The organism is Enterococcus sp. GPZ-007, assembly GCF_059374735.1.
Map to the genome: position 1 here is coordinate 1 of NZ_JCAFYN010000007.1, position 57,671 is coordinate 57,671.

The 57,671-nt window shown below is 40.1% G+C and carries 60 protein-coding genes and 1 riboswitch (1 of these 61 running past the window's edge); of the genes, 17 read left to right on the forward strand and 43 right to left on the reverse strand.

The features are described from left to right. Nucleotides 1-249 precede the first annotated feature (249 nt). The 4 genes from AC4J95_RS05585 to AC4J95_RS05600 are packed head-to-tail and all read left to right on the forward strand — an operon-like array spanning nt 250 to nt 4,250. Nucleotides 250-1,218 (forward strand): ABC transporter substrate-binding protein, encoded by a 969-nt coding sequence (locus tag AC4J95_RS05585; protein WP_494548976.1) that lies wholly within the window; start codon nt 250-252, stop codon nt 1,216-1,218. Between the two features lies 1 nt (nt 1,219). Continuing rightward, nucleotides 1,220-2,680: a sensor histidine kinase gene (locus AC4J95_RS05590; RefSeq protein WP_494548977.1), complete on the forward strand. Its 1,461-nt coding sequence runs from the start codon at nt 1,220-1,222 to the stop codon at nt 2,678-2,680. Beyond that, entirely contained in the window at nt 2,670-3,038 is a 369-nt protein-coding gene (locus AC4J95_RS05595) for a response regulator (RefSeq protein ID WP_494548978.1), read from the forward strand. Before AC4J95_RS05590 ends, AC4J95_RS05595 begins: the two co-directional genes overlap by 11 nt. 60 nt (nt 3,039-3,098) lie before the next feature. Continuing rightward, nucleotides 3,099-4,250: a helix-turn-helix domain-containing protein gene (locus AC4J95_RS05600; RefSeq protein ID WP_494548979.1), complete on the forward strand. Its 1,152-nt coding sequence runs from the start codon at nt 3,099-3,101 to the stop codon at nt 4,248-4,250. A gap of 61 nt (nt 4,251-4,311) precedes the next feature. Here the strand turns inward: AC4J95_RS05600 and AC4J95_RS05605 are convergent, their stop codons facing one another. The 9 genes from AC4J95_RS05605 to AC4J95_RS05645 all read right to left on the reverse strand — a co-directional run bounded on the left by AC4J95_RS05605 (nt 4,312) and on the right by AC4J95_RS05645 (nt 18,043). Continuing rightward, complete coding sequence (locus AC4J95_RS05605; protein WP_494548980.1) at nt 4,312-6,696, reverse strand: phosphoketolase family protein; 2,385 nt, start codon at nt 6,694-6,696, stop codon at nt 4,312-4,314. Between the two features lie 162 nt (nt 6,697-6,858). Further along, a complete protein-coding gene (gene araA, locus AC4J95_RS05610; protein ID WP_494548981.1) occupies nt 6,859-8,283 on the reverse strand; it encodes an L-arabinose isomerase in 1,425 nt (474 codons plus the stop codon). Between the two features lie 18 nt (nt 8,284-8,301). Continuing rightward, nucleotides 8,302-9,000, reverse strand: coding sequence for an L-ribulose-5-phosphate 4-epimerase (locus tag AC4J95_RS05615; RefSeq protein WP_494548982.1), 699 nt, complete (start codon nt 8,998-9,000; stop codon nt 8,302-8,304). 277 nt (nt 9,001-9,277) lie between these two features. After that, nucleotides 9,278-10,870: a xylulokinase gene (locus tag AC4J95_RS05620; RefSeq protein WP_494549087.1), complete on the reverse strand. Its 1,593-nt coding sequence runs from the start codon at nt 10,868-10,870 to the stop codon at nt 9,278-9,280. A gap of 191 nt (nt 10,871-11,061) precedes the next feature. Beyond that, entirely contained in the window at nt 11,062-12,144 is a 1,083-nt protein-coding gene (locus AC4J95_RS05625) for a GntR family transcriptional regulator (protein WP_494548983.1), read from the reverse strand. A 192-nt stretch (nt 12,145-12,336) separates the two neighbouring features. Further along, entirely contained in the window at nt 12,337-13,719 is a 1,383-nt protein-coding gene (locus AC4J95_RS05630; RefSeq protein ID WP_494548984.1) for a glycoside-pentoside-hexuronide (GPH):cation symporter, read from the reverse strand. Between the two features lie 29 nt (nt 13,720-13,748). Beyond that, a complete protein-coding gene (locus AC4J95_RS05635) occupies nt 13,749-14,615 on the reverse strand; it encodes a helix-turn-helix transcriptional regulator (RefSeq protein WP_494548985.1) in 867 nt (288 codons plus the stop codon). Between the two features lie 50 nt (nt 14,616-14,665). Beyond that, nucleotides 14,666-17,029, reverse strand: a complete 2,364-nt coding sequence (locus AC4J95_RS05640) for a hypothetical protein (RefSeq protein WP_494548986.1) — start codon at nt 17,027-17,029, stop codon at nt 14,666-14,668. 588 nt (nt 17,030-17,617) lie between these two features. Then, nucleotides 17,618-18,043, reverse strand: coding sequence for a hypothetical protein (locus AC4J95_RS05645; RefSeq protein WP_494548987.1), 426 nt, complete (start codon nt 18,041-18,043; stop codon nt 17,618-17,620). 237 nt (nt 18,044-18,280) lie between these two features. On the opposite strand from AC4J95_RS05645, the gene AC4J95_RS05650 reads away from it, so the two are divergent. Genes AC4J95_RS05650 through AC4J95_RS05660 form a run of 3 tightly spaced genes read left to right on the forward strand, consistent with a single transcriptional unit; the run spans nt 18,281 to nt 19,906 of the window. After that, nucleotides 18,281-18,613, forward strand: a complete 333-nt coding sequence (locus AC4J95_RS05650; protein ID WP_494548988.1) for a PadR family transcriptional regulator — start codon at nt 18,281-18,283, stop codon at nt 18,611-18,613. A 3-nt stretch (nt 18,614-18,616) separates the two neighbouring features. After that, the gene (locus tag AC4J95_RS05655; RefSeq protein ID WP_494548989.1) at nt 18,617-19,435 is read left to right on the forward strand and encodes a DUF1129 domain-containing protein; all 819 of its coding nucleotides are present in this window, start codon (nt 18,617-18,619) and stop codon (nt 19,433-19,435) included. Between the two features lie 51 nt (nt 19,436-19,486). Continuing rightward, complete coding sequence (locus AC4J95_RS05660; protein ID WP_494548990.1) at nt 19,487-19,906, forward strand: hypothetical protein; 420 nt, start codon at nt 19,487-19,489, stop codon at nt 19,904-19,906. 416 nt (nt 19,907-20,322) lie between these two features. Here the strand turns inward: AC4J95_RS05660 and AC4J95_RS05665 are convergent, their stop codons facing one another. From AC4J95_RS05665 to AC4J95_RS05685, 5 genes are all read right to left on the reverse strand, one after another. After that, nucleotides 20,323-20,754, reverse strand: a complete 432-nt coding sequence (locus AC4J95_RS05665; RefSeq protein WP_494548991.1) for an Hsp20/alpha crystallin family protein — start codon at nt 20,752-20,754, stop codon at nt 20,323-20,325. A 203-nt stretch (nt 20,755-20,957) separates the two neighbouring features. Next, nucleotides 20,958-22,517 (reverse strand): AcpB/EbpR/MafR family transcriptional regulator, encoded by a 1,560-nt coding sequence (locus AC4J95_RS05670; protein ID WP_494548992.1) that lies wholly within the window; start codon nt 22,515-22,517, stop codon nt 20,958-20,960. A gap of 461 nt (nt 22,518-22,978) precedes the next feature. Then, complete coding sequence (locus AC4J95_RS05675) at nt 22,979-23,272, reverse strand: PspC domain-containing protein (RefSeq protein ID WP_494548993.1); 294 nt, start codon at nt 23,270-23,272, stop codon at nt 22,979-22,981. 15 nt (nt 23,273-23,287) lie between these two features. After that, nucleotides 23,288-25,105, reverse strand: coding sequence for a daptomycin-sensing surface protein LiaX (gene liaX, locus AC4J95_RS05680; protein WP_494548994.1), 1,818 nt, complete (start codon nt 25,103-25,105; stop codon nt 23,288-23,290). 543 nt (nt 25,106-25,648) lie between these two features. Further along, entirely contained in the window at nt 25,649-25,930 is a 282-nt protein-coding gene (locus tag AC4J95_RS05685) for a PspC domain-containing protein (protein ID WP_494548995.1), read from the reverse strand. 227 nt (nt 25,931-26,157) lie between these two features. Between AC4J95_RS05685 and AC4J95_RS05690 the strand changes: the two genes are divergently transcribed. Both AC4J95_RS05690 and AC4J95_RS05695 read left to right on the forward strand, forming a co-directional pair. Next, nucleotides 26,158-26,748 carry a GDSL-type esterase/lipase family protein gene (locus AC4J95_RS05690; protein WP_494548996.1) on the forward strand — a complete coding sequence of 197 codons (591 nt, stop codon included), beginning with the start codon at nt 26,158-26,160 and terminating at the stop codon, nt 26,746-26,748. A 95-nt stretch (nt 26,749-26,843) separates the two neighbouring features. Next, complete coding sequence (locus AC4J95_RS05695) at nt 26,844-27,263, forward strand: GNAT family N-acetyltransferase (RefSeq protein ID WP_494548997.1); 420 nt, start codon at nt 26,844-26,846, stop codon at nt 27,261-27,263. 1 nt (nt 27,264) lies between these two features. On the opposite strand, the gene AC4J95_RS05700 is transcribed toward AC4J95_RS05695, so the two are convergent. Then, nucleotides 27,265-27,972 carry a DUF4304 domain-containing protein gene (locus AC4J95_RS05700; protein ID WP_494548998.1) on the reverse strand — a complete coding sequence of 236 codons (708 nt, stop codon included), beginning with the start codon at nt 27,970-27,972 and terminating at the stop codon, nt 27,265-27,267. 111 nt (nt 27,973-28,083) lie between these two features. Beyond that, nucleotides 28,084-28,198: riboswitch (FMN riboswitch) on the forward strand. Between the two features lie 129 nt (nt 28,199-28,327). Here AC4J95_RS05700 and AC4J95_RS05705 point away from each other — a divergent pair. Both AC4J95_RS05705 and AC4J95_RS05710 read left to right on the forward strand, forming a co-directional pair. Further along, nucleotides 28,328-28,927: an ECF transporter S component gene (locus tag AC4J95_RS05705; RefSeq protein ID WP_494548999.1), complete on the forward strand. Its 600-nt coding sequence runs from the start codon at nt 28,328-28,330 to the stop codon at nt 28,925-28,927. Continuing rightward, entirely contained in the window at nt 28,927-29,382 is a 456-nt protein-coding gene (locus AC4J95_RS05710; protein WP_494549000.1) for a pyridoxamine 5'-phosphate oxidase family protein, read from the forward strand. Before AC4J95_RS05705 ends, AC4J95_RS05710 begins: the two co-directional genes overlap by 1 nt. A 136-nt stretch (nt 29,383-29,518) precedes the next feature. Here AC4J95_RS05710 and AC4J95_RS05715 read toward each other — a convergent pair whose 3' ends face one another. The 22 genes from AC4J95_RS05715 to rpiB all read right to left on the reverse strand — a co-directional run bounded on the left by AC4J95_RS05715 (nt 29,519) and on the right by rpiB (nt 47,962). Beyond that, complete coding sequence (locus AC4J95_RS05715; protein ID WP_494549001.1) at nt 29,519-29,707, reverse strand: DUF2798 domain-containing protein; 189 nt, start codon at nt 29,705-29,707, stop codon at nt 29,519-29,521. Between the two features lie 8 nt (nt 29,708-29,715). Further along, the gene (locus tag AC4J95_RS05720; protein ID WP_494549002.1) at nt 29,716-30,021 is read right to left on the reverse strand and encodes a DUF2798 domain-containing protein; all 306 of its coding nucleotides are present in this window, start codon (nt 30,019-30,021) and stop codon (nt 29,716-29,718) included. Nucleotides 30,022-30,088: 67 nt separating this feature from the next. Further along, a complete protein-coding gene (locus AC4J95_RS05725; RefSeq protein ID WP_494549003.1) occupies nt 30,089-30,478 on the reverse strand; it encodes a C-glycoside deglycosidase beta subunit domain-containing protein in 390 nt (129 codons plus the stop codon). A 15-nt stretch (nt 30,479-30,493) separates the two neighbouring features. Next, the gene (locus AC4J95_RS05730) at nt 30,494-31,501 is read right to left on the reverse strand and encodes a sugar phosphate isomerase/epimerase family protein (protein ID WP_494549004.1); all 1,008 of its coding nucleotides are present in this window, start codon (nt 31,499-31,501) and stop codon (nt 30,494-30,496) included. A 197-nt stretch (nt 31,502-31,698) separates the two neighbouring features. Further along, nucleotides 31,699-33,066 (reverse strand): MFS transporter, encoded by a 1,368-nt coding sequence (locus tag AC4J95_RS05735; RefSeq protein WP_494549005.1) that lies wholly within the window; start codon nt 33,064-33,066, stop codon nt 31,699-31,701. Between the two features lie 61 nt (nt 33,067-33,127). Beyond that, entirely contained in the window at nt 33,128-34,222 is a 1,095-nt protein-coding gene (locus tag AC4J95_RS05740; protein ID WP_494549006.1) for a Gfo/Idh/MocA family protein, read from the reverse strand. 401 nt (nt 34,223-34,623) lie between these two features. Beyond that, a complete protein-coding gene (locus AC4J95_RS05745; protein ID WP_494549007.1) occupies nt 34,624-36,945 on the reverse strand; it encodes a GH39 family glycosyl hydrolase in 2,322 nt (773 codons plus the stop codon). Continuing rightward, nucleotides 36,938-37,822, reverse strand: a complete 885-nt coding sequence (locus tag AC4J95_RS05750) for a sugar phosphate isomerase/epimerase family protein (RefSeq protein WP_494549008.1) — start codon at nt 37,820-37,822, stop codon at nt 36,938-36,940. Before AC4J95_RS05750 ends, AC4J95_RS05745 begins: the two co-directional genes overlap by 8 nt. Before the next feature lie 15 nt (nt 37,823-37,837). Continuing rightward, nucleotides 37,838-38,893 (reverse strand): Gfo/Idh/MocA family protein, encoded by a 1,056-nt coding sequence (locus AC4J95_RS05755; RefSeq protein ID WP_494549009.1) that lies wholly within the window; start codon nt 38,891-38,893, stop codon nt 37,838-37,840. 15 nt (nt 38,894-38,908) lie between these two features. Next, nucleotides 38,909-40,180 carry a hexokinase family protein gene (locus tag AC4J95_RS05760; RefSeq protein ID WP_494549010.1) on the reverse strand — a complete coding sequence of 424 codons (1,272 nt, stop codon included), beginning with the start codon at nt 40,178-40,180 and terminating at the stop codon, nt 38,909-38,911. Nucleotides 40,181-40,431: 251 nt separating this feature from the next. Then, nucleotides 40,432-40,638, reverse strand: a complete 207-nt coding sequence (locus AC4J95_RS05765; protein WP_494549011.1) for a hypothetical protein — start codon at nt 40,636-40,638, stop codon at nt 40,432-40,434. After that, the gene (locus AC4J95_RS05770; protein ID WP_316402104.1) at nt 40,625-40,900 is read right to left on the reverse strand and encodes a DUF2187 domain-containing protein; all 276 of its coding nucleotides are present in this window, start codon (nt 40,898-40,900) and stop codon (nt 40,625-40,627) included. The genes AC4J95_RS05765 and AC4J95_RS05770 overlap by 14 nt, the downstream gene beginning before the upstream one ends. 278 nt (nt 40,901-41,178) lie before the next feature. Further along, on the reverse strand, nt 41,179-42,102 hold the full coding sequence (locus tag AC4J95_RS05775; RefSeq protein WP_494549012.1) for a transketolase family protein: 924 nt from the start codon (nt 42,100-42,102) through the stop codon (nt 41,179-41,181). Nucleotide 42,103: 1 nt separating this feature from the next. Then, on the reverse strand, nt 42,104-42,916 hold the full coding sequence (locus AC4J95_RS05780; RefSeq protein WP_494549013.1) for a transketolase: 813 nt from the start codon (nt 42,914-42,916) through the stop codon (nt 42,104-42,106). Between the two features lie 18 nt (nt 42,917-42,934). Beyond that, complete coding sequence (gene dhaL, locus AC4J95_RS05785) at nt 42,935-43,579, reverse strand: dihydroxyacetone kinase subunit DhaL (RefSeq protein ID WP_494549014.1); 645 nt, start codon at nt 43,577-43,579, stop codon at nt 42,935-42,937. 103 nt (nt 43,580-43,682) lie between these two features. Continuing rightward, nucleotides 43,683-44,675 (reverse strand): dihydroxyacetone kinase subunit DhaK, encoded by a 993-nt coding sequence (locus AC4J95_RS05790; RefSeq protein ID WP_442354316.1) that lies wholly within the window; start codon nt 44,673-44,675, stop codon nt 43,683-43,685. 41 nt (nt 44,676-44,716) lie between these two features. Continuing rightward, nucleotides 44,717-45,055: a Lin0368 family putative glycerol transporter subunit gene (locus tag AC4J95_RS05795; RefSeq protein WP_494549015.1), complete on the reverse strand. Its 339-nt coding sequence runs from the start codon at nt 45,053-45,055 to the stop codon at nt 44,717-44,719. 28 nt (nt 45,056-45,083) lie between these two features. Next, nucleotides 45,084-45,506: a Lin0368 family putative glycerol transporter subunit gene (locus AC4J95_RS05800; protein WP_494549016.1), complete on the reverse strand. Its 423-nt coding sequence runs from the start codon at nt 45,504-45,506 to the stop codon at nt 45,084-45,086. A 36-nt stretch (nt 45,507-45,542) separates the two neighbouring features. Further along, nucleotides 45,543-45,926 carry a dihydroxyacetone kinase phosphoryl donor subunit DhaM gene (dhaM, locus tag AC4J95_RS05805; protein ID WP_494549017.1) on the reverse strand — a complete coding sequence of 128 codons (384 nt, stop codon included), beginning with the start codon at nt 45,924-45,926 and terminating at the stop codon, nt 45,543-45,545. Nucleotides 45,927-45,928: 2 nt separating this feature from the next. Then, nucleotides 45,929-46,702, reverse strand: a complete 774-nt coding sequence (locus tag AC4J95_RS05810; RefSeq protein WP_494549018.1) for a triose-phosphate isomerase family protein — start codon at nt 46,700-46,702, stop codon at nt 45,929-45,931. 154 nt (nt 46,703-46,856) lie between these two features. Beyond that, nucleotides 46,857-47,501: a fructose-6-phosphate aldolase gene (gene fsa / locus AC4J95_RS05815; RefSeq protein ID WP_494549019.1), complete on the reverse strand. Its 645-nt coding sequence runs from the start codon at nt 47,499-47,501 to the stop codon at nt 46,857-46,859. Between the two features lie 11 nt (nt 47,502-47,512). Then, complete coding sequence (gene rpiB / locus AC4J95_RS05820; RefSeq protein ID WP_316402079.1) at nt 47,513-47,962, reverse strand: ribose 5-phosphate isomerase B; 450 nt, start codon at nt 47,960-47,962, stop codon at nt 47,513-47,515. A 213-nt stretch (nt 47,963-48,175) separates the two neighbouring features. On the opposite strand from rpiB, the gene AC4J95_RS05825 reads away from it, so the two are divergent. Then, nucleotides 48,176-48,943 carry a DeoR/GlpR family DNA-binding transcription regulator gene (locus tag AC4J95_RS05825; RefSeq protein ID WP_494549020.1) on the forward strand — a complete coding sequence of 256 codons (768 nt, stop codon included), beginning with the start codon at nt 48,176-48,178 and terminating at the stop codon, nt 48,941-48,943. 555 nt (nt 48,944-49,498) lie between these two features. Here AC4J95_RS05825 and AC4J95_RS05830 read toward each other — a convergent pair. The 5 genes from AC4J95_RS05830 to AC4J95_RS05850 form a co-directional block, all read right to left on the reverse strand. Beyond that, nucleotides 49,499-49,735 carry a hypothetical protein gene (locus AC4J95_RS05830; protein WP_494549021.1) on the reverse strand — a complete coding sequence of 79 codons (237 nt, stop codon included), beginning with the start codon at nt 49,733-49,735 and terminating at the stop codon, nt 49,499-49,501. 295 nt (nt 49,736-50,030) lie between these two features. Next, nucleotides 50,031-50,345 (reverse strand): hypothetical protein, encoded by a 315-nt coding sequence (locus AC4J95_RS05835; RefSeq protein ID WP_494549022.1) that lies wholly within the window; start codon nt 50,343-50,345, stop codon nt 50,031-50,033. A 129-nt stretch (nt 50,346-50,474) separates the two neighbouring features. After that, nucleotides 50,475-50,759, reverse strand: a complete 285-nt coding sequence (locus AC4J95_RS05840; protein ID WP_494549023.1) for a MerR family transcriptional regulator — start codon at nt 50,757-50,759, stop codon at nt 50,475-50,477. 2 nt (nt 50,760-50,761) lie between these two features. Then, nucleotides 50,762-51,442, reverse strand: coding sequence for a Rha family transcriptional regulator (locus AC4J95_RS05845; protein WP_494549024.1), 681 nt, complete (start codon nt 51,440-51,442; stop codon nt 50,762-50,764). Between the two features lie 72 nt (nt 51,443-51,514). After that, nucleotides 51,515-51,676, reverse strand: coding sequence for a helix-turn-helix domain-containing protein (locus AC4J95_RS05850; protein WP_494549025.1), 162 nt, complete (start codon nt 51,674-51,676; stop codon nt 51,515-51,517). A 162-nt stretch (nt 51,677-51,838) separates the two neighbouring features. On the opposite strand from AC4J95_RS05850, the gene AC4J95_RS05855 reads away from it, so the two are divergent. From AC4J95_RS05855 to AC4J95_RS05875, 5 genes are all read left to right on the forward strand, one after another. Then, nucleotides 51,839-52,405 (forward strand): helix-turn-helix domain-containing protein, encoded by a 567-nt coding sequence (locus AC4J95_RS05855; protein WP_494549026.1) that lies wholly within the window; start codon nt 51,839-51,841, stop codon nt 52,403-52,405. Nucleotides 52,406-52,475: 70 nt separating this feature from the next. Beyond that, nucleotides 52,476-53,372: an Abi family protein gene (locus tag AC4J95_RS05860; protein WP_494549027.1), complete on the forward strand. Its 897-nt coding sequence runs from the start codon at nt 52,476-52,478 to the stop codon at nt 53,370-53,372. Nucleotides 53,373-53,482: 110 nt separating this feature from the next. After that, nucleotides 53,483-54,388, forward strand: coding sequence for a tyrosine-type recombinase/integrase (locus AC4J95_RS05865; RefSeq protein ID WP_494549028.1), 906 nt, complete (start codon nt 53,483-53,485; stop codon nt 54,386-54,388). A gap of 737 nt (nt 54,389-55,125) precedes the next feature. Beyond that, nucleotides 55,126-55,548 carry a hypothetical protein gene (locus AC4J95_RS05870; RefSeq protein WP_494549029.1) on the forward strand — a complete coding sequence of 141 codons (423 nt, stop codon included), beginning with the start codon at nt 55,126-55,128 and terminating at the stop codon, nt 55,546-55,548. A 303-nt stretch (nt 55,549-55,851) separates the two neighbouring features. After that, nucleotides 55,852-56,703, forward strand: a complete 852-nt coding sequence (locus tag AC4J95_RS05875; RefSeq protein WP_494549030.1) for a Cof-type HAD-IIB family hydrolase — start codon at nt 55,852-55,854, stop codon at nt 56,701-56,703. Nucleotides 56,704-56,747: 44 nt separating this feature from the next. On the opposite strand, the gene AC4J95_RS05880 is transcribed toward AC4J95_RS05875, so the two are convergent. After that, nucleotides 56,748-57,671 carry the 3' portion of a S66 family peptidase gene (locus AC4J95_RS05880; RefSeq protein WP_494549031.1) on the reverse strand. Its footprint extends 111 nt past the window's final position, so only the last 924 of its 1,035 coding nucleotides appear in the window; its start codon lies beyond the right edge, outside the window — the gene reads right to left on this strand; the stop codon is at nt 56,748-56,750.

Genomic DNA, 57,671 nt, shown 5'->3' on the forward strand with positions numbered 1-57,671 from the left:
AAGCCTCCTTCTTTTGATAAGTTAAGGATAGCGTTTTCTTGTGATCGTTTTCATTTTTATTTTTCGAAAAATCCTTCGAAATATTTAGACTGATTTTTTACTTGAACGAAAACCCTTAAAATTTTTTTCTTTTTCCTTGATTATTTTTTGATCCTCCCAATTTTCTTTTTTTTACTTAAAAATTCGATTTCACTCATGCCGGTTATCCTTTATAGTTAAATTAGCAAAGGATTTGAGGAGGTCAAAAAAATGAAGAAGAAGCTATTTATTTTTACTTCGTTCTTCTTGCTGCTTTTTCTCTCTGGTTGTGCTCTGGAAAAGCAAGCGAAGAAAGATGAAATTGTCATTGGGTTTTCTCAATTAGGAAATGAAAGCGCTTGGCGAGAAAGAAATACACAATCGATTACAGATGCTGTGGCTTCAGAAAACTATAAACTTCTTTTTGCGAATGGCCAGCAAAAGCAAAGCAAACAAATTAAGGACCTCCGCTCTTTTATCGCTTCCCGTGTGGATATCATTGTGTTATCTCCTATAGTAGAAACAGGCTGGGAGAATGTCCTCTCTGAAGCGAAAGAGGCGGGAATCCCCGTCTTATTAAATGATCGAGAAATTCACACCGATGACTCCTCTTTGTACCAAGCACTGATCGGTACCGACGCCATCGAACAAGGAAAAAAAGCGGCAGAGTTTTTAAAGAAAAAGTTTCAAGGGAAAAATGAGCCGATCAACATTGTCGAAGTCAAGGGAACGAAGGGGGCTTCTTCTGCTGAAAATCGAAGCATCGGATTCCGACAGGCACTGGAGGGCGATGAACGGTTCCAGATCGTTCATTCGGAAAACGCTGATTACATGCTGTCAAAGGGCAAACAAGTGATCGAAAAAATGTATCGGGAAAAGCAATTAGACAATGTCGATGTCCTATTCAGTCATAATGATGACATGACGATCGGGATCGTAGAATTCTTGAGAACTACTCCAATACGCCCCGGAAAAGATCTCGTCGTCGTCTCTGTCGATGCGCAACAAGAAGCCATCGATTTACTGAAGGCCGGCGAAATCAACTGTACGGTTGAATGCAACCCTGATTCGGGTCCGAAACTAGTGAAAGTGATTGATCGCTTGTTGAATAACGGACCGCTAGAAAAAGAATACTATCTCGACGAAAAGGTTTTTTCTGAGTTCACTGATCTATCAGCCATCAAGGATCGGGGGTATTAATATGTTTCTAAAAAAAATAGCTCCTTCGAGTATCAAAGAAGCCCTTTCTTTCTGTAATCGAACGATGATTCTTTTAACGATCCTGCCTGTATTGCTGATTTCTTGCTTCTATCTGGTCAATATGTACCGCTATCAAAACATTATCAGTAATGTAAACTTCGCCAATAAAATTCGTTCCTCCGCGACTTCAGAAATAAGTACTGCTTTATGGTACCAAGTAGCTGGTAAGAATGAGGATAAAGAAAAGCCGATCGATATCATCGCCCGCTATGAATCGCAACTTGAGGAGCTAAAAGACCAGGCCTCCTCAAATGAGCATAGGCAAACGGCGGTGGTGGCCTCTCGCATTTTGCAAACGATCGAACGTTACGCTTGGGAGATCGATTCGAATATCAACAACAACGAACCCGTTGAAAAAAATGAAGAAATCATCGAGGAAATCTATGAAGTAAATGAGCTTTTGGATGATACCTTAGGCGAATACGTCACCAGTGAGATCAATCTAGCCGCGCAAAAAAACAGTCAAATCAGCCAGATCATTATTGCCTTGGTTTTTTTAGAGCTCGTGATCATTATCGGCTTGCTGATATTCGTAAGATATTTCCAAAGATATTTAGACCGGTCTATTCAAGTCCCTATTCACCGCTTTTCCAACATGGTATCCGAAATTTCGCAGGGAAACTGGCAGGTCCGGGTGCAGGATGTCGATGTCAAAGAATTAGACTCCTTGGGAAATGATCTGAACAAGATGGCGAACCAAGTCGAGATCCTGTTTGAAGAAAACACTCAAAAACAAAAAAGCTTGGCGGTTTCGGAAATGAAGGTCCTCCAGGCACAAATCACGCCGCACTTTATCTACAATACGCTAGATGCCATATTGACCTTGTCCCAACAAAATGACGGGGAAAAAGTTCAAGAGATCACCTATGCCCTATCGAACTATTTCAAGATCACGCTGAATAAGGGCAATGAGTGGATCACAGTCAATCGTGAACTGCAGCATATTGAAAGTTACCTAGCGATTCTAAAAATTCGTTACGGCCCGATTCTCTCCTACTCGATCACTGTTGATCCTGATATTCGCCAAACCGTCATCCTAAAAATGATTCTGCAGCCCTTGGTTGAAAATGCCATGTATCATGGCATTAAAAAAAGCCGCGGTCGGGGAAAAATAGCTATTTCCGGGGAACGCAAAGGCAAACAACTCTGTTTTACCATCACGGATAATGGGATAGGCATGCGCGTGGAAAAATTGAACGAGGTGAAGGCGAATCTGATCGATTCAGTGAGTGAAAAAGTCGATTCCTCTGATTTAGGAGGATACGGACTATACGATGTTTATCGGCGCTTAAAACTTTATTTTTCGGACCAAGCGGATCTATCGATCGAAAGTACGTATAAAACTGGTACGAGGATCACCATCCTTTTACCTGCAAAAGAAGGTCATGAACATGGAGAATAAACTAAAGGTTTTTATTGTTGAAGATGAGTTGCTGATCAGAGATACCTTGCGCAATTTATTAGTAAAATTTGAAGAGGAGTATCAGGTCATTTACGCTGGCGAGGCCAGTGATGGGGAAATTGCGCTATCGATGATCCAAGAGATCAAACCCGATATCCTGCTGACAGATATCAAGATGCCTTTCATGGATGGCCTAACGTTGGCGAAATATGCCAAAGAGCTTTTCCCCTGGATTCATATCGTCATCATCAGCGGTTTTCAAGATTTTAGCTACTTACAGGAATCCATTTCAATCGGCGTTGAAGGCTATTTAACAAAACCGATTCACCCGGAAGACCTCGGTGAAGTAATCGATTGAATCAAAAAAAATCGCGCAAAAAAATTATTGGAGCAAAGCGCCCCCAAGCAACAAGAAAAAATGATTAGCTTCGAATACTACAAAGAGCATTTTATCAACAAATTACTTCAGGGAAAATATTCTGCTGATGCGCTTTTCGAACGGGAAAAAGACTTGAACTTCATTTTTATGGGGAAATCCTTTACCGTGCTTTCAGTAAAATTAACGCCTGTTTCTCAGCAGAAATCCTTCTATCACCAGCTCATCACACTCTTTTCGGACTTGTTTCAGGAGGATAAGCAAGTCTTTCTAACCATCCTTGATGACTTTACCATGACGGGAATCATCAGTGGAAACTCAGTCAAAGATTCGGTCAATAAAGCCTATTACGTTGCAGACATCATCCAATATGAATTGCAAAAAAATGCGATCCAAGATTTTTTGATCGGGATCGGCAGCAGTACGAATCGTTTATCCGAACTGGTATCCATTTTGCAGGCGACCATCAGCAAAGTGATGCTGCAGCCTTATTCGGATCACCATATCGTTGAGATCACGATGAATTCAAAGCCGATCAAAAACACGCAAAAAAAGCTGAAAAAAATGCTGGAGAAGGATACCTTAGATTTACAAGAGATTCTTGATCAAATCGAAAAAGAGCTCTCCTTTGAAAAAAATGAAAATCCTGCAATCTATAAATCAATTCTAGATACTTTGCTGTCATACATTAAACAATTAGATGAAGAAGCCTATTTTACCGTTTCACAAGAATATACCGCCAATCAATTAGAAATGATCAGTCAGACAGCTCCCCTCTTCAAGCTGACTGCCAGACTATTGCTAGAAGAAATAAACAAGATCAAAGTCAATCGGAAAAAAAAGACCAATTGGACAAGAGCGGATGGGATTATCGAACAATGTATCGCTTACTTGGAAAAAAACTTCGATGATCCCAATATCTCTCTGCAATCGATGGCTGAACGATTGAAAATCAGCCCCGCCTATTTAAGTACGATTTTCTCCCAAAATAAAAATATCACCTTTATCGAATGCTTGACCGCTATCCGAATGGATCACGCCGCTATTTTATTGGAAACCACTAGTAAGAAGATCATCGACATCACCTTTGAAGTCGGCTATAACGATCCAAACTATTTTAGCTTCACCTTCAAAAAAAGAACCGGACTGACACCTAAAGAATTTCGGAAAAAACAGCAGCTTTCTGGAGGGTAAACGGCTCATACACAAAAAACAGGGCTGACCCGAATCTGCTGGGTCAGTCCTGTTGATTATTTTAACTAAAATGATATTCTTTACGCTTCAAGGCTTCCCATTTCCAATCTTCGACCTCTGGAATATCTGTTCCTTCTGTCCGAATAAAGTCATGGTGTTTTGCCAAAGTCTGATCCATTTGTGCAGAAAATTCTTTCGCATCATCCGCAAGTACTGCGTTAGCAGCGTCTTGTGCTAAGTGGAAACGGTCCATTTCACTGAAGACACGCATATCAAATGGTGTCGTGATGTCCCCGTTTTCACGGTAGCCGTGGATGTGCAGATTATGATTGTGGCGATCAAAGAAGATATCGCGGACCATGCCTTCATAGCCATGGAAAGCAAAGACGATTGGTTTGTCAGCTGTGAAGATCGCATCGAATTCTTCATCGGTTAATCCGCGAGGATCAATATCTGGGTGACGTAATTTCAAGATATCCACCACGTTGACAAAACGAATCTTCAAATCAGGGAACGCTTTGTTCAAGATCGATACAGCGGCTAAAGCTTCTAAGTTTGGTTCTGTTCCGGCTGCTGCGATCACAACATCAGGTTCTTCACCATTATCGGTACTTGCCCAGTCGATGACCTTCAAGCCTTTTTCGACTAATTCTTCCGCTTCATCAGCAGAATAGAATTGCGGACGCGGATGTTTACTTGAAACGATCAAGTTGATGACTTGTTTATCCTGCATTGTTTTATCCATGACTGCCATTAAGCTGTTGGCATCTGCTGGCAAGTATTCACGAATAAATTCTGGTTTTTTCTCAGCCAAATGAGTTAATACACCTGGGTCTTGGTGGGTATAGCCATTATGGTCTTGTTGGAATACCGTAGACGTCGCAATCAAATTCAACGCTGGGTATTCTTTACGCCAAGCGTGAGCACTGGCTTTACGCATCCATTTGAAATGCTGCGTCAACATAGAGTCTACTACCCGCAAGAAGGATTCGTAGCTGGCGAAGAATCCATGACGACCAGTCAATACATAGCCTTCCAAGAAACCTTCCGCTTGGTGTTCAGATAATTGCCCATCGATTACACGACCGACAGATGATTGCCATTCATCGGTACTGTTTTTTGGTTCCATCCATTGACGATTTGTGACATCAAAGACTTTGTTCAAACGATTTGATTTTGTTTCATCTGGTCCAAAAATACGGAAGTTCGTTGGATTTTCAGTAATCATATCACGCGCTTGTTGACCAAAGACAATCATATCTTGCGCCATTACTGCGCCTGGTGTAGTTGTATCGATCGCATATTCTTTCCAGTTTGGCATCTTCATTGGTTGTGGATCGATCCCGCCGTTCGTGATTGGGTTCGTAGACATCCGATGATCGCCTTTTGGAGAAATTTCTTTTAGTTCTTTAACGATTTTTCCCTTTTCATCAAACAATTCCTCTGGACGGTATGATTTTAACCAATCCACTAATTTATCCGCATGCTCCATATCTTCTGAGCTTACTGGGATTGGCACTTGATGGGCACGGAAGGTTCCTTCTAATTGTTCGCCGTCCCATGTTTGCGGGCCAGTCCAGCCTTTTGGTGTACGGAATAAGATCACTGGCCATTTTGGCATTTCAGCATCTTCCGCTTTGCCTTTGCGGGCTTCTGCTTGGATGTCTTTGATTTCTGTGATTACTTTATCTAAGGTCTCAGCCATGATTGGGTGAACTTTTTCAGGATCTGTACCTTCAACAAAGTAAGGCTTCCAGCCCAATCCTTCAAAATATTTCTGCAAATCTTCATCACTCTTACGAGAAAGGATTGTCGGATTTGAAATTTTTCCGCCATTTAGGTAAACGATTGGCAATACTGCGCCGTCATTGACTGGGTTGATGAACACATTTGAGAACCAACCGCCAGCTAACGGACCTGTTTCTGCTTCGCCGTCACCTACGACAGTCGCTGCAATCACATCTGGATTATCTAAGATCGCACCTGTCGCATGTGATAATGAGTAGCCAAGCTCGCCGCCTTCATGGATTGAGCCAGGTGTTTCTGGCGCCGCGTGTGAAGCGATCCCGCCTGGGAATGAGAACATTTTGAACAGTTTCTTCAAACCAGCTTCGTCTTCCGTGACTTCTGGATAGATTTCACTATAGCTGCCATCGATATATGAGTTTGAAACCATTACTTGACCACCATGACCAGGGCCTTCAATGTAGAACATGTTCAAGTCATATTTATTGATTGCGCGGTTAAGATGCGCGTACAGAAAGTTTTGTCCTGCGATAGTTCCCCAGTGACCGATCGGATGTGTCTTCACATCGTCTTTTTCCAGTGGTTTTCTCAATAATGGATTATCTTTCAAGTACATCTGCGCAACTGAAATATAGTTCGCTGCACGCCACCATGCATCTACCTTTTCAAGATACTCTTTTGAGTCAAAATTGGTTTTCATAACTAAAAAACTCCTTTATAGTTGTTTTTACTTTTATTATTTTAGTACAATATACCTTTAATTAATCTGAAAGTAAACCCTTTTGTCGAAATTATTAGTATTTTTTACTTTAATTACTTTAATAAACTATCGGCTTGGTCTTCCAACCCGATAGTTTTAAGTTTATTTGATTGTCACATACTCCAAATCAACCAATTTCGCCCAAGTAATGATTTGCTCAGTCGTCAGATTCAAGGATACTACGGTATGATGCCCACCGCCTGTTTCGATCCATTTACCAACGCCCTCATGGAAATTAGGTTTTACCTTCCACAGCACCCGTGCCACTGGCAAGTTCGGTGCCGCTTCAGTCGGTTCAAAAGCTTCCACTTCGTTAATCAGCAGCTTGTAGTGTGTACCAAAATCAGCCATTGAAACCACCACACCATCGCCAGCTTTTCCGTCAAAGACTAAACGAGCAGGATCTTCACGGTCCCCCATTGATAATGGCGAAACAACAATTTTCGGTTTATTCACCGCTAATGTCGGATCAACCTCCATCATGTGAGATTGTAGAATCGCCTCTTTGCCAGCTACTAACTCATAAGTATAATCCTCCATGAAGCCAGTGTTTTGATTGTGGGCCATAACCTTCATCAAACGATCCAACGCTGCTGTTTTCCAATCACCTTCGCCAGCGAAGCCGTAGCCTTCCGCCATTAAACGCTGCACAGCTAAGCCTGGTAATTGCTGCATGCCATACAAATCTTCAAAGTTCGATGTGAAGGCATTGTAATCCCCTGCTTCTAAGAAACGACGAATGCCGATTTCTTGCTTGGCTTGGACTTTGACGTGGGCCTCCCATGTTTCATGATCGTAGTCACCATAGTCAAAATCATACAATTCTTTGTATTCAGCAAATAAAGCCTCGACTTCTTCATCCTTGACGGCATCAACATATTGCACCAGATCACCAATCCCAAAGTAGTCTACCACCCAGCCAAATTGAATCTGCGCTTCGACTTTATCACCCTCGGTTACCGCGACATTTCGCATATTGTCGCCAAAGCGAGCCACTTTGATATTGAAGCTTTCGTTAAAGGCTACCGCTACATCCATCCAGTCAGCGATTTGTTTTTGAACACCGGCTGTTTGCCAATAACCGACAACGATCTGATTTTGTTTTTTCAAGCGGGCATTGATGAAACCATATTCACGATCGCCATGAGCCGATTGGTTCAAGTTCATGAAGTCCATGTCGATCGTATCCCACGGAATACTTTCATTGAATTGGGTAGCTAAATGCAACAAAGGCTTTTGTAATAGCTTCGTGCCGCGAATCCACATTTTCGCTGGTGAGAAGGTGTGCATCCAAGTAATGACCCCAGCAACTTCATCGCGATAATTAACTTCCTTCATGATTTTAGTAATGGTATCAGCGGTTACTGCCAATTCCTTCAAAACAATCGGATAGTTCAATTTTCCACTGTCATTCAATCCTTTGACAATTGCTTCCGCGTCAGCCTTCACGCTTTTTAACGCTTCTTCACCGTATAAATGCTGTGAGCCTACGACAAACCAAAATTCTTTTTTACTAACTTCTAACATGCTGTTCGCTCCTTTTTTCTATTTTCCTTGCCCGTAATAGGCATTTTTTCCATGCTTTCTCAAGTAATGCTTATCTAAAATACGTTGCGGCAGTTCTTCTGCAAAGCTGTTCAATTGACGAGCGAATAAGTTCATTTTTGCCACTTCGTCCAACACTACAGCATTCATCACTGCACTATCTGCGTCTTTCCCCCATGTAAACGCTCCATGTCCGTGCAATAGTACACCCGGCACTTCCATCACATCGATCTCCCGTTCTTTGAAAGTCTCAATGATGACATTTCCTGTTTCGTGCTCGTAGCCATCATCAATTTCCTTCTGGGTTAAAAAACGGGCACAAGGAACCTTGCCATAAAACGTATCCGCATGCGTCGTTCCCATCGCTGGCAAATCCAATCCTGCCTGTGCCCAAATCGTTGCCCAAGTGGAATGGGTATGGCAGACGCCGCCGATTTCTGGAAATGCTTTGTACAGCACTGCATGAGTCGGCGTATCCGAAGACGGGTTTAATTCTCCTTCGATTACATTGTTGTCTAAGTCAACGACCACCATATCGGAGGCCTGCATCTCTTCATAGCTCACTCCGCTTGGCTTGATCACAAAGTAGCCTGTTTCCCGATCCAAAGCGCTGACGTTTCCCCAAGTGTATTTGATCAAACCTTGCCTTGGCAGTTCCAAATTTGCTTGAAAAACTTTTTCTTTAAGTTGCTCTAACATTCCGAATTCGCTCCTTATTCGTACTAATGTAATTATTTTTTCAAAAGGCGAAAAAATAAATCTGATGCTCATGCCGTATGTCATTCCTCTATACTTCTGTCGCTAAATCTTGAACATGCTTCTTTTCTAGCGTGTTATTCAGACAAACTGTTAAGCTAACTCCCATTGAGGAAATTATTTTTCTAAAACCAAAAAAAAATAAATTTGTCGTCACGCATACCATTTTGCTAATCTTGCTAAAGCAAGAAGTAAAACTGGCAAAGAGGAACTGAAATCCCTACTTTAATCTCTTGATTGCTTCCGCTTCGATCGGCAATCCGTCTTCATAACGTTTGATGAATTGACTATAGCCCTGCAAATCTTCTACCTGCGGCTCGATGGTCACTCCTTCGCTTGACGCGAATACTTTTTCCTCCAAGAATTTCGCCAATGAAATTCCTGATTTTTCCTGTTGATAAGCTGCTAATAGAGCGATTCCCCACGCTCCGCCTTCGCCTGCTGTCTCCATCACTGTGACCGGCGCCTCCATTGCGGCAGCTAAAATTCTTTGCCCGACTTCTGGGGTTTTAAAAATTCCGCCGTGCCCCACCAGCTTATCGATCTTAATGTTTTCCTGCTTCAAGATATCCATTCCGATCCGCATCGCTCCAAATGCACTAGACAAATGCAGTCGCATGAAGTTTGCCAGATCAAATTTACTATCAGGTGTTCGGACAAATAAGGGACGTCCTTCATTCATACCAGTGATGTTTTCACCAGAGTAATAGCCATACGAAAGCATTCCACCACAATCAGGCGCACCTTCTAAAGCCTTCTCAAACAATGTTGTATACAGCTTTTCGGTACTAATCTCTAACCCCAGCGACTCTGAAAATTCTTTGAATAGACTGATCCAAGCATTGATCTCAGAAGAGCAATTATTCGTGTGAACCATCGCTACTAAGTCGCCAACCGGTGTAGTCACCAAATCAATTTCCGGATGCACCTGTTTCAGTTTTTCCTCCAGAACAATCATGGCGAATGCAGATGTTCCCGCTGAAACGTTCCCGCTTCTTTGCCGAACACTGTTTGTTGCCACCATTCCGGTGCCCGCATCGCCTTCTGGCGGACAAAGCGGGATACCAGCTTGCAGAGTGCCTGTCGGGTCAAGCAGATACGCGCCTTCTTTCGTCAGGCTTCCAGCCTCTTCGCCAGCCAACAAGACCTTCGGAAGGATCTGATCAAGCTTCTGTGCGAATCCGGCGCCTGATGCCAGCTCGGAAAATTTCTCCATCATCTCCTGGTCATAGTCCTTCGTATCTGTATCGATCGGAAACATGCCAGATGCATCGCCGACGCCCAAGACTTTTTGTCCGGTCATCTGCCAATGAATGTATCCTGCTAACGTCGTCAAAAAGTGAACATCGCTAATGTGATCTTCTTGATTCAAAATTGCTTGATACAAATGTGCGATGCTCCAACGTTGCGGGATGTTGTACTGAAAAGCTTCAGTCAATTTTTCTTCAGCCTCTGCTGTGATCGAGTTCCGCCATGTTCTGAAGGGTACCAGCAGCTCGGCCTTCTCGTCAAAAGCCATGTAGCCATGCATCATCGCGCTAAAACCAATTGAGCCGATTGTTGTCAATGATTCTCCGTATTTTTCAAATACTTCCGTCGCCATTTTGCGATAGCTCACCCGCAAGCCCTTCCAAATATCCTCTAACGAATACGTCCAAATACCATTCTCAAGTGTATTCTCCCACTCAAAGCTGCCTGCGGCGATCGGTGATAAATCTGATCCGATCAGAACTGATTTGATCCGTGTTGATCCAAACTCGATCCCTAAAGCTGTCCGGCCATCCATAATATCCAGCTTCGTTTTTGCGACCATTTCCTGCGTTTTAATAGGAATCTCCTCCTTCGTCCTTCTTTTGTTACCGTTATCATACAATTTATGTACGTACATGTCAATCTAAAAATTATATTTTGTTCGTACATATTTACAAAAATCATTCAACAACAACTGCTGCAACTAATGGAACCCATAAAAAAACAGCCCATCGAAATGAGCTGTCCTCTTGATTATTCGATTGTTCTTACTGAATCACGTTCAACTAGCGTTGGTTCGTATAAAATATTGTCAGGCTCATGCCCCTCTTCAATTGCTTCAATGATCCAATTTGCTGAATCCTCACCCAGCCGTTCTTTCGGATGGTTCAATGTCGTCATCTTCACACTGCCGATTTTACTTAGAGCTGAATTGTCATTCCCGATGATCGACAGCTCCTCAGGAATCTTGATCCCAGCAGCAGTCAACTGATCCACCAGACTGCTGGCAATCTGATCGTTGTAGCAGACGATCCCGGTGATCAACGGCTCCGCTTCTAACCGCGCCACAACCTGATCAAAAATTTGTTTTCTTGTTTCCGTTTCATAAGTGATAATATCCTCAGGCGAAAATTGAATGCCAAATTCCTCACAGGCTTTGATAAAGCCCTTCATCCGATATTTTCCTTGTAGGTCGTCGATCTTCGTGATCAGCAGCAATTTTTTATGATTCTTTTTGATTAGGTACTGCGTTGCTAAATAGCCACTCTCGACATCATCGACACAGATATACGGCGCACTGATTTCTTCATAAACAGCGTTGATCATCACCATTGGAATCCCTTGTTCTCTCAATCGGACGTAAAGAGCTAAGTTGGGATTGTACTGATTACTCTTCGTTGGCTCAACTATCAGACCTTCTACCCCTTGAGTAATCATCTTCTCAATGCATTCCTTCTCCTGTTGAAAATCGTTGTTGGTACTCGCTAACAAGAGCGAATAACCCTTTTCCCGCAATGTTTTTTCGATGCCGCGAATGATCGATGGAAAAATATAGTCAGACAGATAGGTAGTGACCACACCGATGGTTTTGTGTGTCGAATGATTATTCTCAGCACGTTTATACTTTCCATCGACATAAGTTCCCGATCCCTTCTCTTTTCTCAGAAACCCTTCATTGGCCAGTAGTGCGATCGCCTGGCGAATGGTATGACGGCTAACTTGATAATCCTTCTGTAATTGAAGTTCCGGTGGGATGGTTGTATTTTCTGCGTATTCGCCTGACAGAATTTTTGACTTCAATTCATCAGCGATCATTTGATATTTTGATTGATTCATAGAGTACCCTTTCTTTCTGTTTGTCTTTGTATACAGATTAACAGAAACAAGCAAAAGTAGCTACATTTGTCCGAACAAATTCCTTTAATTCTACTGATTTTCTTTGAATAGACTTATTAATAGGGCTACTCTACTTGAACCACGACAATAATAAAAGAGGGCGATCGTCTGTCGCCCTCTTTTATCAATAGATTATTCACTTAGCCGTCTTCTTTCTAGCTCCGTCAAAATATAGGCTTCCTGTTTTTCAAAGCGAACATAGAACAGCATGACCAGTGCGCCGATCACGAAAAAGATCGCCGGTAAATAAGCAAAGCCGAATTTGATCGCCTTCAGGGCTTCCGAGGTTTGAGCCTGATTCGCGACATAGCCAAAATGCTGCATCAGCTTTAACGGGATGAAGTCGCCAAATCCTGTCCCCACCTGCAATCCGACCGCACTGCCCACGGCGGTTAAAAAGCCGCTGGCACGAATACCCGTTTTGAATTCTCCATAATCGACTGTATCGGAAAGCATCGCAAATGGCATCGAAACTGTGATCCCTGTGCCAATGCTGGTTAAGACCCACATCGCCGCAAGCATTGGAAAATTGCCGCCTGCCGCGCCTAACATTACCTGACCGACCGCTGCCATCAAAAAGCCGATAATCATCGTTGTTGTTTTTGAGAAGTGTTTTACAAGAAAAGGAATACTAATAACACCAAGCATTTGTGTCAACACGAGACCATTTAGAATAGAGACATAATTTTGATTTTCCAGATTATACCGTGCATAATAGATCAGCGAAGAAGTTCGCGTAGAATTTCCCAACCAGTAGCACATACTCCCTAGAACGATGATGACCCACGGCCAATTTGCTTTTAATGCTTTAAAGCTTTCTCTCACCGGAAGGCTTTTCCCGACATTCTCAGAATTCACTTCTTTCGTATTTTTAAATGCAAAGAAAAACATAAAGATCGAAACAAGCGCATAGATTAGTACCGTGAAAAAGAACCCAAGCTGCCGATTTGCTCCGCCGAGATCTGAGACCAGTGTTAAGGTAAAGGTCGCTGTGATAAAGTAGCCGACATTCCCGCCGATCATCCGGTAAGAATTCAATTTTGTCCGTTCAAACGAGTTGTTGCTGAGATTGGGTAAAATAGCCGTAATCGGCGTGGAAATTCCGGTGTACAAAATGCTGGCCGTTAAATAGGTAAATGCCGCGTAAGCGACTTTTGCGCCTCCGCCTAAGTTTGGGGTAAGAAAAGTCAATGCCATGAATGTCCCAAACGGAATGGCCAGCCGCGCAAACCATGGACGTGCTTTTCCGTACTTGGACTTGGTTTTATCGATAGCCAAGCCCCAAAGTGGCACCGTCAATGTATTAATAATCCGTACTGTCAAAGCAATCGTTGCCGCAACTCCGATCGACAAACCAAAAACATCTGTGTGAAAAAAGTTGATAAAGCTCGTCAATGTACAATATAGTAAATTTCCGGCAGCATCTGTTCCCGCATAGGCTAAACGGTTTTTCAACGTTAATTCCTTTTTTTGAACATTCGGAGCGTGCTCTGCCTTTGTCTGATCCATATCCATTATCTGATTCTCCTTTGTTAGTTGCTGATTCAAACATTTTTGTGCTGTTTGCGGTATTTCTGCGGGGGAACGCCTTCACTTTTGCGAAAACGACTAGAAAAATAAATCTCTGTATTGAAGCCGACGAGCTGCGCGATCTCAGTGATAGCTAAATCAGTCGTCAGCAAATACTTCTTGGCATGATCCACTCGAATCTCCTCCAGCATCTCGAGCGGCGTTTTACCATAAACCGACTTGGTCGCTTTGGATAAATAATTACTATGAAGATGGAAGCGTTCCTCTAAGCCTTGATTCGTGATTTTTTTCCTATAGCTGTTCTCAAGAAAAAGCTGAACTTGTTCCGCGATTACCGCTAAACGATCCTTAAAGACTCCTTGATTCTCAATAAATTTTAAAAAGCGCAAAAACAGTTCTTCCGTTCGCCAGATATCCTCTACAAGCTCATTGGTTGTACTGTCCAAAATTTCTTGGATCAGCATGAAGAGCATCTCCGGTTCTTTGATTGTCGCTTTTTTCCGCAAGTGCAGTGTGTAAGACCGTTGATGGTAGTGCAGATCCGGGATCGGCAACAATGAAGTAAAGCGGCTTGGACGATCACTTTGCTTCCATGGTGCCGTTGTATAGAAGTGAATCCAGTAAAACTCGGTCTCTTCTTCGCAGGGCTTCCAGGAATAATGATGCTTATCCGGTAATAGAATAAACATTTCATTGGGTCCTACTTCATACTGCTCCTCCTCTTCAGCTAAGAACAAATGACCGCTTTTAACAAAAATCAAATCAAAATAACCTAAATTGGTCCGGTCAGGATGATTGTGGTTTTTCTTAAAAATACGGACATTTCCTTCGATAAAGTCAGGAAATGGCGGTACAGAGATAGAAATTACTTGATCAGTCATCGTCGCCTTACTCCTTTCATTTCAAAACTGTTTTGCGAATAGTTACTTTTCTATACTAGACAAGCACTTTTGCTTACGGTGATTGTACGCTGTCCTTCTGCTTTCAATATCGTTTGTTGATCACCTTCAATAAGGACGAATTCCTTACAATACGGCGCAAAACTTGTTACATGTATCTGATCATCAGTCTCTGCCAAGCTGCCGTTGATCACACGGTACTGTGCTCCTTCTTTTAAAATGAAGGTTTTTTGCCCAAAACTGTCTAAATAAGCGACTAATTCTTCCCCCATATCCCAGTCTGGTGTCTGCGTATCATTTTCGAACAGCCGAGCAAAGATTCCCCCGTCTTTAAAAAATGTCGCCTGACCAAAACGCTCTCTCGACAGATCACAGCGATTGAGGTGTGGACCGGCTACCGCATAGGTCGAGGCCGCCATCCCCTTTTCTAACGGTAACGTCGTGGTGGAATGGGTGTCGTAGCAATATAAAATACCAGCTGTCGCCCGATAGCTTGCTTCCAGATAAGCTGGGTCTTTAAGAAACTCATAGACTTTGTAGGCGGAGGCAGCCGTGACGCCGCCCCATAGCGAATGAATCATATAAGTCAGGGCTTCCCACCAGCGATCAGGATTTTGTGCCCGGAAGTCATTGGAATAACCGATATTTGCTAGCAGAAGCTGTCCATAGCGCTGCGCTCCTTCAACCATCCCCATCTCGCTCAACGCGCCGGCTGTTGGACCAAAGCCCGCATTATCATAAAAGTGTTCCGTGATCGCCGAAGCATACGTCTCGCTTGCCTGATTGACTCGTTCTGTCACTTGCTCCCATAAAACTTTGATCGTTTGATAGGTGTCCTGCAATTCTGACTCTTTTAATTTTGCTAACAAATCTTGGATATATAAGAAATACACTCCCAGCATCTGGGCTTCTTCTTTTCCACGTTCGTCTTCGTGAAGCGCCGGATTTACTCTAAGATTAAACACATCCGCCGCCCATTTTAAATACGTCGTGGCATCATTCAGACGTAGCACTTCATCATCAAACTCTGACAGCAGGAAGAATAAATGGCCAATATATTCAAAATCCATCGGTCGATAAAACTCCCCATATAATTTACGTGGTCGCGTGAAATCACCATCAATAAACCATTTCTGACGAACATATCGTACCGCGCTCTCCTCAACCTTTTGAACTTCGCTCGTAACTAGCGCGCCTAATAAATTCTTCTTCAAAACTAAATTCAGCTTGCCAAGTGATTCTCCCTGATTAGAGATCGGTTCAAATGCATAAGGTGTATTGCCTTCAGCTCCATTATAAAGGCTCGAACAAATATAATCTGCCCGTTCTTCAATAACCTGCGCCAAATCATCCATCACATTTAAGACTACAAAATCTTCACTGCCATCCATGAACTGGACCACCAGCTTATGCTCTCCTAGATGCTGCGGTGTAAAGCTCAAATGCCAGCCTGCCGCTGTTTTCTCCAGTGAATCCGTCAGCTTTGAAGCTTTTACTTTTTGATCCTTATACAGGATCAAAACATTCTTGATCTGCTTATTTGCTGGATTCTTTATCGTCACATGACTCGTTTGTCCTAAAATATTCAACGATTCAAACTGAATAATGGGCTGCCCTAAATCAAAAGCCTGCTGGTAAAACTCCGTCTGATCCGCGTTAGCTTTGAATACATAGCGCCATTTTTTACGACTATGGGCCGGCAAAATCAGCTGCTCCTTCGAATAGATCCAATCGCGATTTTCATAGCCCTCTGGGTATCCACCAGCTAAAATCAATTTATGGAATAAGACGCCATCCAGTGAAGGCGAGACATTTTCAAAAAAAAGATTTTCATATTCGCAATAAGTCCCGATTGACAAAGTTTTGCCGCTTGTTTGATAGAGCCCCAAGTTGCTGCCTTGATTGTCTCGCCGAACAGCGTTTAGCTTGGTGTAGTTCGTTGAAATAGAAGAGAAGACCGCCGCTGATTCATGAATATTACGCAACACATTCTTATCGCGAAACATCACATAAGCCAAAGAGAGCCACACCCCAAAATCCTCAACCACCAGCTCCTCCTCTGAATGATTGAACAGCTCGATTCTCCAATCCAGTTGATCATCCTCGCCGAAATCGTAGCACACCGCCACTTGGAATTGCTTAAAATCATAGATCACCCTTACAGTGTCTGCGCTTTCAACAATTCTCGGCAGCACCTCGCTGCTTTTGAATTCTTTTTTTCCTACTCGAAGGACAAAGTGTCCAAACAACTTTTCTTTTCCCGGATACCCCAATTCGTCCAAATATGCCTGACTGATGACCCAGTTCATTTGATGCGCATCATCGACCATCACTAGCTCCGATAGATGTCCATCCTCTGCAAATTCCGCCTTAAACATCTGATTCTTTTTTATCAATCAATTCCGCCTCCTTGTTTACATGCTTAGTCTACCATCGTAAAGAAAGCGCTTCTATTTCCGATTTCAATCAAAACTTAAGAGATTTCACTTGATTTAAGTATTCCTGCAACTAAAAAAAGTTGACCATCTATATTGATGATCAACGATTTTTTTGATTATAATCACGTTTTTTCTATTTGCAGCAAACAGTTTTCGCTTGATTTAAACTTCTATTGAAATGAAGGATTTTACTTACAGTAAATGATGAGCGGTTCCTCTTCGCTCCTACAGGCAAAGGTCATTTTGTTGGGGGTGTGCATTTTAAGATCATAGCTATTAGGTTAACCATCACCTTTTTCCGTACAGGTAAAGCACCGACGAGACACAGCTTTTCCATCACTTTTCTCACATCCCCCATAAAAATGAGTCCTACATAAAAAACAAAACTACCGCTGCGTGTTAGAAAGAGAGACTAGATGTTACGTGGCAGCCTTATTTCTTACACCTTAATTGTAATCAAAAATAAGCCTTATAAACGAGATGAAATAATGTTTTCATCCCAGTTTTCTAACAGCTTTAAAAAAAAATGAATTTGCTTCGTAAAAATTAATTCACGCGCTGCAAATTCATTGTTTTGATCTTCTTTTGATTATTATAAATATGCAGCCTCATATGCTCTTTGTCAATTTTGCTGATATGGTACTCTGTTTGGCTACCCGCTCTAGTCAAAATGATATCTCCTTTTGAAGAGTTCGCTACAATCTTCGCATTTTCCATCAAAATGAAGCCATTTTGTTTGATATCCCATTTTTTAAGGTCGTCATTTTTCGCCTCGATTGAATACTGTTCAGTCCGATAAGACCAGGTTCCCTCTAGCCAAGTCGGATTGTTGAGCGCATAAGTATTGATAACCTTAAATAGCCAGAACACGCTAAGAATCAGTAAGCCCAGGATGAGCCGCCTCTTCCTGCGTTTTGATGATCGATACGATACCATCCCCTGAGAAGACACTCTACTTGTATCCTTTTCCAAAAAAGATCCCATCCTTTCCTTCAATGTTCATCAAAATATCCATACTCCCCTATCTAATACTATAAATTAGTTTGTCCTCAATAGGTAAAAACGATCCTAAACGATCATTTTTCTGTCCTGAAAGTCATAAATCAAAAAAATCGCGACTTTATTTATTTCTCAGCTAGTTTGCATTGCAATATAGCGGAGAATACTTTACTATATTGTTAAGCAAACTAGTTGGAAGGAGATTTGCTCGTGAATCAACAAGTGTCATCTCAAATGCTTAAAGGGATTTTGATGGGCTGTATCTTGCTTATTTTGTCGAAAAAGGAATTGTACGGGTACAAAATCAGTGAAGAATTGCAAAACTTCGGCTTTGACAGCATACCGAAGGGAACGATCTATCCTCTGTTAATGAATATGGATAAAAAAGGGTTAATCGTCGGAGAGATGCGTGCTTCTGACGAGGGACCGCAGCGAAAGTACTATCACCTGACAGAAAACGGGATCAACGAGAAGGAATCCTTCAGCAAGCAGTGGGCCATCTTGTCTGGCAATGTTGAGAAACTAATAAAGGAGTGTGAATAGGAAATGAAAAACGCTAGCTTAATCAAAGAAAACGCAAAACTACAAGAGTACTTGACTCCAGCGAATGAAGACTATTATGGAAAATTGGTCGTCTATTTACGTGGTAAGTCCTTTTTCAAAGATGAAAAGAAAATTGAGGAGGCGCTGCTTGAAATTCTACAGGATATTCTCGATGCTCAAGAAAGCGGTGAAACAGCAGAGGATTATTTTGGCAAGCAGCCTAAGGAAATTGCCGATGAACTCCTCAAAGAAATACCCGGCAGTTTGAGAGATGCGCTCAAATTAGTAGGTGCCGTCCTCGCTATCTATATTCTCTTATCGATAATTCCAACACTCGCTTCTCCCGATGCCTTTCTCGATGTGGGAAAATTACTAATTGGCGGAATCTATTGGACCGTCCTCGCGGAAATCGTCGTATGGCAGATTGGCAGCGACATTTATACGAGCAAGCGATTCTCCGTGAAATACCTGATGATCTTTTTTACGGCATTATTGAGTATTCTTGGGGTCGTCCTATCAGTCTGGGTAAAAACTCCCGTAGGAATAAATACTAGAGGGATGATCGGAATCGCCATAATCGGCGTAATCGGCTTGATTTGCGCCATCTTCTTTTTTCAGCAGAAGGATAAAAAGACCTTTATTCCCTTTGTTCCTGTTTTACTTATCAATGGGGCAATCGGGGTTTTATACAGGATCCCTTTTACTCAAACCCTTTTGGTCAGCACTTTAGGAAGAGTTGGGATAGCACTTTGCCTTCTGTTGGGCCTTATCAGCTTTTATGTCCTATTCAGACGAGTGTTGAAGGACGATGGCAGAAATTGATAGTAATTAATTCCCTTTAATACTAGCGATTATAGGAATGAAGGAGCTGCTATGAAAAAAATGATCGTTTGGAGCTGGCGTTACACGGTGTTTTTTGTGTTGCTGCTGCTCTTTCTATTAAACTGGTGTATCTTCGCCTACCTTCACGGCTATGGCGCAGAACTCACCTTCTGTCTGTTTTTTCCCTTGGTTATTCCTTTATCCGGGTTCTTGCTCTTCATCCAATTCTCAATAATCGAAATAAGAGGGCCGCAACTGATCGTTTCTCATTTTTGCGGATTTAGAAGAAGATACTTCAATCGAAATCAGCTCAGCCTTTCTTTTGGGGTGAAAGTCAAGCTTGGGGCCAAAGTACCGAGTCTGTATCCCATTGATATTTTCGATAGCGCTTCAGGCCGAATGTATAGAATTAATTGTGGCCGGATTAGAAGTGCCGTTTTTGAAAGATTCTGGGAAACGAGGAATAATTAGTCAAAAGATCTGCTAAAACAGCTTTTATAGTATTTGATGGATGTGATCGGCGGTATCATCAATGCCGTCACATCCTTGTTTTTTGATGCTCTTCCTATGATTCTCAGATTTTCTCAAGCGCCTTTCATTGTTAGCTTTTAAACGTTAACACACCGTTCCATTAGACGGCTCACAAACAGGCTGAACCATGGGGCAAAGCTAACCAGCTCAACATAATTGAGGTAAACTCTATTATTTATTTAAGGTAAACTTTTATATTGTTAACATTTCCCGCTCTAATTAACCTGATAATCCTTTTTACCTTTTCCGTACCCATTGTACCGGTCTCTTTTTCATCGTTAATCCCCGAAAAATATACATAAAAAAGAGCGCCTCAACACTCATAATTGAGATGTTGAGGCGCTCATTATACAGAACTACTCAATCGGAATAGCGGTTTTCCGCTCTAATTTCTCTGCTGCTTTTGGCAGCGTGACCTTCAAAATACCGTCCTTGTATTCTGCCTTGATCTCTTCTTCTCTAATGTTTCTTATTGCAAATTGTCGGCGAACACTGCTAAAGCTTCGTTCGCTTCTAACCAAGTTGCCCTTATCATCTTCGGCCTGCGTATCGGTTTGATGCTGTCCTTCGATCGTCAACACACCGTTTTCGTAATTGATTTGGATGTTTTCTTTTGGAATTCCTGGTAATTCAGCTTCTAATACATACTCTGTTTCAGTTTCATGAATATCTGTTTTGACCATGTTGCCTTTAAATCCTTCAAAAAAATTCCGTCCAAAGTCCTCAAAAAAATTGAAAGGTGTCATGTCAAATAAATCAGAGCGACGAGGAATCATGTTGTTAGTCATCTCGATCCTTCCTTTCTTTTTTTTATCTTCCTTCACTTATAATTTTACTCGTGAAGGCAGAAATTACAAGTGAAAAAACCTGAAAAATCAGCCGCTAATATCAAATATGATCCCCTTTTATCCATCATCTTTCATAAGAAAGACCGAAAAAAATCAGGTCTCACTCGGCAGTGGTGAAACCTGATTCTTTGATCGGCCAACGCTTAGTCAATCGCTTCAATTTCAGCTTCTTTAATAAGCGTTTTGGAAAACAGCGATTCTTGTTCTTTTTCCGACAGATCGTTGACTAAATTTTGAATATCGACGATTGCCTGAGGTGTCACATACGGGTCCATTGAGACAGATGGAAAATCTTTTGGAACTCCTTCTCTTGGTCCCGTCGTGATTAGCCCGTCATAGACTAAAATTTTCTTGACCATCTCTTCTGGACTTTTCCACAGATCATCCAAATGGTGAATCTCAAAGTTCCCATAAACGATCTGAGTAATAATTCGTGCAATGAATTTTTCCTCTGTCGGCGTAAGTTCAGAAATCAGTAATAAATGATGGGTTTTGTCTTGCGATGCCAACAGTTCCAGACTTTTTTCTTCCTCTGTTAATAATAGGTAGACATAGTTCGTGATAAAATCGCGTTGCTGGTAAATCAAATGTGTTGCTACGAATTTTTCAACGATAGCCGTGACCTTTTCAACTGCATACTGATGCATGATCTTGACCATGTCCAGAAAAATCGTCCGACTTTTTCGCAGAATCGTTAGAAACTCTCCTCTTTCTTCATAGAGGTAGACATCATTCAACAAAACGGTTGTTAGCTCCAACTTTCGTTCATCTTCATACGACTCCCCCATCACTTTTTCGAACTCTCCTATCAATGCCAAATGCGTTCGAAAAAGCCGACTATATCGCGCATTGTCCCTAATTGCAGCTTCACGATGCTCCTTACTGAAAACAATCGCATCCGAGAAAGAAAGCCACAGACAATCTCGCATCATTTCCTCCGTTAAATTTAGATGAAACACATCAGAGACCATGTTGCGAAAATCAGTGATCGTCTCAAACTCAGGCAATAGTAAATTTCTCGTGCGTAGCTCTTCTTTGGGAAACGCGTGCCCGTTTTTAATTCTCCAGAGACTAATAAAGACATTATAGGTCATCCGTTTTTGGAAAATATATTTTTTGTATAATCCATTGATCTTGGTAAACTCAAAAACAAACTTCTCGATTGCTCCCAATTGATAATCCTTCAGGTCAGGTAACACAGTTTTCAACGAAAAATTTTTTTCAACAAAATAACGGTAGTATAAATGCCGGATCACGCTTTCCTTACCCTCCAAGCGCAACGGCCGATAATGCAATTGGATGCCTGTTTTCCTCAAGAAGGTCTCAATTTTTTTCAAGTAACGTTGTGTATTGGACGAACTGAGAAATAGCAGCTTTGATAAAATACCGATATTGTCACATTGTTCATATAGTAATTGCTCCAAAATCTGAAATTCTGGTGAATTAGTCAAGGCCTCAGCATAGAGTTTTCCAATACTCGTATCCGCATTAAGCTTGACACGATAAAGACCCTTCTCCTTTTCAATAAAGAAGTTTTTCTGCTGATCGTTTACAAGACTGATATCATTTAACAAAATCGGCAACGAACAATTTAACTCAGTCATAAGCTTTTCACTTGGCAATCCCTCGCGACTATAATAAAGTAATTCGATCAGTCTTAATCTGCGTCGGCTGCTTGTTCCTAAAACCTGACGAAAATCCATAATATCCCCTCCAAATCAGCTAACGCTTAAGGCTTTCTGTAGTACCCATCATCAAAATTTCAACTATTACACCAGCTCGCTAAATAAACCGTTTTCTCCCGCCAAAAAAATAAAATAACAATTCGTATCTGTGAAAAAGCACGATCCTCTTAATTTTATTTTACTCTATTTCTATTAATGTATAGCGTGTATTTCAGCATGCCACTTAAAATAAATATTAGAATTAAATGAAAAATATTCTAAGCATTAAACGCATCATGACAAATTATTTCTTATTTAATTACCAAAAAGGTAGACCAAATAATTGGAAAAATCTAATAAATCGTTACATTTACCCACCATTTTCACGGACTATTGGAGAGGTCATTTATCAATCCGCAAACAGTCAGAAAAGATAAAAAAACGACATTCCTATACGATAGCCAGGAATGTCGTTTTTTTTGTGTGCAGCTCGGTGAAAACTAAAAGTCACTCCAATTGTCTTCCTCGACTGCTTCAGCCTGCTTGCGTTGTTTTTTCGATTGCTTCGGACGCTCATACTTGTATTGTTGGTATTGTTTAGCACTGCTGTCCGCTCTAGGAATAATCAGTACTAATAGGATGTACAGAAATACTGGTGCACCTACTAAAACAATGCTGATGAATACAAAGATCACTCGTGCGATGGTGGGATCGATGCCGAAATACTCTGCGATCCCCGCGATCGTTCCTGTTACCATTCTATTTGTTTGTGATTTTGTCAATTTTTTTCTCATGTGGGTCATTCCTTTCTAGTTGTCAGTATCCTTCAAGAAAATATTGCCGGCCTTCGATGAAACTTCAATCTGAGCGGGCTCTCCTGCTGATCGTTGGAAATGCAACACCTTTTGAGTATTGCCATTTCTTTCCTGCAAGGTTTCACAATTTGCGAATCGATAGTTGATCGTTCCTATTCCGGTTTTTGCTACGCCTTCGATCCCGACTTTCTGCGGCAATGATACTTTGACGTTTCCGTTGACCGATTGAGCTTCGATTTTTTTCAGATCATCGTTTCCCGCGGTTACCTTGATATCACCGTTGATTAATGAATACTCAGATCGCACGACATCCGCTTTGGAAATGATCGTTCCAGTCACTGTCTCAATCAACGCAATCATAATCTGACCTTCACGAATTTCAACATCGTTATTGGTTCCTTCAAACTCCAACATCGAAGCATCGAGTTCTTTGATCAAAATAGTCCCATTGGTCGCCTTAATCGCGACATTCTTAGCCGCAATGTTTTCAATCATCAAGTCGCCCGTTAATAAACGAACGGATAAATTATTATATTGTCGTTTTGGCAAGTAAATGGTCAATCGGGCATCGACTCGTTTATTTGGTACATGGAATAGAATTCGATAATCGTTAATATCAATTTGACTGCGTTCTAAGAAAGCATCGATTGGATTAGGTTCCGGCATCTGACCTAAAAGTGCGACCGTCGCCTCAACTTTTATATCATTGACAGTCTTATCGTCCCACGTCTTCAAGATAACCTTTCCTTTGGCTAATTTGATATCAATTGTTCTAGCATCAATGTCTTCAAATGTAAATTGATGGCTGAAATGGGTTTTAGCAGTTCCTGTAAATTTTTGATTAAGCCTTTTCCAATCAAAATCATTATTTACCTTGTCGGACACGCGCTCGGTGGTTTTGGTGACCATTCGTGCAATCCGGCTCGCCCAATCATTTGGTTCCTCATGAGGACGATCCATCGGACGGTATCTTTGTTCTTCGAAATCGTCCGGTACTTCAAAGAAACCATCTGAGACGTATGGCTGCTCAGGTGTGGCAAAAAGATCTTGATCAATCGCTCTGCGTTCATGCTTCAACAGTTCAATCTCTTCTTCCATTTCACTCAGTTCGATTTTCATGCTGTCATAGATTACTTTATTTTCAGGCGAGATGATTCCTAGCTCCGTTTCAAGGTTTAGTTCTCTAAACTCTTCCTTTTTCTCGCGCAAGGTTTCTATTTTTGTCTGCAACGCTTCATCAAATTCATCGATCTTAGATTTCACCGGATCAGCTGCTTCTGGTTCTGGCGCCTTGTTTTCCCACTCGTCGATCATGCTGGAAACACTATCGGACGGTTGTGGTTTTTCTGGAATCTCTTCTTCGAACGTTTCTGGTTCCTGTTCTAATTCCTGCTCTGGCATTTCTTCAGAGCCTTCTTCTGGTTCCCAGTCATCTTCGTGCTCTAGTTCTGGTTCATATTCCGGCGTTGCTTCGAATGTTGGCTCATTTTCAGGTTCTGAGAATTCTTCAGATACTGTATCCTCTTCAAAATCTGGAGTTTCATTGGATTCTGCCGCTTCTTCAGTTTCTACCGCTTTTTCGTAGTCAGAAGAATCATCTGGTTTAGATGCTGCATCAAAAGCATTTTCTTGTTGTGGTGTTTCTTCAAATTCTGGATTATTTTCAGTTTCTAGTACTGTTTCCGGTTCTGACGTTTTCTCAGCTTTCTGTTCTGGGTCCTTTAAGCCAAGACTTTCCAGTAAATCTAAACCTTCTTCAGGTGATAGGATACCTTTTTTAATAGATTCTATAATCTTCTCGCGTTCGTTCATGCTGATCTCTCCTCAACGAATTCTTCTATGAGTCTATTATGCACAAAGATTTTCCACTCGTCATGGGTCGAAAGGACTATATTTGATGGAATAAATTTGATATCAAGAAGTCTGATTAGTTAAAGTAAACGTCGCAACTGGTAGCTAATTCGTTTGAAATAAGACAACTTTTTCAAAAAACGAAAAAGCTTCTTTGATTCCCATCACGCATACGATTATGCTAAACAGCTTGAAATCTATATTTACTAGTCAAATTAATCCCTTTCAAACTAGATAAACTGCAAGAAATTGGACTCGCAGCTAACTCACTAAGTAGTAATCATTTTTCTAAAAACCAGAAAAATGAGTCTTATTTTCGCTTCGCATACCATTGCACTAAACGTCTTGATCAAAGGTCCAACCTGAAATAAATAAATCTGTCCTCAAAAAAATATACTGCGAAAAGTGCAACTGGCAAAAAGAGTGAACTGTTTTTTTATTAACAGTCCACTCTTCTGATTTATATATTCAAACTTGGTGGTGATCAAGCATTGTTTTTTTTGATTAGAAGTCGCTCCATGCATCGTCAGCGACTGCTTCGGCTTGTTTGGCTTGGCTGCCGCTTGAGTATTCATAAGGTTGTTCGTAGCCACGGCTATGGTTTTCTGCTTTGGGAACTAGAAACATTAGTAGCAAGTAAAGCAGGATTGGTGCGCCTTCTAGGAAAAAGCTGGAGAAAACAAAGATGACACGTGCAATAGTAGGATCAATTCCAAAGTAGTCTGCGATTCCGGCTAATGTTCCTGTTAATACTCGATTATTTTGTGATTTCGTTAGTTTTTTCATTTTAATTTTCTCCTTTTATTTTCCAAAAACACTTTTTTGGAACCCGTTTTGATTTTTGATTTCATTTCCCACTCGCGATGTGTTTTTATCTTATGACTATATTATGCTCAATCTTTCTTGATTCGTCATAGGTCGAAAGGCGGATTTTTCATCTAGTTATTTGGTATGAGTTTTTCTAGTTCCTTCTGCAACTCAATTAATTGACAGCAGTAATACAAGGATTTAGAATGCAGACGATTAGATATCTAACTAAAAAAGAAAGCAGGTTGATGGAAATCTTCCCGTTCGAAAAATTCCAATCAGAAAAAGAGTTGAATCTTCCCTTACACATTTATAATCGCGGGGTTCGTGGGACTACTACTAAAGATCTGTTGGAACATTTAGATACCTTGATTCTCGATTTACAACCCAGCAAGATTTTCATGAACATTGGCACTAACGATATTGGCTTCGGTGTATCAGAGGAAGAAACTCTTGCTAATTACTTTACGATCGTAAAGAAAATCAAGGAAAAACTTTCCGATACGAAAGTCTATGTGAGGAAATTCTATCCGATCAATTCCGTTGATGAATTCGTTGATCCTCGTTCAGGCGAAAAAGGTCGTTATTCCGATCAGCGAACCAATGAAAATTTGACAGCAATGAGTGATAAAATCGAGCAACTTGCGGAGCAATATGGGGGCACATATATTGATGTGAATGAAGGTTTATCGGATAATACCGGAAATTTGCGCAAAGAACTGAGCTTTGACGGCGCCCATATGCTGCCTGCCGGTTACGAGATTGTCTTAAATAATATGATAAAGTATTTGATATAACCCTCCCTCATGGTGGCTGGAAAAATAATTGAAATATGATAAAGTTGATTTTATATGAAAAAGAAACTAAAGATTTTTCAGAAAGGACTGTCCGTTTGATTCAGATTCGTGAAATGACACTTAACGATAAACCGCGATTACGACAGCTCTACTTAGAAAGCCGCCGTACCACTTTTTATTGGGATGATCCCGAGTTGATGCATTTAGAAGATTTCGACCGTGATACTGAAGATGAGCTGGTCTTTGTTGCGGTGTCGCAGCAAACGATTATTGGTTTTATTTCTCTATATTTACCGGATAATTTCATTCATTGCCTTTTTGTGGACAGTCATTTCAAGGGGCAAGGAGCTGGTCATCTACTTTTGGAAAAAGCGAAGCAGGAGCTGCAATTGCCAATGAAATTGAAATGCTTATCACGGAATACTCCTGCACTGGCTTTCTATGAAAAAGAAGGCTGGGAAAAAAATCATGAAGTCAAAGTGCCTGATGCTTATTGGAAGATGGTTTACCAATAGTTTATCGCGGCGCTTTTTTCTCTATTGCCCCTTGAATCATCGGCCATTTATCATGGTCAGGCCATGCTGAAAAAGCCCGACTCTTTTGGTACAAGGCTTCATTTTCTTTGATTGCTTCATTGGAAAGCGCCATATCCGACTGAATGAGTATCAAATGCTCCACCGTTTCCGGAGCTGGCGCCAGCATCTGAGCCACACTGAAATAACGCAACAAAGTAATCCGCTGCGAATTGACGTTTTGCTCCCACTCAGACTGTTTGCGCGCCCAATCCAACAGCGACTGAACCTCCTCAAGTTGCGGCAAAATATAATTTTGTAGATCTGCACGAATATAATCTTGAGCTTTTTCCACATCCATATTCTGCCGCTGATAGCTCTTATACCCATCAATACAATAATCCGCGCCGTTTCGATAGGGATGAAGATAGCCGCAATCCGGCAATAAGAGGCTTTCCCGGATGAAAGAAAATTCTACCATCCGATACTTCAACTCCTTCAAAGGAATCTCTGCCGGAGCGCTCCCGATATTGAACCAAAAAGAATAACCCGTCGCAGGCGAATTAAAACGCGAGCTTTGAACATTCACAATGACACGACAATCATTCCGCAGCGCATGATAAGTCGTGCCAGAGATCTGGTAGCCGGCCTTTTTAAATTCTGATTTGACCACTTCTCGCAGAATAATTTCTTTTTTCTCTTTAGATTCCATTATACAGCCGCTCCTTTTAAATTCGTATGATTTCTTCTATTCTAGCATTTGAGTTGTATAAAATAAAAAAATGCTTGCATTTTGATTAAGAACATGTGAGAATAAACACAAATAGTTCTTCAGGGCAGGGTTTAATTCCCGACCGGCGGTGATAGTCCGCGAGCCTTTTGGCTGACTCAGTGCAATTCTGGGACCGACAGTACAGTCTGGATGGAAGAAGAAAAGCGTGTGTTTGTTGATCGTTCAGATGACAAACCCTATTTGAATCAATCAACTACACCTTTTTCTACTTTGACTGTGCCTTGCAAATGTTGTTGTAAGGTTCTTTTTTATGTTTTAAGAAAGGTGTGTTGAAATGAAATTTACTGCAAGAAAACTAGTGATGATCGCGATTTTTGGTGCTCTCTCTTACGTGCTGATGCTCTTCAAGTTTCCGCTGCCATTTATGCCGCCGTTTATGGATTTTGATTTGGCAGGTATTCCAGAATTGCTGGGGACGTTCTTGTTGGGACCTGTTTCAGGGATCTTTATTGTGCTGATCAAGCTCTTAATCAAATTAGCGACAGTCGGAACCGCTTCGATGTTTACTGGTGAAATCCAGAACTTCATTTTAAGTCTTAGCTTCATTTTGCCTGCTAGTTTACTTTATCAGCGGTCGACGAACAAAAGCTCGGCTTTAAAAGGGATGCTGGCTGGAACAGCGTTAGTTACTTTTGTTGCGTGTCTCTCAAATGTGTACTTCATTATTCCTTTTTACACTAGGCTTTACGGAATGTCGATGGAAGCGATCATCGCTATGACACAGGCGGTCAATCCATTGGTAGACAGTGTTTGGAAGCTGGTAATTATCGGGATCGTTCCCTTCAACTTGTTCAAATATGGTGTCACCACCGCCATCGTTTATTTCTCATTAGATCGATTGCGGGCAATTTTTCTTAGACGGGAGTATTTATAGTGGAATTTGAAGCAGCAGTTGAGCAATTTTATAAAAAACTGGGACGAAAAAAGATCATGGCTTTGGCAACGAGTTTGAATGACCATGTCATGGTGCGTAATGTCAGCGCCATTATTCATGAAGGAAGAATTCTGTTTAAAACCGATAAAAACTTTCGTAAAACCAAACAACTCATCGAGAATCCGCAGGTGGCGATTTGCTACTGGGGTGTTCAGATCGAAGGTATCGCGGTTAATCATGGTCTAGTCGCAAATCAAGAAAACAAGTATTTCCAAGAGTTGTATCAAAAATACTGGGAGAAAAGCTATAATGCTTATCCTCATAAAGATAGCGAAATCCTGATTGAAGTCGTTCCGAAACTCGTTGAAATCTGGGATCAGGACAAGGATGATCGTGGATTCCAGCTGTTTATCGATTTTGAACAAAAAACAGCAGAGATTGAAGAGTATGATTAATTACTGATTTATCCAAAAACAAAGCCAAATGACTGTTTACTATTCAGATAGATAGTAAACTGGTCGTTTGGCTTTACGTTTGTAAGGTATTTTTCAAAAAGACGTTTCACTTAGCTGCTATCCCTTCCCAAATAAGCTAATCGGCAAATCCGTCTTTTAGCGCTGCTTCTTCGTTTGCTTCGCTCCTTTGCGCAAAGATCCCTCTAAATATTTTTCTGCACAAGGGGCCCACGATAAAATACTGCATTAGTAAAGCCACTCCGAAATTTAGAAATGACGTTTGAATCCAAACAAAAATGAAATCTGTTCCAAAACTAGTATTCATTATCGTTCCTAAAAGCTCATCATCGGAACCATAGAACAGACGGTAAACGTTTGGATACAAAGAATCTTGATCAATGGTCTTTCATTGCCTACTAAAACTTTGACACTCATTAATTTTGAAAATTTACTCGCTAAAAAGAAAGCGAGGAAGAAACCAATGATCCATTCCAATAGAAAATGCTTGGCTTCAGCAATGATACTCCTGCCTGATAACCCTCCCATATTAAGCGATACATTATAAACACCCATGATAAAAATCATTATTCCTGAATTCAGAAAAGTAAAAATAATTTCTTGACCTTTAGTTTTTGGCATATTGAACTCCTCTTCTTAATAAAAAGAAGAAAGAAAAATGTTTCTTTTCTTTCTTCGCTAATTTTCTCTATACGCTAACTTTTTGCGTCTTTTCGCCGCTTAGCGGAATCGGAATGTACGCTGTTCGAGCAACGACATTTAAAGTAACCTCATGCTCCCCTTTGCTTAATCCGCCTGACTGTAACACACGGATTATAGCTGCTTGATTGTATTCCCATTTATAAAAAGTAACTGTTTGCATTTCATCAAGAGTAAACCAATTGATCTGGTCTACTGTGAAGCGGATGTTCTCTCTAGGAACTTCGACACCATCAGCGACTACTCGCACATTTGATACCATTGACAGTGGGACCCCTCGATAATAGGGAATATAAGTTTCGACTTCATAGCCGATCGTTTCATTATTTTCTACGACATTCCGAAAAGATTTCTCTTTAAAAATGTTTCCATCAAACATATTAATTCACTCTCCTTATTGAATTTGCTGTAAAATATTTTTGATCATCTTTTGGTGCTCGATTATTTGCTCCTTTTCGACCATCGGATTCCCAGGCAGTACCCAACGATTTCCTTCATATTCGGTCGATACATAACCTTCAAAACCATTGTCTTTCAAATAATTCAACATTTCCCAATAATTAATCGATGTTTCTCTGCCATCAACCATTTCGTAAAGCTTGAAATGGAAATGCTTAATGTATTTGATATAAGGATCCATCACACTTAGCGGTAAGTTTTCATAACCTTCAGCCAGATGCAAGTATGTCCGATCGTCTTTATTCTGAACGACTTGCTCAAGTTTTGCTTCAAATTCTGGTGTAGGATTATTCGCATAGCGGAAATAATCTTCACCATTTTCAAATAATTCTGCCACATAGTCCACAACACTATCTGAGATATCATAAACTTCTCGGCAATATTCTGTGTATACTTTTGGGGGTCTCTTACAGAATAATCCCATGTCTACAACAATTCCTAAATATGGAGAATCCAACCGTTTGATCTCCTTTAAGAAATCCTCTGTTTCTTTTACTCCAAATCCTAACCCTGCGTGTAACTCAATTGCCATCGTGATCCCATGTTCCTCTGCAAAAGGTAAAACGGGTTCCACAATATCTGGTGGTGTCATAGAAACTAAGCGAATCAAGTTAAAACCTAAACGTTTCGCCTGCAAAATTTCTTTCTTAATTAGATCAATGCACTCTCTTTGTGTGAGCGTTCGATTATTGTAGAGATTGGTATTTAGAAAAACATCGGCACAAACTAATTCTGTACTGTATTTTTCTACCAACGAATCCCATTTAGCTAATTCCTCTTCTGATGGTTGCGGTGCGCCATGAATCATTTGATCTGGCAGAATTTCTACTCCATCTACATCATTCTCGGAAAGAAATTGGAAGATATCTTCCAAACTCATTCGTCCATTCATATATTCATATTGCAGACTGTAAAGACTGACACATGTTTTTATTTTTCCCATTTCGTTCATTCTCCTTTAACGTGTTCTTGAAAAAGTGATGCCCATTCTTAAAAAAAACTTTCTTCTCATTGGAATCTGCGAAAAGTTGAGCCACTCTATTGAAGATGCAAAAATTTGAAACAAATTTTCTTATTGTCGTTGGCATACGATTCCACTAACGTATTAGAAATACTTAGTGGAACTCGCAACTGACATTCTTATTCTTTTTCAGCTAATTCTTTTACGATTTGCGCATGCTGCGAATCTAATTTATAAAAAGCGATGACGATTGCTTGTAAAATACTGCAAACGATCGGTACAAGATAAAACAGCATGCCAATATTATTTGAAACTGCTGGTGTAACATTGTTCGCGTTGTATCCAATAAAGGCTAGGATATAGCCGATCGCTGCTGCACCTAAAGCATTTCCTACTTTTGTCGCAAAACTGTATCCGGCATACAAGGTACCTTCTGCTCGATGTCCGAATTTCCATTCATTATAGTCGACTGAATCCGAAATCATTCCGAAGACTGACCCATTACTAATATTATTGATAGCACTTGCGATAAAGAATACGATGACAAAGATCGTCATATTATTTTCAAATAGCATCAGTGAAGCATATAAAATACTGAACAGGATCATCGCATAGATATTGGCCTTTCGATGACCAAATTTTTGTATAACTTTGCTTGAAAAAATCGAAGAGGCAAACATTGCCACGTACATAGACGGCATCAAGATTGAGACCATCGTTGGATTCTTTAAGACATATAGACAGAAATAAATTGTCAAAGTTACACGAACACCAATTTTTACAAACATCAATAAAGCAAACAATGTCGTTTGCAACCACGGCTTATTCTTGAAAGCATGCTTGTACGTATCAAGAATATTGATCTTCTGATGAGAAACTGTCGCAGTTTCAACATAGCGTTCCTTACAGTTTCTAACGACGATCAGAAAGCCAATTGAACCCACTACTGCGAAAAGAACTGCTGTAAATACAAATCCTTTTTGTTGATTGCTACCACCAAAAAAGTTTACTAATGGCATTGCTAAAGCTGTTATAAAAATATTTCCTAATGCCATCCCAGCGACCCGTAGACTAGAAAGTTGAGATTTTTCTTGTCCATCCCTAGTCATTAATGTCATCAGAGAGCCGTACGGTACATTCACAATTGTGTAGGCTAAACCAATTAAGATATAAGTCACGTAAGCGTAAACAATTTTCCCGCCATCAGAAAAATCAAAGTAGCTGAACGTCAAAACCAGTAAGACAGCTAACGGAATAATACCAAAAAGAATATATGGTTTGGTTCGACCATATTTTGTGTTCGTGCGGTCAACAAAGCCACCAACAATCGGATCTGTAATCGCATCAATAATCCGCGCGACTAAAAACAATGTACCTGTTGCGGCAACCGGTACTAAAGCAACGTCTGTATAAAAGAATAATAAGTAACTACCGACAAAACCCCAAACCATATTGGATGAAAAATCTCCTAGTCCAAAGCTGATTTTTTCTTTAGAACTAAGCTTTTCTGGTACTTGGATTTTTTCTTCTTTGACTTTCATCTCCATACTTTTCCTCCGTTTCTATTTCACGAAACAGGGATTTCCCCTGTCTCGCAAAAAATGACTTCTAAAGTTCCACAACTTTTCCTGTTTCAGCTGATTTATAAATGGCCTCTAAAATTTGTGTAACAACAATTGCTTGTTCTGGTTTCACCAAAGGCTCTGTATCATTAATGATAGCATCCACCCATTGCAAAGCCTCAGCGTCTTTTTGTTCTAACTGATTAGATGAAAAGCCAAACACTCCGCCTGCTGCAGAAGGTTGTGTTTCCTCTAATTGATTGTGTTTCGCTTGATTGAAGACCACATAACCCTGATCGGCAAAGGCTTTTCCGAACATTTCCGCTCCGCCTTCAGTACCGCATAAAGTTACTTGCGCTTCTTTCGGATTGATCATATTTAGTGCCCAAGCTGCTTCTAAAAAGATCGTTGCACCATTTTCCATCTTGACTAAGCCAAAGGCTGAATCCTCCGTTTCAAATGAATCTGGGTCCCAAGGTCCAAACATATTCGCCATCGGATTATCTTTTAATTTTTGATAAGTCGAACCTAGCACTGTTTTAGGTTTGTAATTATCCATATACCACAGCGTTAAATCTAAAGCATGAGTCCCAATATCGATCAACGGACCGCCACCTTGCTTTTCTTTATCGGGAAAGACACCCCAAGTCGGCACACCGCGACGACGGATCGCATGAGCTTTAGCAAAGTAAATGTCTCCTAGTTCTCCTTTGCTGCAGGCATCATAAGTTGCCAGCGAGTCTGCTCTAAATCTATTTTGATAGCCGATCGTTAGTTTTTTTCCTGTTCGTTTCGCTGCATCCAGCATCTTTTTCGCTTCTTCGTAATTGATTGCCATCGGTTTTTCACACATTACATGCTTCCCAGCTTCTAAGGCATCGACAGTAATCACTGAATGCGAAACATTAGGCGTCAACACATGAATAACATCAATTTCTTTTTTCGCTAAAACTTCCTTATAATCTGTACTAACAAATGCGCCTGCAACCCCGTACTCCTTTGCGGCTTTCTCCGCTCGTTCCGGAACGATGTCGCAAAAGGCCACCATCTCCACTTTATCGGAAAGTTTTGCTAGTGCTGGAAAATGTTTTTGATTTGCGATCCCTCCACAGCCAATAAATCCAAATTTCAATTTAGTCATTGATTCTTCCTCCTATTTGTTATCGTTTACAAGTATTAGTATAGTAGGATTCTTCAATCTATTCTGTGTCGCAATCCCTATAATCAATCTGCTTTTTTTCTAAGAAATATTTTTTTCATTCAAATCGAAAAATAGTGCATCTCTTTTTTTCTAGACAGAATTATGTACCTGTTCTCTAAAAGTTTTTTAGTTAAAACAAAAAGAGCAAACAAAATTTGGGGTGATTGTTTGCTCCTAAAAAATGGTTGGGTTCTCTTTTTTTGTTAAATACATTTTTTTATCTTATAGGCCTGACCTCCTTTCAAAGATAAAATCTCTATTCCTCTTTCGAATAATTTGTCATAACTCCTTTATTAATTCTCTTTCATTTCTCCACTTAGACTACATTGGAGAAAATCTAGTTATACTAATTTCTCGATTGTAACCAGACGAATCTCATTTGCTATCAGGTTATTTTTGATAGTCAAGCCATCTTCTTCTGTCTTATTAAGTTCAACTTCAAACAGCGGAACACTGATATTTCTCAAATAATCAATTTCTCTTTGACGCAAAATCCGTTGATTTCCGACACGAGAGATATTATTGATCAAACTACCATTTTTACTGTTTACCACTTGAGATTTTATTCGATAGTTTGAAACATCCACACCCTTTAAATGAATAGCGACTTCTTTTGGCAGTGTATCTTCAAAAATATTCAGATAAAAATCAGAGCTGATCTCAGATTCATCGTGAAGGAAATAGAATTGGTTCAAATGCTTATAATTAGACATTAATAGATAGATCGTTTCATCCTCATCTTTTGTCACCAGAAGATCTTGTGTTTTATGGATTACTTGAGAACCCATTTGCGAGAGAAACTCAAAGGCATAAAATGCGGGCTTCTTGATATTATCTTTGGTTATCAAGCCCGCTCCTCCATGAATAAGCTGGTGCGTATCATTGAACTCACCATATAGATCCGAAAGCAGCCAATAGCCTAAGCCATCTACATATTCGACAGAATCTAAAATGCTTTTAAAAATGAAAGCTGCTTTAAAGCAACTATCCTGTAAATAATTCCGATTGGAAATTGAGAAATTCCATTCGGTCACAACTAAAGGAATCTGCTGAAAATTTCCCCTATCAAGAATTGTTCGGACTAACTTCAAATTTTTCGAAAAATAAGTTTGATCCGGAGAAATTCTGTTTTCTATTTGCGAACCCTCTTCATCAATAGAATTCATAGGATAGAGATAAATCGAGAAAAAGTCAGGTTTAACTATTTCTTTTCCCCATCTCTTGATAAAGCGTTCCATAAACGGTTTTTCTAAATCGACTGACAATCCACACCCACCTAATTTACACTTAGGAATAAAGCGCTTTAATATTTCATTAACACGATTAAAACGATCAATATACAATTCGGTCTCTTGATCATAAAGCTTCCCATCCTTCATAAATTCATCCTTATCAAGGGTGACGGTCAAATTGGTTTTCCATAATTCAAAATGCCACTTAGAAACCTCTTCCTTGCCCCAGCGATTGATGGCAAAACGAATGAACGCTTCTAGTATTTTTTCCCATTCTTTATTTTCAAAAAATGGTAGACTCCCTGTCTTATTAGAAAAAACTCTACGGTTTGTATTTCGATTAATAATAAAGGGCTTATCGCCAATCTCCAAAAAAGGGACAAGATCATTGCTGAGCATAAGATCGATTACTTTTTCGATCTTTCTAAAATTAATCTTTTCTACCTCCTGTAAAGAAATGATCTCTTCATCAAAAAGTCCCCACACACGACCATAAAAGTAGCCAATCATTTTTTGTGTATCGACTAATTGTTCTTTGAATCCATATTGTAGAACTGATTCAATCGAACCTAAATTGACTAGATATTTCCAGTTAGACAGTTTCTCGTTTGACGCATCTTGAACATCGATTTGATACTCTTCGTAAAAAGCCGTCTGCTTGTTCGTACTTGAGATTAATTTTTCAATCTCTGCTGAAACGAACTCATCGTCGGTTTGCTCTTCTTCCTTTTCCTCATAGTCTTTCCGATATTTAGCAGGTGTAGCCTGATACTTTTCTTTAAACGCCTTATTGAATGAAGAAACATTGGGAAATCCTGTATCTAATGCAATTTGAATAATCGGAGCTTGTGTATGTCTGATTTTTTGTTCAGCAATATTAAGTCGGCGTTCGGTTACGTAGGTTAGAAATTTCTTCCCGGCTTTTTTTTGAAAAAATTTTGATAGCGTCGAAGAGGACAAATAGAATTTTTGAGCAATTTCATTTAACGTCAGCCTGTGCTGATAATTCTCATCAATATAGTTGATAATTTGAAAGAACAGCTCGTCATCTTTACTGTTATCAGATGCGAAGAATCGATTCTCCTCGCTAAAATACTCTGTAAAAACGATCTCGAGCATCCGGTAATAAATAGCATTGATCGCGTTCGTACTATCGCGATTCGTATTATAATATTCGCCTAGCAGCCTTACTAATAAATTCTTGAACTCAATGTCACTGCTGCTTGTCGAGATAGCAGAATTTCCATTTAAATGCTGCTTATTATATAACAGCTTTTGATTATGTCCTTCTAGCTGTAAAACAATAAAAATGACTTCCCCGGTAATTTTTTTGAAATCACCTAAATGTAGCGGCTTGTTTAATAAGAAGAAATCGCCATAACCCAAGTTATATTTCTTTTCGTCATACATGAAGGAAGTCTTTTCACTCATTGATGGAATCCAGCACGGCTGCTGCACTGCTTTCAAATGCTTTATCTTCTACTTCAATACAGGTAAAGCCATCATAGCCAATATCGGTTAATGCAGAAACATATTTTCCCCAATCAACATCCCCTAATCCAGGAAGTTTCGGGCTCATATACTTCAGCGGTGTAGCCATGATTCCTACATCATTTAATTTTTCAGCATAAACTTTGATGTCCTTGTAATGAACATGGAAAATCTTGTCTTTGAATTCATACAACGGTTTGATGTAGTCGATTTGCTGCCAAATAAAGTGAGATGGATCATAATTTAATCCAAAGTACTCACTATCAAGGATCTTGAATACTTCCCTAAAAATTTCAGGTGTAGTCATTAAGTTTTGACCACCCGGCCATTCATCGTCAGTAAACAGCATCGGACAATTTTCAATCGCAATTTTTACCTTCTGCACTTCCGCATGTTTAATAATCGCTGGCCAAACTTTTTTTACCTCTTCAAGATTTTCATTAACTGATTTTGATGGCATTCTTCCTACAAAAGTCGTAACCATCCCAACGTTCAGCATCTTTGCTGCATCAATCACAGTTAGTAAATGATCAATCACTTCTTGCCGTCTCGCAAGGTCCTCATCTAATGGATTAGGATAATAAGCCAATGCTGAAATTTCGACATTCTTTTGACGGCAATAGTTTAAGATTTCCTCTGCCTTTTGTTCAGTTAAATTGGCTGTATCAATATGAGAGACACCTGCATATCTCCGTGCTGCTTTTCCAGCCGGCCAACAAGCGACTTCCACACACTCAAGACCATTTTCCGCTGCAATATCGATCATTTGTTCAAAATCATATTTTTCTAAGATTGCTGATACTAATCCAAGTTTCATTTTTACTTTCCCCTTCTATTCAAATTTGATTGACTCATGTTTTTCTGCGGACAATCGAATCGTGTCAACCAGCTTCATCAATCGCAGGATTTGCTCTGGCTTAACCACCAATTCTGATTTTCCCTGCACATACTCGTAATAATTATCGAAAAACATTTCATGCTTCACATCGACTTGCGGCAATTCTTCCGTGACGATTCTTCCCACTGGTGGTGGACCAAAGGAGCGCGTCGGGCCTGCGGGTGTCATCGCGACTTGACCAGGAACACTTTGAAGCAGCTCACTTGTTCGAACGATCGATCCTTGAGGAGCAAAGCCATCGATATTGGCACTACCCTTATTTCCGCCCATAAACCAGTGATGTTCAAACCATTTTTCCTTAGTATTCAAATAATACGTCCCCAATTCGATTTGTGCATTTACGCCGTTTTTGAAATAAAGTTGGATATTGAAGTAATCATCCACCTTTTCATTAATGACGTTTTTAACATCCGCATAGACGGTTTCGATCTGCTCTGGAATCATAAAAAGAATCTGATCGATCAAGTGAACTCCCCAGTCAAACAGCATCCCTCCACCATACTCTGGATACACATGCCAATCATGCATATTTCCATTGAAGCCATAGAGACTGCTTTTGACCGTAAACAAGTCACCCAGCGTCTGCGAATCATAAATTTCTTTCGTAACACGATAATCTTTATCCCATCTTCTTTGATGATGAATCGTAAAATGCACTCCTGCTTGCTTCACGATCTCTAGCATTCTTTCAACTTCTCCACCATTCATACCGGCAGGCTTTTCAAGAATAATATCTTTTTTTGACTGAGCAGCTTTTTCTACCATTTCTAAATGCAGATGATTTGGTACAGCAATAATTACCGTATTGATTTTAGGGTCACTTAGTAAATCGTCTGCCTCCAACCATTTCTTTACCTCATTTGACCCACAATCTAACTGTGCAGGATCACTATCACAAATGCCAATTACTGTTGCATAATCCAAATGCTCAACTGTTTGCGCGTGTGTTTGTCCCATAAAACCGAACCCGATAATTCCGACTTTTAACATGTTAATTCTCCTTCCTTATTCTAATAATGCCGCTATCGCTGTGCCAAAAATAGTTGATTCTTTTGCTTCCACAAATTCACAATAATAGTTTCTTTTCTCAGTTGAATAATGATTAATCTCATCTAAAATCTTGCTGTTCAATCGTTTAAATTTAAAGAAGGTAGAGCCTTCAGAAGAAATACAGATTGGTAAAACGGGAGAATGACCTAGATCTAAATAGTCCATAATACCCAAGATATTAATAGCAACTAATTTTGCACTTCGCAGAAGCAATTGGTCAACGATCTCAAAGATAACCATTCGATCATCATCGCTGCCCTCAGAATTCACTAATTTTCCGATCCGATTGTAATTAGAGTAGGGATAATCCATAAAAAGCGAAATATCTTCTGTCGTTAGATCAGCTAATTCTGATAAAGCTTGAGTAAAAGTATAGGTAAAATACTGGTCTTCACCCGCTTTTTGCAGAAGAATCGCGGCTAAAGCGCCCAAGTAAGCGCCAGAAATCATTTTTTCGAATCTCTGTTTAGTGGGATTATCTGTATTTTTATCTAGCGTTCTGTCTAACCAGTTGGAAGAAATTTTGTCGTAACCGCCAGATTCAATATTAATGATCCTATTCTCCTTATTCGGCTCAACAAAGGCTGTATTTGTTCCCGTTCCAAGAATAAAACCGATAAACGAATCATATTGCTTGATCGGATCAATAATCATTCCGCCTAGCAAACACGAAACGGTATCATTGATGACAGTGACATCATAATTAATTCCAAAGCCTCTAGACTTAATCTCATCCTTCAAGCGCTGGCCGATTCTAATTCCTTCAATCCCTGTTATCTTTACCCCCTTGTTCATCTCTAATACTATTCCATCCCGCTCTGGGGTAATTTCTGTAGGAAAGGAAAAGCAAAAACCGATTTTGTTGCTTTTTTTAAGAATAGGCTCAAGATAGAAGAATAGCTTCTCAAAGAACTCATTCGCTGTAACTTCCTTCTCTAAGCCGATCATGGGAAATTTTTTCAAATAAATTGTCTTAGCGTAATTATTCTCTTTGAACTCCACAAGGGCTATCCGTAGATTAGTTCCACCTGCATCAATGACGATCGCTGTTGAATCATCCGTTACTTTTTCCTGAAAGTTGATATAGGTATCAATCATTTTTAGGCTGCTGTCCTTATGATATCCATCCATCATTTCTTGTTTAAAAACTTGGATTTCTTTGTTTAGATTGAGTTCTTCACAGTTCAATCCATAATCAGAAAAAAAGATATTCATATTTTTTATCAACTATATCTCCTCCTTTCTAAACCTAGTGTAATGGTTATCACAACAGTATTCCTTTCTTCTCGGAACCAAATGGCAATGATTTATTTCCATATTTAAAACCAATGTATTCAAACGGAAATAAATCGTAGTCTTTTTTTTCGATAATCAGTTACTCTAGACGAAACAATAAAAAAAGTTTATAAATGTACAATTAGTAACCATCTGTACATTCACAAACTCTTTTTTATTTTGATCATAGTTTTATCCTGTTATTACCAATCCCCAAAACTGTTATCTTGATAAACTGTTTCCGTTTGGTTGTCCGCTGCTTCATCATACAGGTTCTTATAATGTCGATAGTCCTCTTCTAAAACTTTTAGTGTTTTTTTATTTACCGCACTATTTTTCTTCAAGCTTTCAATCTGAAAAGAGAGCGTTTGAACCTGTAACTCTAAATCCTCAAAGCTAAGCTCTTTCATTCCACTTAACTCCTTCGATTTTCTTATAATTGATCACGACTTTTCCATTATAAAATTCCAATTCCTTCTCCGACAGCACAACCGTCTTGCTAATATCAACGAGACAGCTATTCGTATATTTTTTGACGATCGTGCCAGATAAAAAGAAATGATCTTCATTAAAAAGAAAATTAATTTTATCTCCTATACTAAATTGCAAATTATACTCATTTTCTCGAATCTCCATTAAAATATTCGGCACCATTGCTTGACCATAACTCATACAATTTCGTCCTCCTCGCGTTTTTCAAAGAAGCAAACTCAAGTGTAGAAGGCTTCCACTTAGTTATTATTCTAACCGATAGAGAAGCATGTACTCGGGAATATTTAATGAAAAATTAATATTTGATCATTCGATTTTTAGTAGAAAAAATACAACCACTTTCCGCCAAAAGTTCAGAAATAGGTTACAAATTTCTAACAGAATTAGTCTGAGCTATACCTCTAAGCTCAAAACAAAATACGCCTGCGAAGATTCTCGCAAGCGTTGTTTGGCTAACCTTATTTAATTAATGCTACAGCTTTTTCAACGATATTCTTCGCTGTCAAGCCATAGTGTTCTTTCAATAATTCTGGATTTCCTGATTGACCAAACTGGTCTTGGACTCCGATTTTTATTACTTTTGTTGGGTGATTTTCAGATAAGAATTCGGAAACAGCACTACCAAGTCCGCCAACTACGCTGTGTTCTTCAGCGGTGATGATCCAAGGTGTTTCTTTTGCTGCTTGTAGAACCAACGTTTCATCTAAAGGCTTGATCGTCGAGAAATTCAGCACACGAACATTGATATTTTGCTCTGCCAGCTGTTTCGCGGCGTCCAAGGCTTCCTGCACCATCAAGCCAGTGGCGATAATCGTTCCATCGGTTCCTGAGACTAAGGTTTCTGCTTTTCCGATGGTAAATGGTTGTTTCGTCTCATGAACTCGTTCAACGGCTAAGCGGCCTAAACGCAGATAAACAGGTCCATCATGTTCCAAGATCGTCTCGATCGCCGCTTCAGTCTCCAGATCATCCACAGGATTGATAATCGTCATTCCCGGAATCGCCCGCATCAATGCAATGTCTTCGATTGCTTGGTGTGATCCGCCATCTTCGCCAACGGTTATTCCCGCGTGAGTCGCCGCGATCGTAACGTTCAATTTCTGATAGGCTACGGCATTGCGGATCTGCTCGTAAGCTCTGCCAGCCGCGAATATCGCGAAACTGCTGGCAAATGGCCGTTTTCCACCCAAAGCTAAGCCCGCCGCCGTGCCGATCATATCCGCTTCCGCAATGCCTATATTAAAGAATTTCTCTGGTGCTGCTGTGGCAAATACATCGGTTTTCGTAGCAGCCGATAGATCCGCATCTAGCACAACTAAGTCTTGATGGTCTTTGAATTTTACCAGCGTTTCGCCGTAAGCTTGTCTTGTTGCTTTTTTCACTTTAAAACGCCTCCTTCAACTCTGCCAATGCTTTTTCGGCTTCTTCTTGGGAAGGAGCTTTTCCATGCCAACCGACTTGGTCTTCCATGAAGCTGACCCCTCTGCCTTTATGAGTTTCGCACACAATGACAGTTGGGCCTTCTGCGTATGTTTTCGCTTTTCCGATCGCGGCTGTTAATGACGCAAAATCATGTCCATCTGCAGTCAACACGTTCCAATTAAAGGCAGCGAACTTCTTGCCAATGTTCTGCACGCCCATGACTTCATCATTTGTGCCGTCGATCTGCAACCCATTGTTATCAACGAATGCAATCACATTATTCAATTTGTAATGTGCCGCGGTCATCGCCGCTTCCCAGACTTGGCCTTCCTGCAATTCGCCATCGCCAAGCAAAATATATACGTTCTTTTGGATACCATCCAGTCGTTTTGCCAAGGCAATGCCATTAGCGATCGACAACCCTTGTCCTAACGAACCGCTTGAAGTATCGACACCGCGCGTTTTGATCCGATCTGGATGTCCTTGCAGATGACAACCGAATTTTCGCAGGTCAAGCAGCTCTTCTTTGGGAAAGAAGCCCTTATCTGCTAGAACGGTATATAAAGCCGGTGCCGCATGACCCTTCGATAGGATAAAGTGATCGCGATCCTTTTGATCATAATTTTCCAGAGTAATATTCATTTCCTGATAGTATAGTACCGTTAAAATATCGATTGCCGAAAGAGAACCTCCAGGATGTCCTGATCCCGCGGAAGCCAGCGCGCGGATGATCCACTCACGCAATTCTACGGCTTTTTCTGCTAAATTTGTCATGTTCATCTTCCATTCAATCTATTTTTTCATTTCCTCAAGAAAGACATTCATCAACATCCATGAAGATTCCGAACCAGGGTCCTTGTGTCCAACCGCGCGTTCACCTAAACGCATCGCCCGGCCTTTTTTCGCAATCAATGGAATCGTTGAATCTGCTCCTTGTTTCATGATCGATACGGTTTCTTCCATTACCGCCACAGGATCGTCGTCATTTTTATGCGCCTCTAAATACTCGATCCCCGGCTGCAATGCATCGATCATGGTTTTGTCGCCTACTTCCGCTTTTCCTCGTTGCTGAACAGCTGCCACACCGTTTTTTAACATACCCGCAAATTCTGAGAAGGAAACCACTTCTTTGCCAGCATCGTCCTTGCCCATTTTGATAAAGAAGCTGCCATACAACGGACCTGAAGCTCCACCGACTTTACTCAACAGCAGCATGCCTGATTTTTTCAGTAGCGCTGTCACATCAGCGGCTTTTTCTAAGTTATCTTGTAGATTAGCATTCACCGCGCGAAAACCAATACTTAAATTGATTCCGTGATCGCCATCGCCAATATCTGAATCCAATTTGGTCCAGTAGTCACGATTCTCTTCCGCAAGCTCTGCCATTTTTGCCAAACTATTCGCAAAAAATTGTTTATCTAATACCATTTCACCCATGTTTACACCTCATTATTTTTATTTTTCACTTTGGAAAAAAGCTTCATTCCTACTAACTAACGACCATTTGAACGAATCAGAGACACGGAATAAAAACCTTTTCTTATAATTTATAATACGGGGTATCACAAGGGGCATCAAGCAATTCTTTAATCTCGTCATCTAGTTTCACTAGGGTAACAGACATACCTACCATATCCATCGAAGTCGCGAAGTTGCCGACATCTGTCCGATGGATCTTGATTCCTTTTTCATTCAAAATTTGATCCACACGACGGTAGCAGACATATTGATCCATCACTGGCAACGCGCCTAAGCCGTTGACTAACACGTAAACTTCATCGCCTTCACCAATCTTAGAATCCTCAAGAATGATTTTCATGATCTCGTCAATAATCACATCTGCTTTTTCGACTTTACGCCGTTCAATGCCGGGCTCGCCATGAATCCCCATTCCGATCTCCATATCGCCGTCATCCATTTGGAAGATCGCTTCACCAGTTACTGGCAAGGTTGAAGAAGATAATGCCACGCCTAATGAGTACGTATTGTCGTTCGCTTTTTCCGTTACTGCTTTAACCTTATCTAAATCATATCCTTTTGCAGCTGCACTTCCAGCGACCTTGAAGACTGGCAAATCACCTGCGACACCACGACGATCCTTCTTGTCTTTTGCGGAATACACATCATCCGTTGTCGTCACTGTTTCAACACGAATCCCGTCTTCTTCCAGTGCCATTTCCGCACCCATGTCGAAGTTCATCACATCGCCAGCATAGTTCCCATAAAGATACAGACAGCCTTTACCGCTATCAACCGCTTTCACTGCTTCGTAACAGGCATCTGGCGCTGGTGATGTATTAACGTTCCCAACAACCGCCGCATCAGCGAAATCTTTCCCAACGTAGCCTAAGAACATTGGTTCATGCCCTGATCCGCCGCCAACAATTACGCGGACGCGTGGCTCTTCACTCATTAATTTGCTGACAACCACACGATTTTCCGCATCTAGTGTCACATATTGCTTATTCGCTGCTGCATAGCCTTCCAGCATTTCCTCTACTACTTCATAACCATCATTGATTAACCGTTTCATATTCCCATTCTCCTTGTAAAATATATTTTTTTGATACTTTTTTATAAGAATAAAGACAATAACAATCCGCCCAATAATCCGCCTGTAACGGCCGCGGCGATTTTTGGTAATGATTTTTTTACATTGCCGCCAACTAAAGCGGAAGCTACCCAGACACCGACACCAGCGGCCAACCCTTGATCGACCCACGCGCCTGTTTGCGCGATCATCGGTGTTGAAATGCCGTGATTAATACACCAAACCGTGCCAACAATAAAGAGTGCCGCCATCCATCCGCCGATCGGTCCCCAGTGATCCACCATTTTTCCCCACGCCATGCGGATTACAAAGGGGAATAAAAATCCGCCGCATACTGTTGCAAGTCCTAAGCCCAAAGTCATTTATTTTTCCTCCGTTCCTTTTATGATGTTACTCTTCGCCAACTAAACGATCTAATTCTTTTTCGGTCATACCTGGTTCCGGCGCATTTTCGTCCCGTTGCTCTTCTTTTGCCACGCTCTTTTCAAATGCTGCGGCAACGATTCCCCCGATCACCGCACCCACGATAACTAATGCGATTGTTGGTAAGGCATCAGTGAAAACAGCTCCACCTTGCATGAATGTGTCTCGAGCAATACCACAGACACCAATCGCAAGCCCCATGTCTACGAAGGCAGCATCATCTTCGTTACCGGTCAAATTGAGATAATGATTCATAAACCACATAGGTCCAATAATAATTCCAGCTGCCAAGTAACCGCCGAAGATGCCAAAACTGCCTAACTCATTCCAAACAGACATTACAATGGTGCCAGCGATCATGTACCCTACCATACTTCTCAGAAATTTCATTTTTTTCGCTCCTCACTTTTTTTATTCAACAAAGCTTTACAGCTGTGCTAACTCTTGAATGATTGTTTCCTTCTCCTGACAAACGGTTGCTTGAACGGCCGCCGCAAAAGCTCCCTCAACCAATGGACAATCCATGATCTCCGTTTTTGCTTGCAGCTCTTCGTCATCGATCAAATCAATCGCTGTTTCCGAGCTGAGTATAGCGCTTCCAATATCACAAAAAATTAGAATGTGGTCGCAGTCCGCATTCTCTTCGATTGCTTCCATGATCATGACCGAGTTCGTACCTAGCCTGCCATCACCAGTTCCACCAGCGGAGATGATCCGCACCGCATCGCTGGTTCCTGTCATTTCCTCGATCATTTCCTTCGTCCCATCAGTGATTTTTTGACTGTGGGAAACGAGAATAATCCCAAACATGTTTACTCCCCCTTTACTTTCTTAACTGTTTCAACGATTGTCGCGTAGTTTTTAGGATTGTGACCAAAGCGTCCCACAAAAACACCATCGACATTTTCATCGGAAACGATCAGCTTGACGTTTTCCTGAGAAACAGAGCCGCCGTAAATGATGCGAATGTTTTCTGCTGTTTGAATATCATACAATTCTTTGATACATTCGCGGATCAATCCATGAACCTGCTGTACATGCACCGCGCTGGCTGCACAGGTTTTTCCAACTGCCCAAGCTGGTTCATAGGCTAAAATGATTTTTTCCGCTTGTTGTCCCTCGATTTGGAATAAGTCTAAGAATAACTGTTTTTTCATTAGAGCTTTGATTTCTTGATAATCGTCCGTCTTCGTGACTTCACCGATACAAAGGACTGGTGTCACATCATAATCCAAGGCCAAACGAACTTTTTGATTGATCATGTCATCGGTTTCATTAAAGTACGTCCGCCGTTCAATGTGTCCGATCTCCGCATAGCTGCCCTTCATTTCCTTGAGCGACTCAATGGAAAATTCCCCTGTATAGGCGCCGTTTGCTGCTGGAGCGATGTTTTGCGAACCTAAGCCGATCTCTGAATCCTTCAAAATCATCGCTACTGGATAAAGTACACCCATTCCTGGACACATGAATTGCTCGATTTTTTTCTCGTCCCCAACCTCTTCTACGATCGCATGAGCAAAATCTCGCGCGTTGTCGATCTGGTTTTGGTATAGCTTTAAACTGATCCCAACAATTGGTTTACGCATGATAAGTACCTCCTTTTTTTATAGTAATGTATTCATTTTCTGTCTAAAAATGAGTTCGATTTTTAAGCCGAATGCCATTCCACTCGCTTCTTTACTTTTTCGCAATATGAACTAGGAAGAGTGGAACTGGCATCCTCTCTTTACGTTGTTGACTTTATTTCTTAAATGCTTCCCAATCCTTCAAGAAAGCTTGAATGCCGGCATCAGTCAATGGATGTGACCATAATTTAGGGAACAGTGTGCCTGGGATCGTCGCGATGTCTGATCCTAATTCAGCGACATCCTCTACATGCTTCAGGCTGCGGATACTAGCGGCAATGATCTCTGTTTGATGGCCGTATTGTGTTAAGACTTTTTTCAGATTACTGATAAGTGCCAAGCTGTCAGTCGCGATATCGTCTAAACGTCCGACAAATGGACTAACGAAGGTTGCTCCGGCTTTGGCGGCCATCAAGCCTTGTGCGACTGTGAATACCAACGTGACATTTGTTTTGATGCCTTCTTTAGATAGGATATTGACTGCCCGCAACCCGTCTTCTGTCATAGGAATTTTTACCACTACATTGTCTGCCCAAGTCGCGATGTCGCGTGCTTCCTTCACCATGTTTTCTGTATCAAGTGCAATAACTTCGGCACTGACTGGTCCTTCGATCAAGCCGCAGATCTCAGTGATGACTTCTTTAAAATCCCGACCTTCTTTTGAAATGATCGTCGGATTCGTTGTAACACCGTCCACCAACCCTAATTCATTGATTCGTTTAATTTCCTCAACATTTGCTGTGTCTAAAAAGAATTTCATTACTCTTCCTCCTATTTCGAATACTCTGCTTCTTTTTCCATGATTTGATCAATTTTTCTGCCAGAGTTGCCGCCTTCAAAAGTAACTGATAGATATTCGTCGACGATTTTCTTTGCGACATCGACACCGATGATTTTTGAACCCATCGTGATGATCTGTGCGTTATTGCTTAACTGTGCGCGCTCCGCAGAATATGTATCGTGTACTTGTGCTGCTCTAACGCCAGGAATTTTATTTGCTGCCATCGCCATCCCAATCCCTGTGCCGCAGCAGAGGATTCCGCGATCGATCTCCTTGTCCACCACGCCATTTGCTACATTAAAGGCAATATCTGGGTAATCGACTTCTTCTGGAGAAAAACATCCATAGTCCTTCACTTCAATACCTTTTGCTTCTATATATGCCAGCAGCTCTTGCTTCATTTCAAATGCGTTATGATCTGATCCGATTCCAACTTTCATTTTTCTCTCTCCTTTTTCTTTTCGTACTTTCATAATAACCGCTAGTTTTCGCTTTGTCAATCTTTGTTTTCGTTTATTTTCGTTTTATTATTCTTTTTCGAAAACAAGATTGGTGTTTCGATACCAAACGAAAGCAAAAATAGTGTTTTCTATTGTTTTTTTTACTTTTTTGTTCTATACTATAGACAATCATTATTAATGGAGGAAAGATTTATGTACACAAATCAAAGAAGAGAAAAGATTCTTGCTTTACTGCAGGAACGGGATTCTGTTTCGGTCAACGACTTGACTGAGCTGCTATCTGTATCAAAGGCAACCATTCGCTCAGACTTGAATTATCTCAGCGATAATAATATGTTGATTCGAACCCATGGCGGCGCGACTCGTTCGAAAGAAGACGAAACCTTAAAAATCGACAAAAACTACGACATTCGAAAACAAAAGAACATCGAGAAGAAAGCAGAGATTGCTAAAAAAGCCTTCCCATTGATCGAAAACGGTGAATGTATCGTTTTAGATGCTAGTTCGACCTGCTACGAGTTGGCGAAGCTGATCAGTCAATCCGATTTGCGGATCACTGTTTTGACGAATGGACTTCGTACCGCTTCCCTTTTAAAAGAGAACTTGAATCTTACTGTTGTGTTGGTCGGGGGCGTCGTAAAAGGAAGCTCTAACGCGGTGGAAGGAATTTTAGGAATAGAAATCCTGAAGAAGGTCAACATTGACACGTTATTTACTTCTGCTTATGCTATCTCGGCAACAGAAGGCTTGTCAGATTTCAACTTATATGAAGTGGAATTGAAAAAGCGGATGGTAGAATTGGCTTCACAAACAATCGCCTTGATTGACAGCTCGAAATTCGAGAAAAAATCGATTGCTACTTTTGCTACGTTGCCGCAGTTAACTGGTTTGATTACAGATAGCGAGATCCTTGCTGAAGTAAAGGACCATTACAGTCATGTTGTGAAATTTTTAGACTAAAAAACGATCGTTACACTTTCACTGAAAAGCGTAACGATCGTTTTTTTATAGTGACTAAGCACCTATCCACTCGGCCTCTTTAACATAATCGAGCATCGAAGAAAGATGAAGCTCCTTTAATCCTTTTTTCTGTTTAAGCTTTCTGTAAGCTAGATTTCGTACACTCTTCTTGTGGATGAACTTGGTGTTTAAACTCAGAAATGGGACTTAAAACGACGGTTTGTTTCATTTGATACGAGGTGCAGGTTCGATTCCTGTCGTCCACGTATAACAAAGTAAAATGCGAATATAAAGGGAAAACACTGTTAAACCAACGCTCAATTTATGAAGTATTTAGATTCAACAATAATTTCTCATCTAACGTGGGGCTGCCGTTCACTCTTGTGAACGGTTTTTTTATATTCCTTGTAACAATGTGAGTTTTTGTTTTGATCCTAGCAGCCCATTAACTACTTTGTGTGGACTTGTCATTGAAGAAGCATCCAGTAGAGTATTGAGATTAATTACCATGCTTTTATTTTGTTCTATTTCTTTATCCAAATTCCATCACATTCTTTAATAATCAAGTCCTTTTTCAATGTCTAAAACCTTTTCTAAAATGATAGATTGCATTGCTACAAGCTGGTCGATGCTTCTATCAGTATCATGAGCTAACATTTTGTCCGAATATTTTTTTATTTTTCGATAGTCTAAAGCTACTTGCTGAATATCGTCTAAAGTTTCTCCCAAAAAGAACAATAATGATTTAACATTATTCAACTCATATAACGTGTTATTAATATCTATTGACATTGCTTAGTTCCTCCAATACATTGCTGATATTCCCATTCATCATAAGTCACAAATAACACTAATCACACTCCAGCGAAAACAATAACCTTCCATAGTGTGGGTAAAACTGTGGCGATGCCTCCCAAAAGGAAACAGGCTAAAGCTAAATTAAATTTTTTCTGCATCGTCTTACGCTCCATTCTGTTTTGTGGTAGAATGAAAGCAGAAACAGGCTGGTATAGCCGTTCATTTGCCTTTATCCTGTCCGCCAAGACAATTAGGGATAAGGCTTTTTTTCTGTCTGCATTCATACTCATTATGCTTCCAACTCGATTCCTAATAGATCCGCTAACTGCTCGACATCTGAATAGAACAAATCTTGTACGGTGTCTCTATCCATATCTTCATCAAAATGCGCAACACACAGCTCATACAAACTTTGGACTAATGATTTAACGGTCGGCTGTTCAACTTGATAAACTTTCTTTTCATAATCCTCTAACTCTGCCGCCACTTCTGCAACTAATAAACGACTTTCTTTTAGCCCTGGCGAGCTAAAAGAAGCGCTTAGATTGTCAATAATTCGCGACTGCTGACGATTAATCTCAATAGGGTTATATTCTTGATTCATGTTAAGTTCCTCCTAATCGGCTGAAAATTCAGCTCAGTAAACCTTTTGTATCTGATATTTGACTTTTGTAACGTCTCATTTTATGTGCTCCATTTCTAGAAAGTTCCAACGACCCACGTTAGGAAAATTTTATATTTCATGTTGCTTCATAAACTCATCACAGGCTTCTTTCCGAATACGTTCGATACCACCAACTAGAGATGCTTTAAGACCATTCGAGATATAGACGTTCACTAGTGTGTTGTATGCGATGTTTAAATACTCGCATGCTTTTTTCTTATTCATTGCCTGTGGTAACTCCTTGCGCTTTTCTTGTATCTTGAAAGCTTCGGCTACACTCTCGGTAATTAATACAACCAACGGAGCAAAGTCTTCATCTTTCAGATCAAGACTATCAATTTGTAATTTTGCCATGTTTACACCTCCAAACTGGCTGTTTCAGGCATTTTAAGAGTTGTTTGATAAACTACTACACCAACATTCAGAATGAACTTAATATCATCAGATGAGCGGCCTAATTGAATAAGGCCTGATACTAGTTCTTCAATCTGGTTAACTGCAGCTTGTTCCTTAGTAGTCAAAAAATCTAACGGTGTAGCTTTTGATTTTGCACCCCTAGCCTCTCGTAGCTGCTTAGCGTTGAACCCTAGTGCCTTCTTGTAAACTAAATCAGTAAAATGTTTGTAAAAGCGACTACTAAAACCAGCGTCCCTGATCGCATCTGTCATAGAGCATCGGATGCCTTTACCTTTTGTACGTTCTAAACGACATGTAGTCAGTACTCTTTCCATCTCATAGAATTGTTTGACAAGCTCCTTTTTGAACTTTCTAACTGGTTCAGTATTATCAAGATAAGTAATAAGTAGCGTTGCTTGCTGCTGATTAAGGTGGTAATCTTTCGATTTTCTACCACGTCCGGGGTTTATTTTCGACATTTCAAATGTCAAAATTCCAAACTCTTTTAAATCAGATTCATATTTATGAATAAGTTGTCTAACCGCCCGTGGTTCTACTTCGACATATCCTGCAACGACACTGCTTTTAGTAAATGGCTCACACTTCAAATCTTCTGATTCAATAAAAACTAACTCATCCACCGCTCAGCCCTCCTTTCGTTCTGGTACATATTCAATTAATTCACTTAATGGAATTTGCAAGAAGTCACAATTTTATTGCAATGTCTCTAACTGAATATTAGTAGCGCGTTGGTAATAAATTTCAGTTAGTGTGGTCTTACTAATTTTTGTTGCTCGGTGAATATCGGAAACTTTTAAAAGACGTTCACCTAAAATCTTAGATAAATTATTATCTATACAAAAACATCTCCTCACCTATATTTTCGTAAACTATATTGAACGTTTACATCCGTAATGATACGCCTTTCCTTTTTGATAGTCAAGTCATTTTTTATAACAAATTGAAAAAATGACCAATATAGTTTACAATGTATCTATAAAACAAGCAAATGCACATTGCAGAAAGAGGCGCTTTACATGATTCGAAATAACCTTGCATTATTACTGACAGAAAGAAACTTGAAAATTACTAAGGTTGCTAACGACACAAAAATTTCAAGAACTACTCTCACTGCTTTAAATCAAAACGATAATAAAATGATTCAGATGGATACTATTAATACTTTATGTAGATATCTAAAGATAACTCCGTGTGATTTTTTTGATTACGTTCCTTTCGACGTTGATTTTTTTGTGAACATTGCTAATCAATCTATGTATGCACCAGACGAAGGTGTTCCTACATTTAAAATTGAAGCGTTCCTAAATATAGATGACAATGGTGGGAATCATTCATTTGAATACGAAGGATTTTTGGAAAATTATGGATCCGCTCCTAATAACAAACACGCTATCAGAGTGTATATAGAACCTACTTCAACTGATGATGTCATTTTATATCTATCCGATTTACCTCAAACATTTATTACAGATATTACTCAGCAGTTTAAAAATAGAATTAATACAGCAGTCGAAGCATTCGGATTGGAATCTTATGAAAAAGACTTTATTACTATAAATCTGCTCCAGAAAAGAAAAATATAAAATACCACTCTCCCCATACATACGTCCCCACGTTAGGTAATGGAAAATAAAATCATAGAAAGGAGAATTTATGGAGCATCAACAAAGAAAACTTCCTTTTCAAGAAATGTACGCTCACATGGAATCTAAAGGAATATCCTTTAAATACCTAGGAAAAGCAGAAGTTATTAATACATTAGAAAGTAAAAACTATTACTACAAACTAACAGCTTTTAGAAAGAATTTTACTAAAAAAGATGGGCTGTATCGTGATTTAGACTTCTCATATTTAGTTGATTTAGCTTCAATTGATATGCAGCTTAGATATTTAATAATGGAGATGTCACTAGATATTGAACATAATATTAAGACTATTCTTTTACGTCTTATCACCACAAATGATCAAGAAGATGGTTTCTCAATCGTTAAAGAATTTGAGCTATATGATGATTATTCATTTACTAAAACTTTGAATACATTTAGGAAAAGTAGGTACTTAGATGATATGTATCGGAAACGCGGGAATGATATTCCTGTATGGACTTTAGTTGAACTAATGGATTTTGGCAGTCTCTGTAGTTTCGTAAAAATGTATTACAAAAAATATAAGAATGTACAACTAGAAAAAGCTGCAAAATTAATGATGTTTGCAAAATATTTAAGAAATTCTGCCGCACATAGTAATATTCTTTCCATAAATGTCTTTGGAAAAACTAATCGTATAAACGGAAAACCTCAAGCTATGGTTTCTTCCTCTGCAAAACTGATTTCCATTGATCCCTATCAAGTTGGGTTCAAAAAAGTTCATGATGCAATATGCTTGTTCTCATTATTCAAAACATATGTTTCTGGTCAAGTCAGATACTTAAGAAAAAAAGAAGGTCTTCGTCTATTAAAGCGGTCTCTTAGACATGAGGATTGGTACAAAACAAATTGGCAATTGAACTATATGTTCACAATTTTATACAAATTGGTTGACTTTTTATAAAACAATCTATAGTATTTTAGATGAAGAAAGAGCAGGTAATGCTGCCGCTCTACACTTATGCGTGCATAAGAAAGAGTGCTAGGCTACATGATTAGAGTCAACTATCATCTTTGATAGTTGGCTTTTTTTCTTTTTATTTTATCTATTTTGTCTCAAGAGAAAAAGAACCTCTCATACATACCCAAACGCTCCACGTTAGGTACTGGAAGAAAAACACAATAGCAACAGTTGCAAGTTATACAACGAAAAAAGGCGAGAAGCGCTGGATGGTCAAAGCGTACTTAGATATTGACCCATCAACAAATAAACAAGTTAATCTACAGAAAAAAGGCTTCTCCAATAAGAAAGAAGCCCAACCATTTTATAATCGCAAGATTGTAGAAATTGAAAAAAACGGATTCCAAAAGCAACATGCTGATACCTTCAAAGAGGTGTATGAGTTATGGTTAGCGATGGATAATCTGACTGTAAAAGAATCTAGCTATAGCCGTTTAAAACTTCAATTTAACAAGCACATATTGCCAGCGTTCGGCGAGAAAAAGATAAAATCCTTCAAACCGATCGATTTGCAACAATATGCGAACGAAAAAAGCAATGAGGTGCAAGAATATCGACTACAATTATCCAATATCTCACGAATTTTTGAGTTTGCTATCAAACAAGGGATTCTCCCATCTAATCCAATAAAGATGAGCACGATCCCCAAAAGGAAAGCAAACCTCGAAAAGAAAAAAATCATATATTTCACTAAAGATGAGCTAAAAACATTACTTGACTATGCGAAAGAAAATGAGTCCTACAAAGTTTATGCTTTTCTCTATTTGATGGCTAACACGGGATGTCGTAAAGGTGAAGTTATGGGGTTGCAGTGGGATTGTATCGACTTTGATAATAAGATGTTAGAAATTCGTCAGACCCTTGCTAGAGGTGAAAATAGACGGTTATATCTTGAAGAACCTAAGACCGCTCACTCTCTTAGAACGATTCCCTTGAGGATGAAACCATTGCGGTTTTAAAAGCTTGGCGGAGAATTCAAAGAGAAGACATGCTACAATTTGGTATAAATATCATGAGTGCAAAGTAGCTTGTATTTAGTTCGCCACTCAATGAGTTCATCAATATGGATATTCCTAATAGGTGGATGGCACGAGTCTGTAAAAGGACAAATATGCCTGTTTTAACACTTCATGCACTACGCCATACCCTTGCCACCTTATTGATCAGCGAAGGTGTAAATCCTTAAACCGTTTCGGAGTTGCTGGGCCATTCATCAGTAGCACTCACTTTAGATATTTATACCGGTGTTTATGAAACTGAAAAAACCAGCATAATCAAATTGCTGGCTAAAATAATCAATTAAAAAAGTGTTTAGATTGATTTGAATTTTTTTGAAAATACATGACAAGTAAATCTACGGATATTATAGCTACAAATACTATTGTATCAATGTTTTTGATTACTTTATATCTAACGAGTAAAGCCCCTTAAAATCCATTTTTTTAAACTTGGTGTTTAAACTCAGAAGTAGGACTTAAAACGACGGTTTGTTTCATTTGATACGAGGTGCAGGTTCGATTCCTGTCATCCACTTTTAAATAAAATCTCCTTGATGTTCAATCGAATCATAATGATACTTTTTCTCATGAAACACCTCTGAAATTTACAGATTAACTGAAGAAAAGCCAATAAAGAAGATTTACCAGCGGATTGTATTCTTCCGCCAGCCCTGTATAATTTCTATTGAGGTGAGTCAATGAACGTTCCAGAAAAATATACATTAAAGAAAAAATTTGTTATTGGGTATTATCTACTGCTTATTTTGGGTGTTCTATTGACGATTGGGCGCTGGTTAAGTGTACCTTTTCCTGATTTTGTCGTGATTAATCAAGAAATCCACTCGCATATCTCCAACTTTTCATTAAGTATGCTTTTTTATTTAACCATTGGCTACGCCTGGCTGCTTTCTGGGGTAAAATTTGGCTACGTAACTCTATTAGGTGGGATTCTTTTTGTTGGAAATCTTGTTTGCGAAACACTGCTGGGCTTTATGAATATGACAGATATCATTGATGCTGTCTATGGGGGAGTGGGTACGCTCATCAGCTTCGCCTATTTGTTGGCTGCTTATAGATATGGACAGATTCCCGTTAAGCCAAAAGAAACCGACGAGGTATGATAATGATTTGTTTACTAATCTGGATCTTAAAAGTTGCCTATGCAGCACAAATTATGAAAGATTATCTTCTGAATTGACACAACTGGGTGGAGAAAGTGTTTAAACTGCAACATTCATGGACTTTTTTTCCCTGTGGCAAATGCTGCAGTTATTGACCTAGGATTTCCAATTGAATTACAAATAGTCAAAGCAAAATTACCGTAAAGCACACCACTAATTTTCCACCGTCTTTTACAAATGAAACCATTTACATCACCTACTAGCGATAGTAGACTTGAAGTAACACAACAAGGATGTGATGGAATGGATATCAAAGCAATCGTAATGGATATCGATGGTACCCTACTAACAACTGGAAAAGTAGTTTCGGAAAAAACCAAGCAGGCGTTGATCGCTGCTCAGGAAAAAGGCATTAAAGTTATCTTGGCTTCAGGCCGCCCGACAACAGGGATGTTTGAACTAGCCGAACAATTAGAAATGACGAAATATGAAGGATTTCTCGTTTCCTACAACGGTGCGCGCGTGACGGATTGTCTAACGAAAAAAGTTTTGTTCAATCAGGCAATGAGTGTTGAGACCGGTCAAGCGATCTTGGAGCATCTGAAAAAATTCGACGTTGTTCCGATGATTGACAAGGAAGACTATCTTTATGTGAATGACGTTTACAACAAAGACCTGCAAAAAGTCGCCGCTGACTTTAAACTAGAAGAATTCGGTAGCATTATTGAATACGAGGCGCGGGGTGGAAATTTCAAGCTATGTGAACAAGAGGATCTAGCAGCCTTCGCCGATTTTCCGATCAATAAAATCTTAGTTTCTGGAAAACCAGATTACATGGCTGAGCATGCAGAAGCGATGCACATGCCTTTTGACGACGTTGTAACCGCGGCTTTCTCAGCTCCCTTTTATTTTGAATTCACGGATAAAGGAATCGATAAGGCGAAGGCCTTGAATACTGTTTTCCCTGATATGGGGATTCACTCTTACAATATGATTGCATTTGGTGACGGGCATAATGACCGTTCGATTATCGAATATGCTGGGATCGGTGTCGCGATGGGCAACGCTGTAGATGATTTGAAAGCTATTGCGGATGATGTGACGCTTTCCTGTGATGAAGATGGGATCGCGGCAGGGTTGGAAAAATACTTATAGCGCACACGAAACCAGCTAAGTTTTTAGGCTTAGCTGGTTTTTTACTAATTTACCGGGCTTTCGCTGAGTGCGACTTTTTGGACCATACAATCAATTTCAATCTCGCAGCCCATCGGTAAGCTAACGATTGGAGAGGTATGTCCAAAATTCAGATTGTAAACGATCGGCAAATCCAACAATCCGCATTCTACTTGGATAATGTTTAGCAAGGCACGCTTATATTCTTGATAGTATTTTTCATCCATCGGCTTGGCTACCAGCAGACCAGAGATTTGATGGAAGATTCCTTGTGCAGCCAAACCTCTTAAAAGGATCGTAAACATATCGGGACTAATTTGCATTTCAGAAGTTTCCAAAAACAGAACCTTGTCCCTCCACTCATCCTTTTTCGGCCATATCTCAGTCCCTATCATCATGGGAAAGGTTTCAAGACAACCACCCAAAAGCTTCCCGCTGACCGTTTGTTTTCCTTGAAGAAACTCGTGACCATGACTCTCCTTCTGCATCTTTCTTTTTACCGTTTGATTTTTTTCATTAAACCAATCTAGAAATTCACTGGTCCATTCCGGACTACTTTCCAGTGTCATTGGCAAATTTTTTCCGGAAACCAGCTCAAGAAAATGGTCCAAAGTATATTGATGCATGTGAACATTCTCGGCAAGCTCAAGGATCACACAAGGGCCATAGATCGATGTGACACCCGCGTGATGAAACATGAAATGATTAATCGTAGTATCAGAATAACCCACAAATAGCTTAGGATGCTGTCTGATTATCTCAAAATCAATGTATGGAAGTAATCTAATCGTATCATCGCCACCAATCATGGAAATAATTGCTTTGATCTGTGGATCGACTAAGGCATTCATCAAGTCCTCTGCTCGTTTCTCAGGATGCTGTTTCAAGAACGTGTCTGATTTCAGTGCATTGGGTGTTAAAACAACTTTAAAACCCAGCTCTTCTAAGCG

Excerpts from the sequence above, each read along its gene's own strand:
- AC4J95_RS05585 (WP_494548976.1), top strand. The coding sequence starts at position 250 with ATGAAGAAGAAGCTATTTATTTTTACTTCGTTCTTCTTGCTGCTTTTT.
- AC4J95_RS05590 (WP_494548977.1), top strand. The coding sequence starts at position 1,220 with ATGTTTCTAAAAAAAATAGCTCCTTCGAGTATCAAAGAAGCCCTTTCT.
- AC4J95_RS05595 (WP_494548978.1), top strand. The coding sequence starts at position 2,670 with ATGGAGAATAAACTAAAGGTTTTTATTGTTGAAGATGAGTTGCTGATC.
- AC4J95_RS05600 (WP_494548979.1), top strand. The coding sequence starts at position 3,099 with ATGATTAGCTTCGAATACTACAAAGAGCATTTTATCAACAAATTACTT.
- AC4J95_RS05605 (WP_494548980.1), bottom strand. The coding sequence starts at position 6,696 with ATGAAAACCAATTTTGACTCAAAAGAGTATCTTGAAAAGGTAGATGCA.
- araA (WP_494548981.1), bottom strand. The coding sequence starts at position 8,283 with ATGTTAGAAGTTAGTAAAAAAGAATTTTGGTTTGTCGTAGGCTCACAG.
- AC4J95_RS05615 (WP_494548982.1), bottom strand. The coding sequence starts at position 9,000 with ATGTTAGAGCAACTTAAAGAAAAAGTTTTTCAAGCAAATTTGGAACTG.
- AC4J95_RS05620 (WP_494549087.1), bottom strand. The coding sequence starts at position 10,870 with ATGGTCGCAAAAACGAAGCTGGATATTATGGATGGCCGGACAGCTTTA.
- AC4J95_RS05625 (WP_494548983.1), bottom strand. The coding sequence starts at position 12,144 with ATGAATCAATCAAAATATCAAATGATCGCTGATGAATTGAAGTCAAAA.
- AC4J95_RS05630 (WP_494548984.1), bottom strand. The coding sequence starts at position 13,719 with ATGGATATGGATCAGACAAAGGCAGAGCACGCTCCGAATGTTCAAAAA.
- AC4J95_RS05635 (WP_494548985.1), bottom strand. The coding sequence starts at position 14,615 with ATGACTGATCAAGTAATTTCTATCTCTGTACCGCCATTTCCTGACTTT.
- AC4J95_RS05655 (WP_494548989.1), top strand. The coding sequence starts at position 18,617 with ATGAAAAACGCTAGCTTAATCAAAGAAAACGCAAAACTACAAGAGTAC.
- AC4J95_RS05660 (WP_494548990.1), top strand. The coding sequence starts at position 19,487 with ATGAAAAAAATGATCGTTTGGAGCTGGCGTTACACGGTGTTTTTTGTG.
- AC4J95_RS05665 (WP_494548991.1), bottom strand. The coding sequence starts at position 20,754 with ATGACTAACAACATGATTCCTCGTCGCTCTGATTTATTTGACATGACA.
- AC4J95_RS05670 (WP_494548992.1), bottom strand. The coding sequence starts at position 22,517 with ATGGATTTTCGTCAGGTTTTAGGAACAAGCAGCCGACGCAGATTAAGA.
- AC4J95_RS05675 (WP_494548993.1), bottom strand. The coding sequence starts at position 23,272 with ATGAGAAAAAAATTGACAAAATCACAAACAAATAGAATGGTAACAGGA.
- liaX (WP_494548994.1), bottom strand. The coding sequence starts at position 25,105 with ATGAACGAACGCGAGAAGATTATAGAATCTATTAAAAAAGGTATCCTA.
- AC4J95_RS05685 (WP_494548995.1), bottom strand. The coding sequence starts at position 25,930 with ATGAAAAAACTAACGAAATCACAAAATAATCGAGTATTAACAGGAACA.
- AC4J95_RS05690 (WP_494548996.1), top strand. The coding sequence starts at position 26,158 with ATGCAGACGATTAGATATCTAACTAAAAAAGAAAGCAGGTTGATGGAA.
- AC4J95_RS05700 (WP_494548998.1), bottom strand. The coding sequence starts at position 27,972 with ATGGAATCTAAAGAGAAAAAAGAAATTATTCTGCGAGAAGTGGTCAAA.
- AC4J95_RS05705 (WP_494548999.1), top strand. The coding sequence starts at position 28,328 with ATGAAATTTACTGCAAGAAAACTAGTGATGATCGCGATTTTTGGTGCT.
- AC4J95_RS05715 (WP_494549001.1), bottom strand. The coding sequence starts at position 29,707 with ATGAATACTAGTTTTGGAACAGATTTCATTTTTGTTTGGATTCAAACG.
- AC4J95_RS05720 (WP_494549002.1), bottom strand. The coding sequence starts at position 30,021 with ATGCCAAAAACTAAAGGTCAAGAAATTATTTTTACTTTTCTGAATTCA.
- AC4J95_RS05725 (WP_494549003.1), bottom strand. The coding sequence starts at position 30,478 with ATGTTTGATGGAAACATTTTTAAAGAGAAATCTTTTCGGAATGTCGTA.
- AC4J95_RS05730 (WP_494549004.1), bottom strand. The coding sequence starts at position 31,501 with ATGGGAAAAATAAAAACATGTGTCAGTCTTTACAGTCTGCAATATGAA.
- AC4J95_RS05735 (WP_494549005.1), bottom strand. The coding sequence starts at position 33,066 with ATGGAGATGAAAGTCAAAGAAGAAAAAATCCAAGTACCAGAAAAGCTT.
- AC4J95_RS05740 (WP_494549006.1), bottom strand. The coding sequence starts at position 34,222 with ATGACTAAATTGAAATTTGGATTTATTGGCTGTGGAGGGATCGCAAAT.
- AC4J95_RS05745 (WP_494549007.1), bottom strand. The coding sequence starts at position 36,945 with ATGAGTGAAAAGACTTCCTTCATGTATGACGAAAAGAAATATAACTTG.
- AC4J95_RS05750 (WP_494549008.1), bottom strand. The coding sequence starts at position 37,822 with ATGAAACTTGGATTAGTATCAGCAATCTTAGAAAAATATGATTTTGAA.
- AC4J95_RS05755 (WP_494549009.1), bottom strand. The coding sequence starts at position 38,893 with ATGTTAAAAGTCGGAATTATCGGGTTCGGTTTTATGGGACAAACACAC.
- AC4J95_RS05765 (WP_494549011.1), bottom strand. The coding sequence starts at position 40,638 with ATGAAAGAGCTTAGCTTTGAGGATTTAGAGTTACAGGTTCAAACGCTC.
- AC4J95_RS05770 (WP_316402104.1), bottom strand. The coding sequence starts at position 40,900 with ATGAGTTATGGTCAAGCAATGGTGCCGAATATTTTAATGGAGATTCGA.
- AC4J95_RS05780 (WP_494549013.1), bottom strand. The coding sequence starts at position 42,916 with ATGACAAATTTAGCAGAAAAAGCCGTAGAATTGCGTGAGTGGATCATC.
- dhaL (WP_494549014.1), bottom strand. The coding sequence starts at position 43,579 with ATGGGTGAAATGGTATTAGATAAACAATTTTTTGCGAATAGTTTGGCA.
- AC4J95_RS05790 (WP_442354316.1), bottom strand. The coding sequence starts at position 44,675 with ATGAAACGGTTAATCAATGATGGTTATGAAGTAGTAGAGGAAATGCTG.
- AC4J95_RS05795 (WP_494549015.1), bottom strand. The coding sequence starts at position 45,055 with ATGACTTTGGGCTTAGGACTTGCAACAGTATGCGGCGGATTTTTATTC.
- AC4J95_RS05800 (WP_494549016.1), bottom strand. The coding sequence starts at position 45,506 with ATGAAATTTCTGAGAAGTATGGTAGGGTACATGATCGCTGGCACCATT.
- dhaM (WP_494549017.1), bottom strand. The coding sequence starts at position 45,926 with ATGTTTGGGATTATTCTCGTTTCCCACAGTCAAAAAATCACTGATGGG.
- AC4J95_RS05810 (WP_494549018.1), bottom strand. The coding sequence starts at position 46,702 with ATGCGTAAACCAATTGTTGGGATCAGTTTAAAGCTATACCAAAACCAG.
- fsa (WP_494549019.1), bottom strand. The coding sequence starts at position 47,501 with ATGAAATTCTTTTTAGACACAGCAAATGTTGAGGAAATTAAACGAATC.
- rpiB (WP_316402079.1), bottom strand. The coding sequence starts at position 47,962 with ATGAAAGTTGGAATCGGATCAGATCATAACGCATTTGAAATGAAGCAA.
- AC4J95_RS05825 (WP_494549020.1), top strand. The coding sequence starts at position 48,176 with ATGTACACAAATCAAAGAAGAGAAAAGATTCTTGCTTTACTGCAGGAA.
- AC4J95_RS05830 (WP_494549021.1), bottom strand. The coding sequence starts at position 49,735 with ATGTCAATAGATATTAATAACACGTTATATGAGTTGAATAATGTTAAA.
- AC4J95_RS05835 (WP_494549022.1), bottom strand. The coding sequence starts at position 50,345 with ATGAATCAAGAATATAACCCTATTGAGATTAATCGTCAGCAGTCGCGA.
- AC4J95_RS05840 (WP_494549023.1), bottom strand. The coding sequence starts at position 50,759 with ATGGCAAAATTACAAATTGATAGTCTTGATCTGAAAGATGAAGACTTT.
- AC4J95_RS05855 (WP_494549026.1), top strand. The coding sequence starts at position 51,839 with ATGATTCGAAATAACCTTGCATTATTACTGACAGAAAGAAACTTGAAA.
- AC4J95_RS05860 (WP_494549027.1), top strand. The coding sequence starts at position 52,476 with ATGGAGCATCAACAAAGAAAACTTCCTTTTCAAGAAATGTACGCTCAC.
- AC4J95_RS05870 (WP_494549029.1), top strand. The coding sequence starts at position 55,126 with ATGAACGTTCCAGAAAAATATACATTAAAGAAAAAATTTGTTATTGGG.
- AC4J95_RS05875 (WP_494549030.1), top strand. The coding sequence starts at position 55,852 with ATGGATATCAAAGCAATCGTAATGGATATCGATGGTACCCTACTAACA.